This window comes from Robiginitalea marina (genome assembly GCF_024006985.1).
In the GTDB taxonomy this organism is placed as follows: Bacteria; Bacteroidota; Bacteroidia; order Flavobacteriales; family Flavobacteriaceae; genus Robiginitalea; species Robiginitalea marina.
This window is the reverse complement of record NZ_JAMXIB010000001.1, coordinates 173,014-229,468: the sequence shown is the minus strand read 5'-3', so window position 1 is coordinate 229,468 and position 56,455 is coordinate 173,014. Positions and strand designations below refer to the sequence as shown.

Sequence of the window (56,455 nt, the reverse complement as noted above, 5' to 3'; positions counted from 1 at the left end):
TTTCGTCCCCGTACTTCCCGTGCAGGTCAGTGGCAAAGGCACTCTTTGCTGCTGCCTTGTTATCAAAACCGGCCAGATATACGTAGTACAACCCGTTCTCCGAATTATAGAATTGCTTTGCATTGAGGCCTTTCTCCTCAAGGGATTTCAAAAAGGCATTCAAATACTTTTTGTTCTTGTAAACATTGGCAATAACATAGTATCCGGAGGAAACCCCGACCACATCCGACCGGTTTTTGGCCCTGATGGGCAAATCATTGAAATCTTCCCTGGAAACCGGCCGTGTCTCCTTCGGGAGGGCCGGGGCCGCAGCGGCCACAGCGGTCTCTACCCTGCTGTTGTTGATCCGGGGGCGGGTTACGGGATCCGCAGGATCATCCTGTTGGCGGATTTCGCTTCGGATCATCCGGACCAGGGTTTCGAACTTGCGCTCGAAAATCTCGTTCCGGGCCTTTTCGATAGAATCCTGCCGCCACAGCAGCTCATCAAGGATCAGCCGGTTTTCGTAGGCCATGGCTGCGCCGGCATCCGTATTTCCGGAGGTCAATTCCTGTTTCAGTTGCAGGATCTGTTCCTCGTAGTTGCGCACGATGGATGCGATTTTGCCATCGGTACTGGTCGCTGCGAACTGGTCTTCGGCCCCATTTTCTTCCTTAAAGGTATATGCCAGGGAAAGTTCGTGGTTCCACCCCAGGTTGGCCCCGGCTTCCGAGAGGTCCTTTTCCATAAGGTATCCGATGGAGAGCCTTTGGTTCAGGTTGAACCCGATTCCCATCGACATGCCATAGGTGTCGTCATAGGTCGTCTGGAACCATCCGTAGGAAGGCAGGTCAAGCAACAGGGAGCCGATATAGCTTATGCGGTCCTGTTCATTCCTGCCGGCCTGAAGCAGGGGCATTAGCCGCCCTCCCTCAAAGAGGCCGGAGCGCGCCTGCAGGTAATGCGTGTACTGCAGCGAAGCCCTCAGTTTGTCGGTGCTGAAGCCGGTGAGCAGGCTATTGGAGGTTTGGTTATACTGGATGAAATCGGTGGCGTACAGCCCCACGTCGAACCGCCCGACGGAAAGGGCTACCCCGGGCTGGATCGCGATCCGGGATTGTTTTCCGGCCTCCAGCAGGGTCGGGTCTGCCTCAGGGGCGACTACCCGGTTGCGGTCCAGGCCATGGCTGATGTAGGTGACGTTGGTACCGAATGCCAGGCGGGTTTTTTCCCCAAGCCTGACGGAGGTGGCGTAGTTGGCATTAAAGCCAAATTCCTGCATCACCCCTTCCCACTGTCCGTAAATCCCAATGCCAAGGGCCGTCCGTTCATTGAGCTTGTTGGAAAAACCGAGGTAGTAATTCTGGATGTTGTCTTCAAAAGAAGCATACTGGTTCCTGTGGAGGATGTTCAGGTACGATTTGTTCTCCCTGACCAGGGAAAAGGTGGGGTTGATCAGGAACCTGTTAAAGAAGAGCTGGTTGTGAAATGGGCTCTTGATGCCGAAATCGGGCTGGGCTTCCTGTCCCCTCGCCTGCTGCACGCCGAAGATCGCGCTCAGGCCGAGCACGCCTCCCAGGGTCATAACGGTTTGCCTAAAGTAGTTCATCGGGTTGCTCTTTTTCATCGAGGCGGGGACCGGCATGGCCGGCCCTGCATCGACTGGGGTTATTCTCTTGGGTTATCCTCCCTGTGAAAATTCACGGGTACTGCCTCATTGAGGGGAGTGCTCTATTCTTCAAAAACGGTGTGGGTAAACCCGGCATTGGCCTCCAGGGGACGGAGTTCCAGGAACCGGTAGTTACCAGCGTCTGCCAATCGGCTGCTTTCAGGGGTTTGGTACGCAAAGACGAGTTGCTGTACCATGTCCCTGGTGGTTGCCCGGTTCGACATTACATAGGCCCGGCCCTTATCTTTCATCAGGTGGAGTGCAAAATCGTCTTTTCGACTGTTAAAGGGGCTTCCCACGTTCACGGCAAGGCCCACCCGTTTGGTTCCTACCTGGGCGGCAAAGACGTCGAGGCCGCCAAACCCTTCATGCCCTTCCGAAGCAAAGAAGAGAAGGTCGTCCCCGAGCACCTGGGGATAAAGGTCATTCTTGCGGGTATTCACTTTTTCACCAAGGTTCTTTGCCACCCCAATGCTGCCATCCCAGTTGAGCTCGGCCACATAAATATCGTACTCCCCAAAGGATCCGGGCATGTCCGAAGCGAAAAACAGCCTGCGGCCATCCTTTGAAATGGCAGGGTGCATGGCCGAGGCATATTTCGGCGCCACGGGAACCTCCTGAATGTTTTTCCACTGCCCTTCAACATAATCGGCGCGATACAACCTATGGATTAGCTGTTTGCGGGAGAATAAGCCGGTTACCGGCCTTACCCATTCCGCCTTGCTAAAAAAGGCGGTACGGCCGTTGGCTGCCAGGGCAACCGGAGGGGTATAGGCGTGTTCAAGGCCTGGCTGGAAGCCCTCTTCAGCACTGATTTCAGGGGAGGCATAGCGCTGGAGGCGCTCAAGGGCCTCCCGGCTCGGGGTATCCGGGTCGGACCCGAAATCGGGTCGGTGGTAGTTTTCTGCAAGGGACTGGGTCAGTTGGTCCCCGGTAGGCCCCCGGTCAATTTGGTAGTCTTCCCTGACCCTGGTAAACCAGTCCTTATCCTGTTCCAGTTCGGGAAACTGCCTGATTCCCGCCTTGTGCAGGGCTACCTTATAGCGTTCCTGATAACTGAGGGATACGGCATCTTCGCCGATAAGGTCCATTAGCTTCTGATACCAGAAAGAGGCTGTCCTGAAATTCCCCGTAAGGAAATTGACATTCCCAAGGTCTTCAAAGATCTCCTGCTCTGAGTAGCCCATCTTTACGAGTTTGAGGTAATCGCTGATCTGCCGGTCGGCTTCCTCTCGCAGGGCGTCATAGGAAGCGATGTTCTTGTCTTGCTGGGCCCGTACACTAAAGCTGATCAACAGGGTCCCCAGAACAAGGGTCAGTTTAATAAGTTTCATAGCATTCATAACACAAGATTTGGGGTTTACTCCTCCAAATGTCTTAAGGGAAGTGAAGTAATCGTTATCAATTTTTCACAGGTTTTTGACCAGGAAGCCGACATTTTTGTTAAAATTCAGGCAGGGCCCTATGTATTTTTAACAGTTTCGGCCAGCCACAGGCTTTTTTAGATCAGTGGCCGGGTTTTGGTAGTTCGCCTTAAACAGGCCCTTTCCCCCTTGAGAGTTTATCGATGATCTTATACCGGTTGCCGATGGAGGGGTCAGGCCTGATTCAGGTCATTTCACACCCGAATGGGAACAAATACCTTTGTGGCAAATCGGGAGTCATGGAACTTAAAATGGAATTCAGGCGGCTTATGCGGATGTTATTTTTGTTGTTGCTGCTGGTTCTGTTATCTCTTCTGGCCAGCTGTGGGCCGGTGGTGTATACCACCAACCAGCCCGGCCCTCCCCCGCCCCCCTGGTTTTACCCCAACCGGGTTGAAGTAGTCCGGTATGTGTATTTCCCGGAATTGAGGATTTACTTTGACCTGTATTCCAGGAATTACCTGTACCTGGACGGGGGAACCTGGGTGCGTCGCAACGAATTGCCGCCCCGTTACCGTAACTATAATCTGCAACGGTATCGCTACCGCACCATCCCGGGCTACCGGAGCGAGGATATCGCCCCCTATGACCGCGATCAGCGTCGCAACAGCGGACGCAGCAACCGGGAGTACCTCCCTTAGGAGCCTGCATTTTTTTGAGGGTTTCGTCCAAAAACCCCCGTGGACCCCAAAAGCCCGAACCGGGCGGACTGAATCCGTCCAAGAATAGAAATGAAGATTAATTAAAACGTGAAAATGATGAACAAGGAAGAATTCAAAGCAAAAGCAAATCAAACCATTGATGAGGTTTCTGCAAAAATCAATGAATTAAAAGCAAAAAAAGAGTCGGTAAAAGACGAAGTGAAATCGCAGTACAGGGAAGCCCTTGACGATTTAAAGGAAAAAAAATCCGAAGTGGAAATGAAATACGCCGATTTGGAAGAAGCCACCGGGGAGCAATGGGAAAACGTTTCAGATGCGTTTTCGTCAGCGGCTGATTCTTTCAAAGAAGGCTTCGATAAAATAAAATCCCTGATAGCAGTTGTTGTCCTGGCTTTGATTGTGGCCTCATGCGGATCGCCTGACAAGAAAAAAGATGCTACCATGGGTGACGTTAAAGAAGAAATGAATGACGTCGTAGACGCCTCAAAAGAAGTGGTTGCTGATAAATGGGATGATCTGAACAGGGAATTCGAAGACCTAAAGGCAGATTTTGAATCGGAAACCAGGGAAGCAGAGGAAAAATATAACAACCTTAGCGATGAGCTTCAAATGGAATTGAAGGATCAAAAACAAAATCTGGATGCGCAAAAGGCCAAGCTGAACGAGAAAATCAGCGAATTCAAGGCGGCTGCCAATGAGGAAAAAGAGGAGTTAAAATCCGAAATTGACCAGCTAAAACGTGCCCTGGATTCCAGTATTGCTGCTTTTGAAAGAGAGATAGAGGAAAAATAATTGCGTTTTCAGTCAGTCTGGTCCGAAGACCGAAATCCCTTACCTTATTTAGGAAGTTGTGTATGGGCCTGTCAATTAAAACGCTGCTTTTTGGAGTTCTTGGAACCCTGACAGGACCAGGGTATTCCCAGGCCTGTGCGCAGGTCCCGGATGTGAACGATGGCATGCAAAAGGCTCCGATCGCCATTGAAATTTCGAAGCCCGTTCCCATTGGGGCCTACTTCCGGTTCATGGACTCGGTGGTGGCCCGCTATCGCCTGGCCGTGCCCTACCCGCTCACCGAACACCTGATCGTCCATGCGAACCCATGGATCATCGATACCCTCGTTGCAACGGATTATTACCAGAGGGTTGCCCGGGGCAACTTTGTGTACGATCAAAAGGAGCTGGTAGTGTTGCCCGGGGGCAAACAACTCCTATTGCCAGACAGCAGTGCCGGGGAACGACTGCATAAGCGAATGAAAGCCTTTGGCGTTGACGTGAACATCCCGGAGTTTCGCCTGAGGGTTTTTGAAGATTCCCTGGAGCTATTCGCTTTTCCCGTGCGGGTAGGCCAGAACCGGACGCGCTTCCTGGCCCAAAGCGGGCGGGAAACGGATTTGCGCACCCGTCCGGGGTCGGGGCGTATCATCAGGCACGAACGCAACCCTGCCTTTTATAACCCCGTCGATGGGAAACGCTTCTATTCTACCCTGCGCGATGATGGCAAGCGTACCCTCATGCCACTGATCCCCTGGATCGAAACGGAAATCAACGGGCGCAGGAACGGACAAATGATCCATCCCACCACCAACCCGGTGACCCTGGGCAAAGCTTCTTCCAATGGCTGTATCGGGACTTCAGAAGCCGCGGCCTGGGTCATTTATTACCATGCCCCCCTGGGGACCCCTGTGCGCATCCGGTACGACCTTGTGAACCCAAATCCTGAAAACGGCCCGGGCCGGTTCCGCGACATTTACGGGTGGGGCAGACAGGAATAGTCCGGATAATGGGGTTGGGATTTTGAAGGATTCCGGGGTTACAGGCGTCAATTCCTGCCTCCCTTAAGCAGCAGCCAAACCGCGAATGACATTTCACCCACAATACTGGGAATGGCAACAAGTGCTAAAAACAATGTTTTGTAGGAGTTGTAATCGGCCAGCAAGAAATGTGCCGTGGTATCCATCATGTACATAACTCCGGCAACCATGAGGAAAAACGCAATAATACGGGGTGTTTTTACGATCCTTCCCAAAAGGATCAGGTGTATCCCAAAAAAGAAGAGGCCGATCAGCCAAATGATATTGAAAGTGTCTGCTATGGCAAGGATTTCTGATTCCGTAGTCGAGGTCAATGCCATGGGAAGCGCAAAAATGGCAACCCCCATAATTGCGGCATGCATCATCCTGAAAGAGGTGCTTAAACCTGATAAGGGATGTTTTTTATAGAGCTCATAAAGTGCCCAGGCCACAATCACATCAAATACAACCGTTAGCAAAAAGGCAAGGATCCCCAGCCTGACCATTACCTGATCTTGCCGTACGGTTTCAACAGGGGTTTCCAGGAGTTTTTCAAGGACAAAGAAGTTGGCGAAAATCGCAGCAAAAAAAATTATCACGTAACTAATTCCTGCAATCCTGGAGAGATGTCTTGGATTCATTTGGTTATTTATTTTTCAGGTCGGGCCCGGAAACCTTCTGCGGAGGTTAATATTTTTACCCTTCTTTTTTGAATAGGAAAGGAAAACCCCTGGTTCATCAAATTAGAATGGGTCTGTCTAAGTGTTATCTCAATGCTCAATGGGGTTTACCCAATTTATTTTCCAAGTATTGGGCTATTTCTTTATGAAGGGATGTTGCACCTTGTTTAGTTCGCATTAATACCCTTTCAATGGAATACGCATACGTCAATTCCTGGTTTATTAAACTGTGGAATTCATCTGTTTTTAGTTTTTTCAGGATCCTTGGGATTTCAACCGTATTAATGCTATCGGGATATTGAGAATTGTAAACTCTAACAGAATTTACATAGGTCGCATATTCACTTCTTATGTTCCTCGAATATTCCTCCACAAAATCTTTATTCCTGTAATAGGCAACTATTAAATCACGAAGGGCGTCATTGGAGATTAAACTTAAATTTCCAGTGCTTACCAGTTCATTGTAGGTTCTTGAAGACCCTGTAAAGGAAGCCCTGCTATTCACCCCACCAAAGCCGACATTATTGATAAAAAGGACGGTGTCCTTCAGAAAATAATTTCCCATTACATAGTTTTTTGCCATCTCCAGGCATTCAATTTTCCTCTGCCTGTTCCGGAACCAGCTCCTTTCAAGGGAAAGGGAATCACTGATTATTTCTAAGTTTAGATTGGATAAATATTTCAGTTCCTTTTCTTCATTTTTAAGGTCCTCATTCCAATTATTGATCGAAAGCGCAATCAATATTCCAATTACCACGAGAACAATTTCCCCGAATGCATAGAGTAAATATTTCGCGAACCGATTTTCAGCGAGCAAACTTTGCCTGATTTTTCGAAGGAATTTTATCATGGTTGCAGGTTGATTTTATTACGGCCTGGTGGCTGCCCGCAGTATGGCATTGAACCGGCCAGGCCAATTTTTCGTGAAGACACGATTTAAAAGCGAAACAGGTTGGCGGGTTTTTCAATCGCCCTAGAGATTGAGTCATAATAAATTTAAGGAAATACTCCTTTCAGAGCTTAGCCAGTACACGCCATAGCATTTGTAATCAGGGATTCATTTCATAAACCCAATGTGGAATACCACGTCACTCCCGGTCTGGTAATCCCTTATAAAGCCAATATTTGCACCTTTTAGGGCACTGGCACTACATTGTGTAGAACCTTTGAATCCATCATTGCAATCTACTTCTAACCTTACATTCGAAATCTTACCATTTGCCTGGAATTTGGAATTTGAGTAATCCAAGTCAATATTTTTTTTCGTCTTTAATTCGGAAGCGATTCGTGCCATTTCCGCTTCGGTGGTATTTTGGGTAATCACGAGAACCACCTTGTTTTCGTCTATGGAAAACCGGGTTTGCGTTTCTTTGAAACATCCCGTGAGCAGTAGGCTGCACAACAAAAGATATATGATTTTTTTCATCCGTATTAAGGTTTAATCAATAGCTCGCAACCGGCTTTCAAATGGCTTGCATCGTACGGGCTATGGTTTTACCCGGGTATCGATTTACACTGATATAGGAGACCTTCACTGATGGGAGCCAGGACTCAAAATAAATATAGAGATTTCTTTTTTCGGACAGGTGATGCCCCAGCGGCCATTGGTAAAGTTCTCACCGATTAGTTCTTTAGTTCTGTTATCGACCAGGCAAAGATTCTATTCTGTTTCAGGGTGGCTGCATAGTCCTTGTCAGCACATACCTGTTGTACATGGATTAGGTTTCCCGTTTCATCAAAGTCGGATTTGAAACATTTTTTAAATAACACCGTGGCCTGCCAGAAATCGTTCAGGTCCATAGCATAGCCATTGTACGGATCGTTGTATCCATGATATTCCCTTTGAAGCCCTGATCGCTCGAATTGACCTGAAAACCCCGCTTTGGAAAGGGTACTGGCATGGACATATATTTTCTTGCCGTGGATGGGAAGTTCCCCTTCGTTGCCACCACCCAAAACCCGGTATCGGCCATTACTGAGCCCGAGAAAAAAAAGTGACCTGTCCCCTACCTCGTACTCCTTCCACCGCCTGCCGCAATCCCATTCCATGAATTTATCAATTGTAATTGATTTTGAATCGTGATGGACACTGTCATGCACATTCACTTCGATTACAGCGTCATCTACACAATGAATTTCACCGTAAAGGATTTTATCTGCGAAAAGAACTAGTTCGGGCAGCGAAGGCGGTGTATAATCCGCTTTGAGCGTGCTGGTCATGAACACCCAAACCATGACTGTTAATTTCTTCATTACAGTTTGTATTTATCGCATTGAGACCGTTTAGGCAACTTTAGATCATATCCGCTAACGGGTTTGATTTTCATTTATTCCCTTGAGGTCGCCTGCCCGAAAGGACCACGGCACATGTTCATTAAAGTCCTGTCTTATCATCATGTTCAATTGGGCGGTGTGATGCTGGGTGTGCCTCAGGTTATAAAGGAGGATCTCCAATACCGGGTAATCCATATCATTGGGGTCATTGCCTTCCTTAAACCTTTCGTTTAAGCTTTCTTCCGTAAGCGCATACACCACCTGCCTGCATTTTTCCCGGCTTTGTTTGAGATAGTCAACTATTTCCTCTTTGCTGTAGATTTTGTCCGGGATTATATCGTCAATGGCTTCCAGGGGCCGGTCATCCGGCCCTTTTTGGGTAAAGGAGAGTAGTGGTGAAAAATCCCCCGGGGGAATTGTTAAATAGTAGTCCAGAAAAATTGTGCTGTGGAAGGCGATGTAGTAAAACCGTCTGTTTGTTGAAAGGTAGTTTTCAGGGCAATTTGAGATTACATTGATAAGCATATCAATTCCAGCCCCGAACTGGTTCCACAATACGTCCTTTATTTTTTTGTCCATTTTACTATTCCTGGAAGCCTTTTGCCATAGGTGAATGCGTTTCGCGCCAATGAATGAAAGGTACTACCGTTGTATTTAGGGCTAATGCCCCTAAAGCTCCATAAAAGATGTAGGCGCTGCTGGCATTTTATTGATTAAAGGTCTCCGTCATGGGTTTATTGTATGTTTCGTTTTTCCAATTCCTTCTTCAGTGCTGCATATTGCTTTGGTTTTTTCAGTAAGATATAAATCAGAAACAAAGGAATTAGGAACATAAAGCCCCAGGCGTTTGCCGCAGCACCATATATGAGAATTCCAATTAGAAAACCAATTAAAAAAGCATCTGTAACGGGCGATGGTTTGTTGTTTTTCGCAACCTCCAGAAGTTCTTTGTCGGTCAATTGAGATAGTTCTTTTTGGTTCATGTGGTCTGGATAGTCTTTGTTATGCCTTTGTCAATTTACGCAAAATGTCTTTTTAAATAGCAGCTTACGGTCTCAAACAACCGTATTTGTGAGGTTTAGCACTAAAGTTTGAAAGTACGCCAAAATTAAAAATCGCCTGGCCCCGATAGCCGGGCACTGCGTGATCCCTGGAGAGGGAAACCAACCAAAAAACCGTAAGAAACTTCCAGGCACCACTGCTGACTGCCATTTCCAACTTGAACCCTGTGCTTCCCATCACTTCAATAATTTTCAGCAAGCGATGAATTAAATCACTTTATAATATTGATTATCAATTATTTTGCCTACCTTTCTAAGTGTTTAGCCAAACCATCCCCTTCGCCATTCCCCCCGAATCGTTTCGGCAACGCTATTCCAAAATCTGTTATCATTTCTAACCCTTAACCAACCTCTTATGAAGCTTAAAAACCTATGGATTTTAGCAATCCTTACTATTCCTGTTTTTTTCCTGGCCTGTGATAACTCGGATGACACCGAACCCGACCCACAACCTGACCCGGATACCTATACGGTAACTGAAATTGGCACAGGGGCTGCCTTAAATGGCGCCAATGGTTTGGATATTGGCCCTGACGGTAACTTATACATTGGAAGTGTTATTGGTGTTAACATAACCGTCATGGATAAGGAAAACGGTACTATCTCTGACCGATTGGGACAGGAAAAGCAAGTAAAGGGCCCTGATGATTTAGTCTTCGGTCCGGATGGCTCGCTTTACTGGACAGATATTTTGGTCGGTGAAGTGGGGCGTATGGCCCCTGACGGAACCATTACCAAACAATTTGTTGCGCCCGGGGTAAATCCAATCGGGTTCACTGATGATGGACGACTCTTTGTAGCTCTTTGCTTTTTGGGTGACGGCCTGTACGAACTGGATCCCAATCTTGTGGAACCCCCACGACCCATTATCGTTGCCACCGAAGCAAATCCTTTTCCTCTGGGTTTTTTAAACGCATTTGACTTTGACGCCAATGGCCGCCTATACGGACCACTATTTGCCGCCGGTCTTGTGATTAGTGTCGATGTGGATAGAATGGGTGATCCGGCCTCAGATCCTTTTGCGGATGGGTCGGCACAAGTCGTATCCGGTGGATATGTGAATCCCGCTTCGGCAAAATTTGATCCTGAGGGAATGCTTACCGTAATCGATCAAACGGGCGAGGTTTTTAAAATAGATGTAATGACCGGAGCCTCAACTTTATTCACTACCCTGGATACGGGATTGGACAATATGGTTTTTGACGATGATGGAAGATTGTTCATGACCAGTAATGATCAAGGATGGGTCGGCGAATTGCTTCCTACCGGAGCACTCCGTATCATAAGTCCTGGCGGCATGATTGGGCCACAGGGTATCGCTTTTCTGGAAGGTGCAGGTAACGAAGATAAATTGTTTGTGGCCGACCAATACGAAATGCGACAGCTCAACCGAAACTCCGGGGAGGTGGAAAATAGTTACAGGGCATTGATTTTACCCGGAGTACCTGATGTAGGTGTGGCAACCTTAAATACTGTGATGAGCCTCTCTGCAGATGGTGAAAACCTGATTAGTGCTTCCTGGTTCGCCGGTACGGTTCAGGTATGGAACCCTCAGGACGGGGTTACAGAGAGTTACAATATGTCTACCGCAGAGGCCCAGGGTGCTCCTATCGATGCGCTTCGGTTGAATGGGGAAATTATTGTTTCTGACGTTGGTGTTGGTGGTGTGGTGAGGGCAAGTGATAAATCGGTCATACTTCCGATAGATAATGCCACTGTTTTTGCCCCCAGCGGTTTGGCCACTGATGGGGAAACCCTTTGGGTAGCCGATTGGGGTACGGGAATCGTCTGGCAAATAGGTTTTGATGGCAACACCCCGACAACACCGGCACCTATTGCCCAGGATTTGTTATTCCCTGAAGGTCTGGCCTATGACAATGAAGGCGGGCTATTGGTAGTGGAAACCGGGGCAGCCCGGCTTTCCAGGATTGACATTGCCACCGGAGAAGTTACGGAGATCGCAGGAGGTCTTGAATTTTTTGGCAGGCCCGGTGTAGAGGGGGCTCCTCCCACATGGGGATTTGAAGGAGTTACCGTTGCTCCATCTGGCGATATATATGTTTCTGGCCAGGGAAATAATATTATATACCGAATCACCAAAGACTAGTATGTGTTTCGATTTTAAAATGGATTTTATAATTTAAGACACCCGTGCAGGGCTTGTAAAGTAAACTCCTTCTGACCTTTAATCCCTCTGGTACCCATCCCAGAGGGATTGTTGTTTAAAATCTTTGGTTCCCTTTAGCGAAAAGCCCTATTGAATCGGTTAACCATTCAATCCATTACTTCTGTAGCGGCTTCAATTTCCTTTGGCATGCCCTCATTGTAATTTAGTTTAAATGAAGTATAAAATCAGGTGGAATATATGCAATCCCTAATTCACAATTACTTTAGGGCTAATTCAATTTAGTTAGGTAAGACTTATACCATGATTACCACGGATTCATAGTCACTTCTACCGACTGCAACTGCAAACTGCCCATCAGGGACCCTGCAAGGGAAACGCCTTTTGTTCACGCAAAAGGTCAATTTATTTTCTACAAGCGTTGGAAACTATGCTTAAAAATGTCCTCATTTCCCAGGTGAATTGGTACGGTCAACTACAGATTTGGGATTACGCCCCGAAGTGTGCTTCGCTCTGCTTCAGGGCGTGATCCCAGGGAGGGATCCTACAACCCAAAAACCCCAAACACGCTGACGCGTGTTCGCTTTTCTTTATCCCCACTGCGATACAGAATTTCACTTCATTTTCATCGCTGAAGACTAGGGATTACGCCCCGAAGCGTGCTTCGCTCTGCTTCGGGGCGTGATCCCAGGGGAGGGATCCTGCAACCCAAAAACCCCAAACACGCTGACGCGTGTTCGCTTTTTTTTATCCCCACTGCGAAGCTGAAATAAATTTCGCTTCTTCGTGGGAATAAAAAACCCTGACATTGCTGTCAGGGTTTTTGGGTTGCGGAGGAAGAGGGATTCGAACCCCCGGAGGTGTTACCCTCAACAGTTTTCAAGACTGCCGCAATCGACCACTCTGCCATTCCTCCAGGCCTTTTGAAAATGTGTTGCCGCATGGGCACCGGGTTCTTCGTCAGGCGGGGCAAATATAGTAAAGCTTTTGCTAAAGTCGGCGCCGATCCGTCAAGTTTTTGGGGGGCCTTCTTCGGCTGCGGCCCGCCCCGCCAAAGAGAAGGGAGGGCTGCGGGAATTGTTCCAATTTTTATATCTTCCCACGGGATAACGCAATACTCATGAAACATTTCCATGTCGCAGTCCTGGGGCCCATCCCCAGGGACCACATCACCACCCATAAAGGGGAAGTTATCGAAAAATACGGCTGCGCCACCCATACGGCGATCGGGCTGGCCCGCCTGATGGGCGACCGGGGCACCGTATACCCGGTTTCCCATGTACGCAAACAGGACCGGGCCGAAGTGGAAGCCGTCTTTGCCCCCTACCCCAACATCGACACCAGCCATATTTCCGACAAAGCCGACCAGGGCGATGTCATCCAGCTGAAGTTCGTGGACCAGAACAACCGCCTGGAAAAACAAACGGGCTTTATGAACCCCATTACCCCCGACGACGTGGCCGACCTGCTGCACGCCGATGTCTTTGTTTGTGTCCCTATCACGGATTACGAGGTTCCCCTCGAAACCCTGAAGTACATCAAGAAGCACAGCCGCGCCCAGGTGATCTTCGATGCCCACGGGCCCACCAACACCGTAAGTGTTTTGGGGGAGCGCCACATCCGCTTCTGGATCGACCGTGACCTTTGGTTGCCCTACATCGATGTGCTCAAAATGAACCTGGAAGAGTCCAGGTGCTCCTGGTTTAAAAAGGAATATACCCTGCCGGAATTGCAGCCCCTGCATGAAGTGGACACAGCCCATCTCGATGACCTTGCCACCCATGTGCTGCAGCATGGGGTAAAGGCACTTATTGTAACCCTCGATGCGGGGGGCAGCGCCGTTTTCTTCCTGGAAGACGGGCACCTCCGGAAGGAAATCGTCCCGTCCATTCCGGTTGCGGAAGTCGTGGACACCACCGGCTGTGGCGATTCCTTTGCCGGCGGCCTGGGCTTTGGCTTGCTCGAGGATCCATTTAACTACATCCGGGCGGCTAAATATGCCAATGCCCTCGGGGCCCAGCGGACGCAGGGGCGTACCTTCGATGTATTCAAATCGGTGGAAGAGACCAATGCGATCATCATGGCAACCTATGGCTCCCTTTAGTGTCCCTGGTCGTATCCGTTTTACCGGATATCCGGTGGTTTTCTTTTTCCGAAAGCCCCCTATCTCCTGCTTTTGACTATTTTTGGAAACCTTAATTAAAATCGCTGTGATGAAGAACCTCTTGTTTCTTTTTGCAGGCCTGCTCATGGCCTGTAACGGCTCCCAAAAGGCCGTTAACGAAAATAGTGCCGGGGCTCCCAAAAAGCCGGACCCCGTCGCCTTTGCAGCCTCCATAACGGAGGAAGAACTTAAAGAACACCTGTACACCTATGCGTCCGATGAGTTTGAAGGCCGGGAAACGGGCAAAGAAGGCCAGAAAAAGGCAGTCGCCTACCTGAAGGCGGCCTATGAATCCATGGAAATCCCCGGCGGGCTCCAGGGGGGTGATTATTTCCAGGACGTCCCGCTTGAGTTGACCAAACTTCCCACCGGAAACCTGTTTGTAGACGGACAATCCCACGCCAACGGGGAAGGGTTCCTGACCTTTGGCGGTTCGAGCCGGAGCTATGACGAGATCGTTTACGTGGGGTATGGTATTGAAACGGAGGAGTATTCCGATTATCAGGGCCTGGACGTAAAAGGCAAGTTGCTGATGATGAAAGCAGGGGAACCTCGCAACGGTGATGGCACCTTCCTGCTTACCGGCACACAGGAGCCCTCTAAATGGAGCAATATATCCGAGGCGATTGAAAAAAGGATGGAAGTAGCCCTGGAAAAAGGCGCTGGGGGTATCCTGTTTGTGGACCCGGATAATTTTTCGCGCTATATGCGGTATTTCGATTATATGAAAACGAACGATAGCGGCCAGATGAGCCTGAAAGACGGGGATGAGGAAACCCCCGACATGCTGCTCGTTTCCGAGGAACTGGCCGGGAAAATTTATGACGGGTATGGGAGCTCTGAAAAACCCGCCACCATTTCGCTCCCCGTTCGCATGGAGGTGGAAAGCCGGAACGAGGACGTGGCATCGGAGAACGTGGTCGCCTTTATCCGTGGGTCGGAATGGCCCGGGGAATACGTGGTGATCTCCTCGCACCTCGACCATATTGGGGTAAATGCCAATGGGGAAATCAACAACGGGGCCGATGATGACGGGTCGGGTACCGTGGCCCTGCTGGAGATCGCAGAGGCCTTCAAACAGGCTGCCGATGCGGGGATGGGTCCCCGGAGGTCCGTGGTATTCCTGCACGTTACCGGGGAGGAAAAAGGATTGCTCGGCTCCAGGTACTACACGGATGTGGAACCGGTTTTTCCCCTTGAAAACACGGTGGCTAACCTGAATATCGATATGATCGGGCGAATTGACCCGAAGCGGGAAGGGAACCGGAACTATGTATACCTTATCGGTTCCGATAAACTGAGTTCAGAGCTCCACGAATTGTCTGAAACCGTGAATGCCCGGTATACCGGTATTGAACTGGACTATACCTACAACGATGAGAACGACCCCAACCGGTTCTATTACCGGAGCGACCACTACAATTTCGCCAAGAACAACATCCCGATTATCTTCTATTTCAATGGGACCCATGCCGACTATCACCGGCCGGGAGACACGCCCGACAAGATCAATTATGACCTGTTGAAAAACAGGACCCAACTGGTCTTTCATACAGCCTGGGAAATCGCAAACCGCGATGGGCGGCTCGTGGTCGACCAGGTAGCTCGTTAGGCGGATAGCCCGTATGCAAAACAGGAAATCCCGATTCTGCACAGAATCGGGATTTTTATTTTTCACGAGGTACCTGGTGTAACCGGCCCCGGGACCCGACCGGGATTGACACCCCTGGCAGAATTTCCTCTGCGCCTACCCTCCCCAACTGGAGCCTGCAAGTTGCCTGGAATGCCTTTCCATAAAAAAACCTCCGGGATCGTCCCGGAGGTTTACATGGGTGGAAGACCGGGCTCGAACCGGCGACCTCTGGAACCACAATCCAGCGCTCTAACCAACTGAGCTACAACCACCATTTCCTTTTGAGGGGTCCTCCAGTGCCAAGGGCACCGGTAACCTCTACTTTCAGGCGGTTGCAAAGGTACTTTTTTTGTGAAATGGATCAAAATAATTTAAGCTCAATTTTGGGCCCAAAAAGAAGAAGCCACCAGGCTTCTTCTGCGTGCAGGCCGGGGAGCAAAACCCTTGATTTCATCGACGAACGGCACATAACGCACGACAAAACACACAAAATTTGCGGTTTCACAACATTCTTTAGGCCCCGTCGGGCATCAGAAATAGTTTTATGGGGAATACTGACCCAACCTATGAGGTTTATAAACCCCGCCTTCCCCTGCCCAGGTGCAGCCCGGACCGTTTTTTACCGGGGGCTGATCCTATGCCTCTTACTGGGGGTCCTGGCCCCGGCGGTAGCGCAGGGTGACAAAAGGAAGGAATTACAGCTGGAATTGCAGCTTTTGGAGCGATCCGCCGGGTTCTCTGAGAAAGACACTACCTACGTGGATCTGCTCAACCGCCTGGCCGCAGAAATGCGGTACTTCCAGGCCGACAGCCTCCAGCTCCTCGCCCGTATGGCCCTGGAGCACAGCAGGAAAACCGGGTATACCCGGGGGGAAAGCATTTCCTACATGCGGCTTGCCGACTACCATTCCGACCGGGGGGCTTCGGACAAGGCTGTTGAATACTATATCAAGGGGCTCCGGCTGGCTGATGAACTTGGCGATCAGAAGCTCCGCCTGATCCTGTATAACAGCCTCTCCGGGGAATATGCCTACCAGGGCGATTATTCCAGGGCCCTCAACGGATACCTCACCTCGCTTGAACTGGCCGACAGGCAAAAGGACCTGCTGATGCAGTCTATCGTCAATGAGAATATTGCCAACCTGTATGCCTCCCAGAAGTACTTCGGGGAATCCCTGGAATACTATAAAAAGGTGAAGCTGCTGAATGATTCCCTGGGCAACGAGATCGCGCAGGCGGAAACCATGAGCAACCTGGCTTCGGTATATGCCGATATGGAAGAACTGGAATACGCCATGTTCAATATCAACCGGAGCATCGATATCTTCGAAAAGCACCGGATCCTCGACTGGCTCGCTTTTGCCTACGAAACCAAAGGGAAGGTATATCTGAAAAAATTCGACCACAACTGGGCGCTGTACTGGTACCACCAGAGCGAATTGCTCCATAAAGAGCTAGACGATGACCGGGCCCGGATAGACCTGTACAACGGCATGGCAGAAGCCTATTTTGGCCAGGAAAACGATACCCTGGCTACCCGCTACGCCACAGAGGCGTTCCGGATCAGCCAGGACATTAATTTTGTGGAGGGGCGCCAAAAATGCGCCCGGACCCTCTACCGGATATTCCGCAAAAAGCAGGATTATGCCACTGCCCTGGCCTACCATGAGCTTTACCAGGAACTCTCAGATTCCCTGAGCCGCAATGAAAACAAACAGAGCCTTAGCCTGCTGAAGACCAAAACCGAATACGAAAAACAAAAAGAAGCCCTCATCAGGGATAACGAAAAGGCTCTGGCCCAGCAAAATCGATATATCAAAGCCGGCGCAGTGCTCTTGCTAATCGCCCTGTTGATTATCTACCTGGTGGCCCGGGGTAAAAAACTACAACACCGCCTCACTGAAGAACTACGGGCCAAACAGGAAATCCTGGAAAAACGCAGGGCTGAACTGCAGGCGAATAATGAAACCAAAACCAAATTATTTTCCATCATTGGCCATGACTTGCGCGGTCCCATCGGGGCCCTGAAGGATTTGCTGCTTATGCTCAAGAACGGGGAGGTTTCCAGTGAAGAATTCCAGGGCTTCCTACCCAAATTGCGCTCCGATGTGGACCATATTTATTTTACGCTGAACAACCTGCTTTCCTGGGGCCAAACCCAAATGAACGGCTCGGTAACCAAACCTGCGGCAGTACCCCTGGAACATATCATTGCAGAAAACATCAACCTGCTTTCGGAAATCGCCGACAACAAATCCATCAGGGTGGTGAGCAAAGTTCCGTCCAATACCCTGGTTTGGTCCGACCCCAATCAGGTGGATATCGTGGTGAGAAACCTGATCAGCAATGCTTTGAAGTTTACCCCCGAAAACGGCATGGTCACCCTGGAAGCAGAGGAGGAAAAGGACCACTGGCTCATTTCCATCCGCGACACAGGGGTGGGCATGGACCGGGTTACCCTGCAAAAGTTGTTCGGGGACCACACCAACCATACAACCTATGGTACCGCCAACGAAAAAGGGACGGGCCTCGGACTTTCTTTATGTAAAGAAATGATTGAGAAGAATAACGGTAAAATATGGGTAGACAGCATGCTGAGAAAAGGAAGCACCTTCTTTTTCACCCTGCCCAAGGCCAAAAAGAAATACAGCCAGGCCGTTTAAATCAGGGCGTCCAGTGAGCGCACCGCCACGGTCCTTTCCACCGTAAAGCCTTCTGCATACGCTACCCCGATGAGCCTTCCCAGGTCCCTCGCCCGATAGGTAACGCTGTCGAGGAAATTCCGGCTGCTGATCGGCGTCTCAGGCTCCTTGCTCCCGGGGTCGTAAAACTGCGAATCGTAGGCGCGGATGGCTTCCAGTTTCTTTTCCATATACCCACTGACATCGATGGCAAAGTCGGGGACCAGGTTTTTCCACTGTATATAGTGGTAGACCTGTTTTGGCCTCCAGGGCTCCTGCCACTGGTCATCCCCATCCAGGCAGGTATCGATCTTTACCAGGCCCGAAAGGAAACAGGAATCACTGACCAGGGAACTGCCCCTGGCATGGTCGATGTGCCGGTCTTCCACGGCATTGCAAAGCACCACCTCGGGCCGGAACCGCCGGATTTGGCGGATGAGGGCCAGTTGGTGTTCGGTGTCATTGCGAAAAAACCCATCCTGGAATTCCATATTCTCGCGTACTGCCAGGCCGAGGATTGTCGCGGCTTTCCGGGCTTCCCGGTCGCGGATCTCAGCAGTTCCCCGGGTTCCCAGTTCGCCCCGGGTCAGGTCAATGACGCCGACCCGTTTTCCCAGGGCGATTTCTTTGGCTATAGTGGCCCCTGCGCCAAGTTCGGCGTCGTCAGGGTGTGCGCCAAATACAAGAATGTCTAATTTCATTCAAAAAAGATTTTTCAAACTTGTTGGGGGGTCGGGGCTACCCCGGACTTTGCCTGACGGAGCGCCTGGTTCAGGTCGGCCCGGAGGTCTTCCAGGTCTTCAATGCCGACAGAAAAGCGTATCAGGCCATCCCTGATTCCCGCCTGTTCCCTTTGGAGGGGCGTCAACAAGGCATGGGAGGTCTGAGCGGGAGCCAGTAAAGTGCTTTCCACCCCGGCCAGGCTCATCGAGGCCTTGATCCAGCGCAGGGATTCCATAAACCGACCCAGATCCAGTTCCGGGGCCAGCTCAAAAGAGAGCATTCCCCCAAAGCCGCGCATCTGGCGACTGGCCAGGTCATGGCCAGGGTGGTCTTCCAAACCGGGATAATAAACCTGGTGGATGTCGGGGTGGCTCCTTAAAAACCGCGCGAGTTCCTGGGCATTGGCATTCTGCGCCATTACGCGCAACCCCATGGTCTTCAGGCTGCGCTCCAACAGCCAAACGGTAAAATCGCTCAGGCTCCCCCCAAGGTTCTTGGCCAGGTGGAAAATCCGGTCGATGTGTTCGCGGGACGCCGCCACGGCCCCGGCGCAAATATCGGAGTGCCCCCCCATGTATTTAGTGGCACTATGGATGATGATGTCTATCCCGAAATCGGCAGGGTTCTGGTTCACCGGGCTCGCAAAGGTATTGTCGATCATGGTGGTAATCCCCCGGGAGTGCGCCAACCGGCCCACCGCTTCCAGGTCAGTCAGGGTAAGCAGGGGGTTGGAAGGGGTCTCCAGGTACATCACCCGCGTATTGGGTCGGATGGCCTCCTCAAAGGATCCCGCCCGGGTATCTGTTATGAAGGTATATTCGATGCCGTATTTGTGGAACTCCTCCACCACAAAATTATAGGTCCCCCCGTAGATCTGCTGCGGGAGCACCACATGGTCCCCCTTTTGCAGGAAGGCCAGCAGGGAAGTGCTCACAGCCGCCATGCCGCTGCCAAAGATCAGGGCCGCCTCGCAATGCTCCAGGGCTGCGATCTTGCGGCAGAGGGCCTCCTGGTTGGGGGTGTTGAAGTACCTGGGGTAGCGCTTTACATCCACCCCTTCATAGGCGTAGGAAGTGCTCATATACAGGGGGGAAACGGCCCCTTTGAATTGCAGGTCTTCCAACTCCCCAATATGGGTGCAAATGGTATTGATGCCTTTCGTTTTTTCCATAAGAAACAAGCCTAAGGTTTAAAGGTACTGATTTCCGCGACGGTCACGGACCCCAATGGGTACCCGGAGCACTAAGATGCGGCCCCCTACTCCTTTGGTTCAGGGTCCGACCCGTAGAGCACCTGATATCGCCACCTGCTGATGAGCCCGAGTACCATAACGCCTGCCAGGGTATACCAGACAAAGGCGGGGGTAATCACCTGGTCTCCGCTGGCGTAACTATGCAGGCCCACCAGGTAAAAGTTCACCCCGAAATACGTCATCATAATGCTGGAGAAGGCCAGGATGCTCAGGAAGTTAAATGTCCAAAGCCCCCTTAGGCCGGGAACCAGCCGGGTGTGGATCACGAAGGCATACACCAGAATGGAGATCAGGGCCCAGGTTTCCTTGGGGTCCCACCCCCAGTAACGCCCCCAGCTTTCATTGGCCCACTGCCCCCCCAGGAAATTCCCAATGGTGAGCATGACCAGGCCTATGGTCAGGGCGAGTTCATTGATAATGGTGAGCTCCCTGAGGTTGAGTTTCATTTTTTCCAGGTTGGCCCGCGTGGTCAGCAAAATCAGGATCAGAGAGACTACCCCAAGGATCATCCCGACTGTGAGCGGACCATAACTGGCCACGATTACCGCCACGTGTATCATAAGCCAGTAACTGTCGAGTACCGGCTGGAGGTTGGCAATAGCAGGGTCAACCCAGCTCTGGTGGGCAATCCAAAGCAACATGGACGTCACAAAAGCCGAAGCGGCAATGGTCATATCGCTTTTTCGCCCCAGCCACAGGCCCATCCCCATACATGCCCAGGAAACATACAGGATACTTTCGTAGGCATCGCTCCAGGGGGCATGCCCGGAAATATACCACCGGACCCCAAGGCCTGCCGTATGCCAGATGAAAAACAGGATGATCACCCCTTTGAGGAAATAGGTCCCTGCATCCCATAGTTTCCGCTCCCTGAAAATTCGGAATACCAAAACGAAAAACAGGGAAATCCCCGCCAGCATATAATACTTGTACAGCCGGTTATAGATATCGAGGCGGTTGTAGAGGACCTCCGCTTTCACCTTATCTTCGGAAGGCAGCACCTCGCTGCCGTGGTTTTCCTGGTTCTTCCTGAAGGCCCCCAGCATTTTTGTGGCTTCGGAATAGTCCCCGCTTTTGGCCGCTTCTTCCAGGGCCATCAGGTAAAAGGGAACCGAATTTTCGATGAAGTTCCCGTAGAGCGTGTCCGGGATGGCAAACCGGCCACTTCGATATTCCAGGGAGGAAATCCATTTGTTGTTGTCGTCGTTCAGCAATGGGAAAATCCTCAGGATTTCCCCGCTCAGCGCCCGGTTGAGGAGGCTCAGCCGGATATAGGCATCCTTGAAGTCCTGTTGGAACTTATTTGGGGTATTGGTGGCGAAAGCCTCCTGCAAAACAGGGTCCAGCTTGTTTTTTCCCTGGTCGTCAAAGAAATCGATCAGCCTCACATACCGCTGGTCTTCTGGAACCCCGATAAGGTGCCTGATGCTGTCATTCTGGGCTTTTTTATCGATAGCGATGAATTCGGCCACCGTCCAGAGGTTCGGCCGCATCATCATGGAAAGCAGCACCTGGTCGGGGGTCAGCCCCAGGTAACTATCCTTCAGGCTCAGTTTCCGCAGCAACTCCGAGGCAAAGGTATTGATGGGTTTCATCCTCCCGCCCTCATCCTGGATTACCAGGTGCCCGAACCGGGTGGCCTCGTCTGCCCTTACCGCCGTGGCCAGGATCAGGGAATCCACCACCTCGGGTGCGGGAAGGGGCGCATGGTTGTGATCGTCCCGGGGGCCTTCCTGTTGCGCCCCGGCCAGGGAGGCCGAGAGCAAAAAGACCGCAGCAAGACCCCGCTTTTTCCGGGTGACTTTATCCAGCATCCGGGCCAGGTCTTTGAACCGGGTCTTCCCGAAGAACATAATCCCAAGAAGGCCCATATAGAGCAGGAAGTAGCCGATATAGGTAATCCAGGTCCCCCAGAAATCGTGGTTAACGGAAAGGACGGTGCCTTTTTCGTCGGGGTGGAAACTGGCCTGGAAAAACCGGTACCCCTTGTGGTCCAAAACGTGGTTCATATAAATGTCGTAATCAAAGGTCCTCTCGTCATTCACGGTAATTTTGCTCATAAAAGAGGAGTAGGCCTTCTCTGTGCCCGGGTATTTTTCGGCGATAAAGTCATTGAGGGTGATGCTGAAAGGGAGTTCCCGAATCTTGGAGCCGTATTTCATACGGAAAGTGAGGTCCCCCAGGGTAAACGGGTCGCTGAACTGGGAACGCCCCTTGCTCCCGAGCAGCGCCTTCTTAACGCTTTTGCCCTGGGAGGAAACGGTCACGATCAGGGCATCCGGGTCATCCTCGGACTGTTCCCCCTCCGGGATTTTAACGGCCTGGAAGGAGCCCCTTACCGGGGGTTGCGGAAGTACGAACTGCATACTTCCCAGGGTATAGAGCGACCGCAAAAACAGCGGTTGCAGGCTGTCTTTGACCACCGCGCCGCTCAACTGGTCCGCCATCCGAAGGAAGCTGCCCTCAAAGGGGGTACTGATGGTGAGTTCTTCCCCGTTTTGCGAAATATTGACGGCCCCGGCCACGGGGTTGTTGAAGGTAAATAAGACATTGTGGATGTTTGCCACCTTGCCTTCTTCCAGGAAGTGGTCGTGCCTCGAACCCGCACCGGCTTCCACGATTTTAAGGAAATGCGGCCCTGTTTCATCCGGGACCACCTCGAGTCGGGCCCCTTCTATAAAGCCTTCGTAGGCAATCCCGAAGGGCAGGCCGTTAAAGTCCTCCTTCCAGGGCAGGTTTGACTGCAGCGCCTGTTCCGTAACGATCAGGTCGTCTTCCAGGACCTTCCGCCTCGGTTCCCCGTCAATTTCACCGTCCACGAAAACGGTCAGGTAGGTACGGTCTGAATAAAACACCTTCTCGGTTTCCCCTTCCCGGATGGGCATCATCCCCTCATAACTGATATAGCGGGTCACAAAAGCCCCAACAATGATGAGGATCCAGGAGACGTGCAACAGCAGTACGGCCCATTTTTCCCTCCGCAGCAGGTTGTACCTGCGGATGTTGCCGATAAAATTGATTACAAAAAGGGCCATGATGGCCTCGAACCACCATGCATTATAGACCCAGATCCGGGCTGTTTCGGTACTGTACCAGCTTTCTATAAAGGTGCCCATCGCCATCGCCACCCCCATGATCAGGAACAGGGCGGCCATAAGCCGGGTCGAGAAAAGGGTTTTATTCAGGGTATTCCACATGTGCATATCGGGTATTTAAGGAACAAAATTACGGCAATTAAGGGAAAAAACAGGTGCCGGCCATCGGTTCCCGGAGGGTTCTCCGGAAAAAGGAGGTTGAACCCCCCGGATCAGGGGCCTTTTAGTCCTAATAGAAGCCCGTTGCCAACGGGTCCCTTGCAGAAGGCACATGGGGAGTACCCGGGTTTTTTCCCCGGCTTCCTCCGGGCATTGGATTATATGGCTATTTTTGCGCTATGCTCCGCGTGGTCCTTATAGGCAATGGGAATGTGGCGTTTCACCTCCACAAGGCCCTTTTGAATTCCCCTCTCGTGTCTCTGGAATACCTCGCGGCACGGAGGCCATCGGGTTTTGAGGGCTTTGATCCACACATCCCGCGGGGAGACCTCGCCCATCCCCTGCCGGAGGCCGACTTCTACCTGCTGGCTGTTTCAGACCAGGCGGTAGCCGGGGTTTCGCGTATGCTGGCCCCTTACAAAGGGATGGTCTGCCATACCTCAGGGGCCCTCGGAGTGGAAGCCCTTTCAGGCGTTGGCAGAAAAGGGGTCCTCTATCCGTTGCAGACCTTTTCCCGGGAACGGGACATCGATTTCTCGCGGATACCCCTCTGCATCGAAACCGAAAATCCCTCCGACGCCCGGTTTCTCAAGCGCCTCGCCGGGGCGCTCAGCCATCATGTGGCGGAAGTCGATTCTAACCGCCGAAGACGGCTCCACCTGGCTGCGGTCTTCCTGAACAACTTTTCCAACCACATGGTCTTCCTGGCTGAAGCCCTGTGCCAAAAGGAGGGCCTCCCCAACGCCCTTTTAAAGCCACTCCTTAAAGAAACCTTTGAAAAACTGGAGGCGATGCCCGCCTATGATGCCCAAACCGGCCCTGCCCGGCGCGGGGACCTGAAAAGCATGGAAGCCCACCTCAGTCTTCTCGCTGACCCACTTACCCGGGAAGTTTACAGCCTAATCTCAAAATCAATCCAGCGCACCTATGACCAAAAATTATAAGGAACTCCTCCAGGACATCACCACCTTCGTCTTTGATGTAGACGGGGTTTTTACCGACAGTTCCATACTGATTACCACAAGCGGGGAGTTGCTCCGCAAAATGAGCGTTCGCGACGGCTACGCGGTCAAAGTGGCCCTGCAACGGGGGTACCGCATCTGCGTGATCAGCGGGGGCACCAATGAAGGGGTACGGGAGCGCCTTCGCGCCCTGGGGGTTACCGACATTTACCTGGGGGCCGGCTATAAGGAGGAAACCCTGAGGGATTACCTGATGGACTACCAGATTGAGGCGCGGGAAGTACTGTATATGGGCGATGACATCCCTGACATCCCCGCCATGCAGTTGTCGGGCATGGTCGCCTGCCCGCAGAATGCCGTACCCGAGGTAAAACGGATTTCCCACTACATCTCGCACCTCGAAGGCGGCGAGGGGTGCGTAAGGGACATCATCGAACAGGTCCTTAAGGTAAGGGGCGACTGGCACACCCAGTTCAACGCTGCCAACGACTAATGGCGTTGGGGGCATCCATACAGCCGCCCAGGCTCATCCTGGGTTCCGCGTCCCCGCGCAGGAAATCCCTGCTGGAAGCCCTTGGCCTGCATTTCGAAGTACGCGCCGCCCACATCGACGAAACCTATCCCCCCGGGCTTTCAGGGGTGGAAATCCCGGAGTATCTGGCCACCCGGAAAGCCATGGCGCTAAGCGAATTCCATGAGGGGGGGACCCTGGTCCTGACCGCAGACACCATTGTCTGGCACCAGGGAAAGGTCCTGGAAAAACCCGCCGGGGTAAACGAGGCCCGCGACACGCTGAGGGAACTTTCCGGAATGTGGCACGAGGTGATCACGTCCGTTTGTTTTAGCGGCAAGGGCTTTCTGGAGGTAAAGCACGCGCGTACGGAAGTGAAATTTATGGACCTGGACCAGACCGACATCGAAACCTACCTTCGCAAAGGCCATCCCCTCGACAAGGCGGGGGCCTATGGCATACAGGAATGGATTGGCCTCGTGGGGGTGGAAGAAATCCGGGGATCCTACACCAACGTGGTGGGCCTGCCCACCCAGGTCGTTTACAAAACGTTAAGGGATATGGCAGGCCGGTACTTTTAGGGTACTTTTGAAAAAAATTGCCTTATGCCTGTCAAAAAAAATCGCTTCCCGCTAGTCTTTTCACTTGCAACCCTTGTGATGGTCGGATGCGGCGGGAATGGGAATCCCCAAGCGGAACCCGCCCCGCCCGCAGCAACGGTAAAAGAGGAAGGTGCCCCTCCGAGGCCACTGAGCCCGGAATTCCGGGAATACTGGTATGCCGGCGTGGCCGAGGTGAGCAGCTATGCCCTGAAACAGGCGCGTTACGGGGAATTGCGGGACGGGGAAGCGGTGCTGATCTACGTTACCGAGCCTTTTAACCTGGAAAAACAGGTTAAGGCAGAGCAGTCGGGCCAGGGGACAGCTTCGGTTTTAAAACTCAACCGGGCAGGTAAATTCCTGACCGGGGTGTACCCCTACTCTATCATGAGCAGTATATTTTACCCGGTGGCAGACACCGGTCACGCCCTTAAAATATCCACTTCCGTCCAGGAATGGTGCGGCCATGTCTACATGCAACTGAACAACCGGGAGGCTTTTGAAGTGCAATCGCACAGTTATTTTGAAGGGGAAGCCGACCAGAGCCTGTCTTTGCCAAAATCCCTCCTGGAAGACGAGCTTTGGGCCCGCCTCCGTTTTGGCCCTGATTCCCTGCCCACGGGGACGCACGAGGTGGTCCCTTCCATGGAATACCTGCGCCTGAAACACCAGCCCGTCAAAGCGTATTCAGCAACCCTTACCCTCTCGGAATCCGGGCCGCAAAGGACCTATACCCTGACTTATCCGGAATTGAACCGCACTCTCCAGATCCATTTTGGGGGGGAGTTCCCCTACCCGATTGAGGGGTGGACGGAAACCACCCCTTCCGGATTCAGGCCCGACAGCCCGATGATCACCACCACGGCCCGGCGAAAAGAAACCCTGAGGACCCCTTACTGGCAGAAAAACTCCAATGCCGACGTATCTTTACGCGATACCTTAGGACTGCACCTGCCATGAAAGACCTCCTGCTAACCTATCAAAGCGAACTCTTCAGGACCCTCCTGACCTTCCTGATCCTGGGCATTACCCGCTTTATTTCCATCAAAGCCATCCGTAAAGTAGGGCGGATCAGCGACATTAATGAAATCCGCACGCGTCTGATCGTCAAATACGTAGTGGTCGGACATTCCATGTTATTCCTGGCTGCCCTCCTGCTGATCTGGGGCGTGAGCATCAAAGATCTCGGCCTGATCCTCTCTTCCGTACTTGCCGTGATCGGGGTGGCCCTTTTTGCGTCCTGGTCTATTTTGAGCAATGTGACGGCCGGGGTGATCCTGTTTTTTTCCTTTCCCTTTAAAATTGGCGACCGCATAAGGGTTTGGGATAAGGAACTGGAATACCACGATGAATTCATTATTGAAGATATCAGAGCCTTTCACGTCCACCTTCGCAAACCAGACGGGGAACTGGTCACATACCCGAATAACCTGCTCCTTCAGAAGGCCATTTCCCTGCTGGGGCCCCTTGACGAAGACACGGAGGGAAGCGAGGCCGTCTAGGTGTTAAAGAAGTTCTAAAGTACCGGGCTGGCTGGCATATCTTGCTATCTTTGGGAACCGACTAAACCCATCCCGATATGCGTGTTTTCCTGCGGTGGATCCTACTGGGGATTTCCCTTTTCCCCCTGGCGGGATTGGGGCAGGCCCCTCAACCCCCGTCATCCGTAAAGCTCTACAACGACCTGCAGAAACTAAATTTTCTGGGTTCTGCCCTTTACATCGCCGCCCACCCCGACGATGAAAATACAAGGCTGATTTCCTACCTCTCCAACCACGTCCATGCCCGCACAGCCTACCTTTCCCTGACGCGGGGGGACGGGGGGCAAAACCTGATCGGGACGGAGCTGAGGGAACTGTTGGGCGTCCTTCGCACCCAGGAGCTCCTGGCTGCACGGGATATCGATGGGGGAGAACAATTTTTTACCAGGGCCAACGACTTCGGGTACTCCAAGCACCCCGATGAAACCCTCCAGATCTGGGACCGGGATGAGGTCCTCTCCGACGTGGTACGGGTGATCCGCACCTTCAGGCCCGACGTGATCATCAACCGGTTCGACCACCGGACCCCGGGAAGTACGCACGGCCACCACACCTCTTCAGCGATTTTGAGCACGGAAGCCTTTTCCCTGGCTTCGGACCAAAAGGCCTTCCCGGAGCAGTTGGACAGTCTCGATCCCTGGCAGCCCGGCCGGTTGTTTTTCAATACCTCCTGGTGGTTCTACGGAAGCCCGGAAAAATTTGAGAAGGCCGATAAATCGAGGCTAATCGGCCTGGATATAGGGGTTTATTACCCGGAGCGCGGGCTTTCCAACAACGAGATTGCCGCAATGGCGAGCAGCCAGCACCGCTGCCAGGGATTCGGGAGGCCCAATGTCAGGGGCTCGGAACTGGAATACGTGGAATTGCTGCAGGGCAGCATGCCTGCCACCCGGGACCTTTTTGAAGGGATCGACACTTCCTGGGGGCGCCTTGAAGGAGGGGCCCCCATTGGAAGCATTCTGGAAGGGGTTGCGGCCACCTTCAACTTCAGCGACCCCTCTGTGCACCTGCCCGAACTGCTGAGGGCCTACCAACTCCTTCAGGGACTGGAAAATTCCCACTGGAAAAGGCTTAAAACAAAAGAACTCACCTCCCTGATCGCAGGGGTGGCGGGCCTTTACGTGGAAGCCGCATCGGCCACCCCCTATGCAAACCCCGGGGAGCTGGCCCCGGTACAGCTTGAAGTCGTAAACCGGTCGCGGTGGGACATGGAATTGCTCCGGTTCCACCTCGACCATGGGAGCTCCAACGACAGCGCCGTCCGATTGCCCTCCAATGAGCGCGTACTCCTGGACGCTTTCGTAACCGTGCCTGCAGACCACCCGGGGACGTCCCCATACTGGTTGCGGGAACCGGGAACACTGGGCATGTATAAGGCCCCGGATCCGTCCCTGATCGGGAAACCGGAAACCCCGGCAGCGTTTACGCTGACCGCTTCCCTCTCGATCGAAGGGGTGCCCGTCACCTTCGAAACCCCGGTGATACACCGGTACTCCCAGCCAGACAAAGGGGAACTTTACCGGGCCTTTGACATCATCCCAAAGGTCACTACCGCTTTTGACGAGCAGGTGGCCCTCTTTCCCTCAGCCCATCCCCGGCAGGTGCAATTGACGATCAAATCGCAGGCCGAAAGGGTCCGGGGTACCGCTTCCCTGCAAATCCCGGAAGGGTGGAACATGGAACCAAAAAAACAGGAGTTTTCCATTGACGGAAAAGGAAACCAGCAAACCATTCGCTTTACCCTGCTCCCGCCTTCCGGGGAAAGCCAGGGCTTTGTGTCCCCCCGGGTAACCTTAAGCGGCGGCATTCCCGGAGATACCCGGGTTTATGACAAAGAACTGGTCACCATCGCCTATGAGCACATCCCCACCCAGACCGTCCTGCTCCCGGCAAGCCTGAAAGTCGTGCGCCTCGATGTGGAAAAAGCGGGACAACATGTCGGCTACGTCATGGGGGCCGGGGATGCCATCCCCGAAAACCTGGAAGCCATCGGCTACACCGTACACCCGCTCGCCCCGGCAGATATCACCCGTGAATCCCTGAAGAAAATGGATGCCGTGGTGGTGGGGATCCGTGCCTACAACGTTTTGGATGAACTTCCCTTTAAACAGGAGCTCCTTTTGGATTATATCCGGGAAGGAGGCACACTTGTGGTGCAGTACAACACCAGTGGTCGTGGCTCTATGGACTTCAGCGATATGGCCCCTTACCCCCTGAGGCTTTCCAGGGACCGGGTCTCGGATGAATCCGCAACCGTGCGTATCCTGAACAGGGAACACCCTGTGCTGAATTTTCCGAACACAATAGATGCGGGCGATTTTGACGGATGGGTGCAGGAACGGGGCCTTTACTTCCCGGACGAGTGGGATGGCGCCTATACTCCGATCCTCTCGATGAACGACCCGGGGGAAACGCCCAAAGAAGGCGGATTACTGGTGGCCCGTTATGGAAAAGGTCACTACATTTACACCGGGCTGAGTTTTTTCAGAGAACTCCCGGCAGGGGTTCCCGGGGCCTTCAAACTTTTTTCAAACATGCTTTCCATCGGGAAGGCACCTTTAAAGGATCGCAGTGGAGCTAAAGGATGATATGAAAGAAAAGATGGTTTGGAAACGGGAGTATACCCTGGTCCTTATCCTCAATACCCTTTATATCCTGATCTTTTACTTCATTATGACCGCGAACGCTTGATATGGCTGCAATCGATTGGATCATCCTGTCCACCACCCTCCTGTTCATTGTGGCCTATGGGGTATGGAAGACCCGGGGCAGCCAGGACGTGGATGATTATGTCCGCGGCGGCAACCAGGCCAAGTGGTGGACGGTAGGCCTTTCGGTGATGGCCACCCAGGCGAGTGCCATCACTTTTCTTTCCACCCCCGGGCAGGCCTTCCACGACGGGATGGGTTTTGTGCAGTTTTATTTCGGGCTTCCCCTGGCCATGATCATTATCTGCCTGGTTTTCGTACCCATATACCACCGTTTAAAGGTCTACACGGCTTACGAATTCCTGGAAAAGCGCTTCGACCTGAAAACCCGGACCCTAACAGCCATCCTCTTCCTGTTGCAACGGGGCCTGGCGGCAGGGATTACCATCTTTGCCCCTTCCATTATCCTTTCCGCTGTTTTGGGATGGGACCTGGGGACCCTGAATATCATCATTGGTATCCTGGTGATCATCTACACGGTGTCGGGTGGCACCCGGGCCGTGAACGTTACCCAGAAACAGCAAATGTTCATCATCATGCTGGGGATGTTCATGGCTTTCTTCTTTATCCTGGGCTACCTGCCTGCCGACATCACTTTTGGGAAGGCCCTTAAGGTGGCGGGCGCCAGTGAAAAACTGAATATCCTCAATTTCGATTTCGATACCGATAGCAGGTATACCTTCTGGAGCGGCATTACCGGGGGGATGTTCCTCATGCTGGCCTATTTCGGGACCGACCAGAGCCAGGTGCAGCGGTACCTTTCTGGCAAATCGGTCAGGGAGAGCCAGCTCGGGCTAGTTTTCAACGGCCTGTTAAAAATCCCCATGCAGTTCTTTATCCTGCTGGTAGGGGTAATGGTTTTTGTCTTCTACCAGTACAACGCCTCGCCCCTGAATTTCAACCCGGCGGCTACCCAGGCAGTACAACAGTCTGAATTTGCGGAAAATTACAGCCGACTGGAGGAAGCCCACAGGGAACTCGAAAAGGAGAAGAAAATGGCCCAGGATGCTTTTTCCAAAGCCCTGGACCTAAAGGAATACAACACCACGGTCCACGCCAGGGAGCAAATCATGGCCATCAATAAAATGGAACGGGTAAACCGGGAAGTGGCCCGGGAACTCATCCTAAAAGCCGATCCTTCGGTGGAAACCAACGACAAGGACTACGTGTTTATCCACTTTATCCTGAATAACCTCCCCAGGGGCCTTATCGGCCTGCTGCTGGCCGTGATCCTTTCGGCAGCCATGTCGTCTACGGCTTCAGAACTGAATGCTTTGGGAACCATTTCGGCCCTGGACCTCTACAAGCGAAATAGAAAAGGGGAACGGGAACCCAAACACTATGTTAGGGCCTCCAAGCTCTTTACCCTACTCTGGGGGGTGATCGCCATCCTGATTGCCTGTGTGGCCAGCCTGTTCGACAACCTGATTCAACTGGTCAATATTATAGGGTCCATCTTTTACGGGAACGTCCTCGGGATTTTCCTACTGGCCTTTTTCTTCCGTTACGTCCGGGGCAATGCGGTATTTATTGCCGCCATCGTTACCCAGATCATGGTCATCATCGGCTTCGAACTCGACTGGATGTCTTACCTCTGGCTCAACGCCTTCGGGTGTACTTTGGTGATCGTCCTGGCCCTTGCCCTGGAAGCTTTTGACCGCACCTTGAACCCCCCTCCCTTAAGGGAATAAAAAAACCCGGGCGACTGGCCCGGGTTTCTGTTATATCAAGTGGTCAAGCTTTACATAGCCCCCCACTCTTTCAGGGAATCCTGGTTCATTTTCACATAATCGGCGTTGCCGGCTTTCTGGGCAGCAGCCAGGGATTTTTTGGCAGCCTCTATGGCCCCTTTCCGATCGCCCATCTTTGCGTAAATCAGCGATTGTTGCCTGGCCATCCAAAAAGCGTCGGGGTTCATCGCCACGGCCTTGTCGACCCATTCCTTTGCCTTTGAGAGGTCGAGGCCTTCCTGGTAGTAATAAGAGGCAGCGGAGAAATAATCATTGCCTGATGGACCTCCCATAGCCGTTTCGATGCTTTTCATGGCCTTGGCCTTTGTGGGGACTTCGAAGGGCACCTGCACCGTGGTGTTTTCCCAATGGATACTCAGGGTTGCCCCGTTGTTGGTAAGGTCATCCACGGTCATGGTAAAGGTTTCCACCGGCCAGGGGGTTTTCTTCACGGGAACGCTGGCCATTGCGGCAACCTTGGATTCGTCCCATTCGGCCGGGGTGCCCCAGTTATTGGTATCGGAATAAAAATAGACTTCCCATGCATCAGCGCCGGGTTTGGTAAAAATAGCATAGGTATCGGCTTTCACTTCATTTCCCGCAATGGTCACAGGGTCGCTGAAAGACACGGTTGAATTGGCATTGGCCCCGGTGCGCCAAAGGGTGCCATAGGGAACCAGGTCGCCGAAAACCGTACGCCCGCGCATCGATGGCCGGGAATAGGTTACGGTTACTTCAGTGAGCCCTACCATTTGATTCAGGGTGGATGCAGGGCTGGGTGCCGGGGTTTGAATTTGGGCCTGCCCCCAGGGTGCCAGGGCTAAGGCAAATAAAAAGAGGATGATTTTTCTCATTGTTGAAGGTCTTTTAGGATTCCTTCAAAACTACAGAGAAAGGCAGGGGTGAATTGTTAAAAAAAACTTAAATAAGAGGCTGTTGCCCAAAGGCTTCAGTAGCGTACAAAGGGTTTTGACAGCCTCTGGTCAGGCAGGAAAACCGTAAGGTAATACACCGCCCTGCCCAGGGCGGATACATCTACCTGGCCCGGGACCACCCCCCTGCCCTGCTCCAGGAGGACCAGCCTGCCCGCCGTGTCAAAAACCGCTTGGGCCATGACCGGGGAACCCGCTCCGAGTTCATAGCGGAGCAGGCCCGAGCCGGCCGGGCCGTAAATGACCAGTTCCCCTCCCGGAGTTGTCTCTCCCGGGTTGCTCCCGGGTCCACCGTCCTCCTTTGGCGGATCCGGCGGGGAATCCACAGGGGGGCTGCCTTTGCCCAGGTCTATGAGGAACAGGCCGGCCGGAAGCGTACCCAGGGGGCTCGAAAAACGTTCGGTGCTTACGAATATCTTGCCCAATGCCCCCTCAGCGATACCTTCTGCCTGGGCGAAACCCCAATCCGGTTGAAGGCGTTCGGTGGCCCCCGGGAACCCGCCCGCAGGGGAAGCGGCCGGCACGTGGATCAAAAACGGTTGCAGCCGGGTGCTGTAGCCCAATAATAGAAACCCATTTCCCCCCTGAATCGGGGTGGCCCCGGTAACGAGGCCCCCCGCGGCATAATCCGCCACGCGGGTTGCCAAGTGGCTGCCGGGCGTCTTGGGCAACCGAAAAGCCGCCGTGCCCTGTCCCTGCCATTGTTTGGTGAAAATCCAGAGGAAATCCCCCGCAACCAGCAGGGCCTCTGCGTCCCAATCGCTGTTTGCGGTACCGGAAAAATCGGTTTGCCCTTCATAGGCGAAGGAGATTATTTCGGCTTCTAAAGCATCGGCTGACAGAAAATCGGATTTGGAAACGCGGAGGATGCGCAGGTCCCGGCGGGCCCCCAGGTTATTGCCTATATCGGCGATATAGATATAGTCCCCATCCTGGGCAAGGTCCTCCCAGTCGGTATTCCCGGCATTAGTCACGGTAACCCTGCGGACCAAACGGAGCGAAGTGGTGTCGAGGACAAAAAGGTCCGGGGTGTTCCCGGAATCATTGATGGTCACCCAATGCTCCCCCACGAGCAAAAGCCCGGAACTTTCCTGGATGCCTTCGGGAAACTCCCCCTTCCACTGCACGGTAAGCTGGGCGAAAAGGGCCCCGTGGAACAATCCTCCCAGTAAAAAAGCGACAAAATATCCCCTGGCCTTCATTGGGCCCTAAAGTACGAAACAAGGCGCGATATCCGGAAGGGAAACGAGAAACAGCCCAATCCAGGCGGTAAGGTGCACCAAAACCGCGGTTTTATAACTTGTTTAACACATAAGATTTATTCTTAAACAAAATGGATGTATCTTTGCAAAAACAGCCATGAAACTCTATCGACTCTCCGCCCGACAGTACCTTCCCATCCGCCCGGAGGTGGCCTGGGAATTCCTTTCAAACCCCGCCAATCTGCAAAAGATCACTCCTTCCCATATGGGGTTCAAGATCCTTTCCGGGGCCGACCAGCCCATGTACCCGGGACAAATCATACAATATTCGGTGGCTCCCGTCAAAGGGATCCGAATGCGGTGGGTAACGGAAATCACCCATGTAAAGGAAGGGGCTTACTTCGTGGATGAGCAGCGTTTCGGGCCTTACAGGCTATGGCACCATAAGCATTTTATCGCGGAGGTCGACAATGGGGTGGTCATGGAGGACCTTATCGACTATAAGCTCCCTTTGGGACCCCTTGGCCAACTGGCGCAGTCCTTTTTTGTAAAAAAACAACTCACCGGAATATTCCGCTTCAGGGAACGTGTTTTGGCGGAACGTTTCGGAACCCTGGCAGGGAAACCCTCATCCCTGTCTATAGAAACCATTTAACACTATGAAAAAGAACCTCCTGATTATAGGTGGGTCTTCAGGCATTGGCCTGGAGCTCGTCAACCTTTTAAAAGACCAGTACCAGATCACCGTGGCCTCGCGGACCCCGGGAGCCCTGGAAGACATGGGCATTTCCCACCTCCCGCTCGACGTCACCGCCGATGTCATGGACCTGAGCGGCCTTCCTGCATCCCTGGATGGCTTCGTCTATTGCCCGGGCAGTATCAACCTGAAACCGTTCCGGATGTTGAGTCCTGAGGCATACCGGGAGGACCTGGAGATTAATTTCCATGGGTTGGTACGAGTGCTCAGAGAAATCATGCCCCGCCTGTCCCCTGGGGCCAGCCTGGTATTCTTCAGTACGGTGGCCGTGGGGAGCGGAATGCCCTTCCATACCAGCGTAGCCGCAGCAAAAGGGGCCGTGGAAGGGTTTGCCAGGGCACTGGCCGCGGAGTATGCCCCCCAGTTTCGGGTGAATGTAATTGCCCCATCCCTGGTGGATACACCCCTTGCCGCACGCCTGCTGAACAATGAAAAAAAGCGCGAAAACATGGCGGAGCGCCACCCGTTGAAACGGGTGGGCACCCCGGCCGATATCGCCCATATGGCCGCTTTCCTCCTCTCCGATGACAGCAGCTGGATGACCGGACAGGTCCTGGGCGTAGACGGGGGAATATCCAGTTTGAACATCAGTTAAGTGCAGCAACCCGTTTCCATTTTCTGGTTTCGCCGCGACCTCAGGCTTGAAGACAACCACGGCTTGCTGCGCGCCCTTTCAGCTGGGTTCCCGGTAATCCCCCTTTTTATTTTCGACCCGGAGATCCTCGGGGAACTGCCCCGGACAGATGCCCGGGTGGGTTTCATCCACCAGCAATTACAGGAAATGGATCGGGTGCTGAAACAAAGCGGCTGCGCCATGCAGGTGCGGCAGGGCACCCCTTTGGAGGTGTTCAGGGACATGCTGGCGGAGTATGAGGTAAAAGCCGTCTTCACCAATCGCGACTATGAACCCTATGCCCGCGAGCGCGACGGAGAAATCGAGTCCCTGCTCAGGCATTCGGGCATCCCGTTCCACACGTTTAAGGACCAGGTGATTTTTGAAATGGGGGAGATTTCCAAGGAAAAAGGGGACCCCTATGTGGTCTATACCCCCTATATGAAAAAATGGAAGGCGGTCTTCAGGACTGCCGGGCCGATACAAGCCTTCCCGTCAGAAGATCGCCTGTCGGGCTTTTTTAAGGGCGGGGAACAGGGCTTTCCCTCCCTGCAGGAAATCGGCTTTACCCCTTCGCCCCTAAAGGTGCCGGCTTACAACCTTTCCGGGACCCTGGTGGAAAACTACGAAAGGACCCGGAATATCCCCGCTGTGGAGGGGACCTCCCGCCTGGGCCCCCACCTGCGCTTCGGGACCATTTCCATCCGAAAGGCCCTGAAAAAAGCCCTGGAGGCAAAAAATGAAACCTTCTGGAATGAACTCATCTGGCGGGAATTTTTTATGCAAATCCTCTGGCACTTTCCCCATACTGCCCGGGAAGCCTTTAAAAAGCCTTACGACCGCATCGCCTGGAGGAACCGGGAAGAAGATTTCGAGCTTTGGAAAAACGGCCAGACCGGCTACGCCCTGGTCGATGCCGGGATGCGCCAGCTGAACCAGACGGGGTACATGCACAACCGGGTGCGGATGCTCACAGCGAGTTTCCTGTGCAAGCACCTGCTGATTGACTGGCGTTGGGGGGAAGCGTACTTCGCAGAAAAGCTCCTCGATTACGAAATGTCCAGCAACGTGGGCAACTGGCAGTGGGCCGCCGGAAGCGGAGTGGATGCCGCCCCGTACTTCCGCATCTTCAACCCCATCACCCAGGCCGAAAAATTCGACCCGCGCCACCAGTACATCCGCCAATGGGTGCCGGAATACGGCAGCCCCGACTACCCGCCGAAGATGGTAGAACACACCAGCGCGCGAAACCGTTGCCTGGAGACCTACAAGGCAGCCCTTGGTTAATCCCGGGGGGGCAATAATTGCCCGGGAATCTGGATTTCATAGGATTTTTTTTGGTACTTTTAGGGGCCATCGCAGCGCAGATGGCCTCCTGCTGAAACCAACCCTTCCTATGAAAAAAACCCTGTTGACCCTGTTTGTGTTGTTCCCTGCCTTCGGCCTGTTGGGACAGAAGATTACCCCCGCCAAGAAAACCATCCTTGCCTCGGTGGAAAAGCACCGCGACGCCCTGATTGCCATTAGCGATTCCATCTGGGCCATGGCCGAAACCGCATTTCTCGAAACCGGATCTTCCGACCTGCTGGCAGACTATGCCGAACAAAACGGATTTACGGTGACCAGGGGCGTAGCGGGGATCCCTACGGCCTTTACGGCCACTTATGGCAGTGGGCAACCGGTGATCAGCGTACTGGGGGAATACGATGCGCTTCCGGGCATCTCCCAGAAAGCGCAGCCAACCAAAGCCCCCCTGGAGGAGGGGGCGGCCGGCCACGGATGCGGTCATAACCTCTTCGGGACCGCCAGCCTGGCCTCCGCCATCGCAGTAAAGGAATGGATGGAGGAAAAAAAGATCCCCGGAACCGTTAAATTTTTAGGGACCCCGGCCGAGGAAAAGTTCTTTGGGAAAATCTGGATGGTCCGCGAGGGCCTATGGGATGATGTGGATGTCAACCTGAGCTGGCATCCAGGGGCCAGCACGGAAGCAGATGTGCAAAGCACGCTCTCCCTGGTGGATTTCATCGTGGAATTCAAAGGGCAGGCAGCCCACGCCTCCGCCGATCCCTGGAACGGCAGGAGTGCTTCCGACGCCCTGGAGCTCTATACCACCGGGATCAACTATTACCGGGAACATATCAAGCCCACGGTGCGCATCCACTACCACATTCAGGATGGCGGACAGGTCGTGAATGTGGTCCCCGACTATTCGAGGATCTGGGTGCGGGTACGGGATACGAAGCGAAGCGGGTTGATGCCCGTCTATGAGCAGGTCAAAAAAATGGCCCAGGGGGCTGCCATCATGGCCAACGTAGAGTATAATATTTCCCTGGTTTCAGGTATATACGAGGTCCTGGTCAACCGGGCGGGCGGGGAGATCATGCAGAAGAACCTGGAACTGCTGGGCCCCATTCCCTACACGGAGGAGGAAGAAGCCTTTGCGAGGAAAATACAGGAAGCTACCGGGAAGCCCATGGTGGGTATGGACAGCGCCATACGCCCCCTTGAAGAAACCAGGGAACATCCTGGGGGAGGCTCCACGGACGTGGGGGATGTAAGCTGGAATGTGCCCAACATAAACCTCGGGGTTACCGTGGCCCCCAAAGACACCCCCTGGCACTCCTGGGCTGTGGTGGCCTGCGGTGGAATGAGTATCGGCCATAAGGGGATGTTGCAGGCTGCAAAAGCCCTGGGGATGACTATGGTGGACCTTTTTGAGAACCCGGCCCTGGTGGAAAAAGTGAAAGCTGAGTACCGGGAGCGTAAGGGCGACGAGGTCTACGTGCCCAACATCCCTGATGGCCCTCCTCCCCTCGAGGCGGCCAGAAATCAATAATCTTAAATAATTTTTCAAATAACCTTAATAACATCCCAAACCATGGACCACTCTTCTGAGCAAACCGAAGTACAAATCATGCCCGGCGGGCCCATCCTCGTAAAAGGTATCCTCCGCGTGACACAGGCAGATGGAAGTATTGAAACCCGGGAAGGCAATACCGCCTTTTGCCGCTGCGGGGCCTCTTCCAAAAAACCCTTTTGCGATGGCACCCACCGAGCAGTTGCTTTTGAATAGGCGGCCTGGTCCGGGGCACAGCAAATTTATGGCATGGGCCAAAATCGCCCTGATCTGCCTGGCCTTTTCCTGTAAGGCCACCGGGCAGGAATTCCAGTTCAGGGTAGACCATTTTGCCCTGGTGGTGGAAGACCTTCAGCAGGTAGGCGACTTCTATGCAGGGGTGCTGGGGCTGGAAGAAATCCCGCACCCATCGGAACCTACCGGCTTTCGGTGGTTTCGCATCCAGGGCGATTCCCAGCTCCATCTGATTGGCAGGAAAGCCGTGTCCAAAGAAGACAATAAAAGCGAGCACCTCTGCCTGTCCGTTAATGACCTGGACGGGTTCATAGCCTTCCTCAATGAAAAAGGGGTACCCTTCTGGGACTGGCCAGGGCAGGAAGGGGCCATAACCCTGAGGGCCGACGGGGTCCGGCAGATTTACCTGCGCGACCCTGAGAATAACTGGATTGAAATCAATACCGCCTCTTATGAAGGGCCGGGCAGGTCCTGAGGGCGTAACCGATATTGTTTATGGCATTGAAAACCTTTCCCCTTGGCTTTCCGTGGGACACCTCGGACCCCTTTTTGTTCTGTGTACACCACCTGGACCACTATCCCAGGGGCAATGCCGACCTTGGCCCGGATGCATCCCTTGAAGGACGGCCCCTGGGCAATGATTTTACCCTGAAAGAAGGCTGGAGGATGTACCATGGGCATACGGTGCCCGGGTTCCCCTCCCACCCCCACCGTGGTTTTGAGACCATTACCATCGTCACCCGCGGGTATTGCGACCATTCCGATTCGCTCGGCGCTGCCGCCCGATTCGGGCAGGGCGATGTACAGTGGATGACGGCAGGCAGGGGCGTACAGCATTCGGAAATGTTCCCCCTGCTGGATTCCCACGGGCCCAATACCCTCGAGTTATTCCAAATCTGGCTCAACCTTCCCCGGGCGAACAAACTGGTGGAACCCCATTTTAAAATGCTCTGGGAAGAGTCCATCCCGCGGGTCGCCGGACCCGGCTGGGAGCTCCGACTGGTCGCCGGTACTGTACAGGGGGTTACCGCCCCCGCCCCGCCCCCGGATTCCTGGGCCGCAATCCCGGAAAACGATGTAGTAGTCGCCCTGGTATCCCTGGAACCCGGGGCTGTTTTCGATATCCCGGAAGGGGCCCTCGGAAGCCACCGGCGGATTTTTCTTTTCGAAGGTGGCGGGATTTCCGTGGAAGGACATCCCGTGCAACCCGGACAGGGTGCGGAATTGCCGGAAAAGAAGGTGCGGGTTACCTGCGGGCCGCAGGCCTGCCGCTTTCTTTGGTTGCAGGGAAAGCCGATCGGGGAACCTGTTGCCAAATACGGGCCTTTTGTAATGAATGAACCGGAAGAACTAAACCGGGCTGTGGAAGAATACCGGCTTACCCAGTTCGGGGGTTGGCCCTGGCCGTATCCCGATCATGTCCACCCCGGGGAAAAAGGGCGCTTTGCCCAATACCCCGATGGCTCCCTAACCGAAAAGTAAAGCGGTCGGGGACGCCTTTCCACGCGATATTCCAAAGCTGAGCCCTTAAACGCGGGTAATCTTTGCCCCGATGGCGCGGAGCCGCGTGTCTATGGCCTCGTAGCCCCGGTCAATCTGCTCGATGTTGTGGATGGTGGAAGTTCCTCTGGCCGACAGGGCGGCAATCAGCAGGGACACGCCCGCACGGATATCCGGCGAAACCATGGTGGTCGCCTTCAGGGTGGATTTAAAATCATGCCCGATCACCGTAGCCCTGTGGGGGTCGCAAAGGATGACCTTTGCCCCCATGTCGAGGAGTTTGTCGACGAAGAACAACCGGCTTTCAAACATTTTCTGGTGAATAAGGACTTCTCCCCTGGCCTGGGTGGCCACAACCAGGATGATGCTCAGCAGGTCTGGCGTAAGGCCCGGCCAGGGGGCATCGGCGATAGTGAGGATGGACCCATCTATAAAGTTCTGGATCTCATATCCTTTTTTGTGGGCGGGGATGACGATATCGTCGCCGCTTTTTTTCAGGGTTATCCCCAATTTCGCGAAAACCGAGGGGATAAGCCCGAGATTTTCCCAGCTCACGTCCTTAATGGTCAGTTCGCTCCGCGTCATGGCCGCCAGGCCAATCCAGCTCCCGATCTCGATCATGTCGGGCAACATCCGGTGTTCGGTGCCGCCCAGGGAGGTTACCCCTTCAATGGTCAGGAGGTTTGACCCAATCCCGGAGATCTTTGCCCCCATACGGTTGAGCATCCTGCACAATTGCTGCAGGTAGGGCTCACAGGCCGCATTGTAGATGGTCGTGGTCCCTTCCGCCAGTACGGCGGCCATTACAATATTGGCCGTACCTGTAACGGAGGCTTCGTCCAGCAACATATAGGTCCCCTTCAGCTTTTTGGCTTCCACCCCATAGAAATGCTCCTCCCGGTTGTAGCGGAACCGGGCGCCCAGTTTCACGAACCCTTCAAAATGCGTGTCGAGCCGGCGCCTTCCGATTTTGTCGCCCCCGGGCTTGGGGATATACCCCATGCCAAAGCGGGCGAGCAGTGGGCCTACCAGCATGATGGAACCACGCAACCCGCGGCCATCGGTCTTGAATTGCTCCGACTGCAGGTACCCGAGGTTGACTTCATCGGCGCGGAAGGTGTAGGAACCTTTCCCCTTTTTCTGGATTTTTACGCCCAGGTCTTCCAGGATGCCTATAAGCTTGTTGACATCGAGGATGTCGGGGATGTTGTGTATGGTCACGGCCTGGGGGGTCAACAGGACGGCACAAAGGATTTGAAGGGCTTCGTTCTTGGCTCCCTGGGGCGTAATTTCCCCGTGAAGCTGGTGCCCTCCCTCAATTCTGAATGTTCCCATGGATACTAATACCGCTTTTTGCCCCTGGCGGGACGCTGCACTTTTTTACCTGACAGGGCCCTGCCTGATTTGGCCGGCCGTTGTTGTTGCTGTTGCTGCTTGAGGAACTGGCCGCTTTCGGTTAGGTTTTCCCCATCCGCTGCCAGGTCGATCTCCCCATTGCTCAGTTCGTGGAGGTGTGCGAAAATTACCTTGTCATCTACCATGTCCTTGTTCCAGTTCAGGTAGCATTTTTTCATGTGGTTGGCAATAGCCAATTCGAGGCCGGCGCGTTTGTCGCCTTTCTCCCACTTCACGGCCTCATCGATCATCCTCTTGATGTTGTTGCCGTAAAACCGGTATTTCGGGAAGTTCTGCGGATAAGGGAGCGGATCGGGCCTGGCCTGGAGCAATTCCTTGCTGGGGATCGGATAGGGTGAATCCACATCCAGTTTGAAATCGGACATGATAAAAAGCTGGTCCCAAAGCTTGTGCTGGAAATCGGGAACATCGCGGAGGTGGGGCTGCATATTCCCCATATGGCTAATGATGGCCCGCGCAAGGCGGTTCCTTTCTTCCCTGTCCTCGGTTTCCACGGCAAAGTCTACCATTTTCTGGAAATGGCGGCCGTATTCAGGGATGTGGAGGTGCGGGCGTTCGGTATTGTACTGAAGGTTTTCTACTGCGTTCAACGGATAAAGGATGTATGTTTTAGGGCAATTTCCGGGGCTTCTCCCCGGCCTGCAAAGTACCAAATTAAAATGATATGGCCATGGTCAGAGGGAGATAACTCCTTCCACCTTTCCTACGGCCACATATTTCTCAATCACCTGGTCCGGATGGTCATAATAGACGGTAATGGACAGGCTGGTGTATTTGCCGGTCTTCGATTGTTTGGACTCCACCACGGCCCCGGTATTATCAAAAATGGCCTGGATTTGCGCAATTTTTTCCGTATCGGTCGGGATGATGAACTTAAAAAGGTATTTTGACGGCCACTCGGTATCGTTGAGGAGTTCTTCCCTCAGGCGGCTGTAGAAGGCTTCCGGATCCTGCTGCTCCATTTTATCTTTTTTGCAAATATACGCCAAAGCTACGGGTTGAACGAGCCGGGCGGATTGCGTACTTTTGCCTTCAAGCACCCAAAAGGCAATGGCAAGGCGGATTGTAATCACAGGGGGGCCCGGGACAGGGAAAACCGCCCTGGTCAGGGAACTGGAAGGCAGGGGATACGTCTGTTTCCACGAAATCATCAGGGAAATGACCCTGGAGGCCAAAAAAGGACGGGACGGGACGGAACCCCTGATAAATCCCCTGGCCTTTGTATCGGATCCATATGCCTTTAACCGCAAAATCCTCCACGGGAGGATGCAGCAGTACCAGCATGCCTCCCAATTGCAGGAGCCATTTGTATTTTACGACCGCGGCATCCCCGATGTTATTGCCTACATGGATTATTTCGGGCAGGGCTATTGCGAAGAATTCACCGGACCCTGCCAGGATTTGCGCTATGATGCAGCCATCCTGCTCCCGCCGTGGGAGGAAATTTATACCCGCGACGAAGCCCGCCTGGAAAGTTTCCAGCAGGCCTGCGAAATCCACGATTACCTTGCCCGGAGCTACGCCCGGTGCGGGTACCGGGTACAAACCCTGCCCTCGGGATCTGTGAAGGACCGGGCAGAAAACCTATTGGGAATGATTCAGCAGTGGTATGGATAAGGCCCCTAATGAAATACTCAGGCAGTACTGGGGCTACCCGGGGTTCCGGGGTTCCCAGGCGGAAATCATCGCCTCCGTCATGGAGGGAAGGGATGTTATTGCCCTGCTCCCGACCGGTGGAGGCAAATCCCTTTGCTACCAGGTCCCCGGCCTGGCCATGCCCGGCCTGTGCCTGGTGGTCTCTCCCCTGCTGGCCCTGATGGAAGACCAGGTTGCGGATCTCAAGGCCCGGGGCATTCGGGCCATGAGCCTTTCCGGAAAGCTTCGGCAGGAGGACCTGATTCGAAAACTCGACAATGCCGAATTCGGGAATTTTGATTTCCTGTACCTTTCCCCGGAGCGCCTGGGGCAGGACCTCGTACTGGAGCGCCTGAAAACCCTCGAGATAAACCTCATCGCCATCGACGAGGCCCACTGTATTTCGCAATGGGGGTTTGACTTTAGACCGGCGTACAGGAAATGCGCCATACTGCGCGACCTGCATCCGGGAGTCCCCATGATGGCCCTTACGGCCACGGCTACCCCCGAAGTCCTCACAGATGTCGAGAAATCCCTGGCCATGCAGGCGCCGCGCACTTTCAGGGATTCGGTCCACCGACCCAATATTGTGTATTCCCTCCAGCCAACCGAGGACAAAAACTACCGCCTCAGGAAATTGCTGGGGGAGCATCCGGGTAGCGCCATCGTATACGTGCAAACGCGTCGGGCCACCGTGGCTCTGGCCTCCTACCTCAACGGGCAGGGCATAAAGGCCGATGCTTTCCACGGGGGGCTCGATGGCGATCGCAAAAGCAAGTTGCTGCGCGACTGGCAGGGCGGTTCCCTTAGGGTCATGGTCGCCACCAATGCCTTTGGGATGGGGATTGACAAGGCCGATGTGCGCCTGGTGGTGCATTATGAAGTCCCTGAAACCCTGGAACACTATTTTCAGGAAGCCGGCAGGGCAGGGCGCGATGGGAACCCGGCCCGGGCCGAACTGCTCCTGGCCCCCGGGGATATTGCCCGCAGCCGGGAGCATTACCTTGGTAGCCTGCCCGAGGTCAGGGACGTGCTAAGCACCTACCGGAAAATAAACGCCTTTTTCAAACTCCCCTACGGGGAGCTTGCCGAGGGCCCTTTTTCCTTTCGCTTTTCGGATTTTTGCGAAACCTATCACCTGCCTGTGCCCGAAACCTTCAATGCCCTGGAGCTGCTCGACCGTCAGGGGGTCCTTTCCCTTTCGCAGCAATTCTGGCAGGCCACGCGCGTGCAGTTTATCTGTGGTAAAGACACCCTTTGGAACTACATGGATACCTACCCCGGCCTGCAACCTGCCATTCAGGTGCTGCTCCGCACTTATGGGGGGGTATTTGATTTCCCAACCCCTCTGGACCTCCGTTCCCTGGCTGCCCGGTTATCGGTCACGGAAACAACCTTGCTGGAGTACTTGAAGCAACTTGAAAAAGACGGCCTTCTGGAGCTGGAAACCGCGCAGGGCGACCTTGAAATCCGATTTTTGGTCCCCAGGGAAGACGAGCGGACCATTTATGCGCTGTCTGGCGCCATCGAACAACGTCTGAAGGTGAAGCGCGAAAAGGTCGGGCAGATGGCCTCCTACCTCACCAACGACCGCGTATGCAGGCAGGTACAGCTGCTGCGGTACTTTGGGGAAATATCGGCCCAGCCCTGCGGGTCATGCGATGTCTGCCAGGCCAAGAAGCCCCTCGATGCAAAGGCCCTCCGGGAGGTGGAAGAAGCCCTCCTCAGCGCCCTACGGCAGGGCCCGAAAACCTCGCGGGAACTCCTGCAAACCACAGGGCAGCCTGAAAGCGCAGCCCTGAACTGCCTCCAACGCCTCCTCCACAAGGGCACCCTAGTCCTCGGAGCCGAAAACCAATACTCCCTGTCATGAAAAACGACCTTAGAATTGCCTTTATGGGAACCCCCGAATTTGCCGTAGCCTCCCTCAGGGCCCTGTTGGAGTCGGGGTATTCCATTCCCGTGGTGGTTACCGCCCCGGACCGGCCCGCCGGCAGGGGCAGGAAATTACAGCCTTCAGCGGTGAAGGTCTTTGCCCTGCAGCATGGGATTGAGGTCCTGCAGCCGGAGCGGCTTAGGGACCCCGATTTCCTGGAACAGCTGAAGGAACACCGGATTAACCTGCAGGTCGTAGTGGCCTTCAGGATGTTGCCCCGCGAGGTATGGTCGCTTCCGCAGTACGGGACCTTTAACTTGCATGCCTCCCTTTTGCCCGATTACCGCGGGGCTGCACCCATCAACTGGGCCGTTATCAACGGGGAAACCCGAACCGGGGTAACAACTTTCTTCATCGATGAAAAGATCGATACCGGGAATATCATCCTCCAAAGGGAAACCGCAATCGGCCCCGGGGAGAGCGCCGGGGAACTCCACGACCGCCTGATGCACCTGGGGGCGGCCCTTGTGGTGGAGACCGTAGGGCGGATCGCCGCAGGCAACCTCGACACCAGGGCCCAGAAACATCTTCAGTCGTCCAAACAAGCCCCAAAACTGGACCGTGAAAACTGCCGGGTGGCCTGGACAGAACCCACCGGGCAGCTGTATAATAAAATCAGGGGGTTATCGCCCTACCCCGGGGCGTGGACATTTTTAGAGCATGGAGGCGACCTAAACCCGGTTAAGCTTTTCAAGGCGGCAGAGGCAGAAATCCCTGAACAGGGAGATCCCGGGCAAATCAGGATTAAGGGGCACCGGTGGTTTGCTGCCACCGGGAACGGGTGGCTTGAAATCCTGGAATTACAGCTTCCCGGAAAAAAAAAGATGGCCGCCAGGGAGGTCCTTAACGGACTGGAACTGCAGGTAACCTCACGGTTTCTGTGAGCCCCCGTCCTACAAGGCTTTCCAAGGGACACCCGGAATCCGGGCCTGTTATCAACAATGCTTCGAAGTTATTAACAAAATCGGGGATTTCCCCCGGATTTACTTGCGTCACCCGCAAATCCGTATAATTTTGTTTGCGCTTTGCAATATATAACAACTCTTAATTCTTTTAAATTATGAACAAGACTGAATTGATCGATGCTATGGCTGCCGATGCCGGTATTACCAAAGCTGCTGCAAAAAAGGCCCTTGAATCTTTCCTGGGCAACGTTGAGGGCTCTCTGAAAAAAGGAAACCGCGTTTCCCTGGTAGGATTCGGCTCCTGGTCCGTTTCCAAAAGGAATGCGCGCGAAGGAAGGAACCCTTCTACCGGAAAAACCATCCAAATCCCTTCCAAAAAGGTAGTGAAGTTTAAGGCCGGATCAGAACTGAGCGACGCTGTGAACTAATTAAAACTGGTTTTAACCAGTTCAAAAGCACCCTGCGGGGTGCTTTTTTTATTTTGTCAATTGAAGGGATTATCCTATTTTTAAGTAGATAAGCCGATTCCGACATGGTAGGTTTAAAGCCGAAAAAGGGGAAATTGTTGATCGCAGAGCCTTCGCTCACCGGGGACGTATCCTTCAATCGATCCGTTGTACTGCTGGCCGAACACAACAAGGAAGGCTCCGTGGGGTTTATCCTGAACAAGCCCCTGAATTACAGCATGGACGACCTGGTGGAGGAAATCCGGATCCCTTTTCCGGTGTTCAACGGGGGCCCTGTGGAACAGGATAACCTCTATTTTATCCATAATGTTCCGGAGCTGATCCCGAATTCCATTGAAATATCGGATGGGATCTACTGGGGGGGCGATTTCGAGATCACCGTTACCCTTATCAATACGGGGAAAATCAGCCAGAACGAAATCCGTTTCTTTCTGGGCTATTCGGGCTGGGCCTCTTTCCAGCTCGATCAGGAACTCGACTCCAGGTCCTGGATTGTGGTATCCAACAAATACGAAAGCGCTATTATCCGCAAATCAACCCAGGCTTTCTGGAGGGAAAAAATGATGGAACTGGGCGGCCAGTACCTCCTTTGGTCCAACGCCCCGGAAAACCCCAGCCTGAATTAAGCCTCTGTAAGCACCAGTTCATTTAGCCCTCGGGTAAAATATTCCGAGGCTTCCGTTCCATATACGGCCTTCCTGTAGTGGGTAATGGGCTGTATCCCCGTCAGGGAGTCCAGCAGGAAGAGTTCATCGGCCTGCTGCAGTTCAAACGGGGAAACCACCGCCTCGGTTATTTCATAAGGATTTTCAGCCCATTTCTGTTTCAACAGGACCTTCCACAATACCCCCTCGGCACAGCCGCTCCCCTGAGGCGGGGTCTTGATCTGGTTGCCCTTCCTCAGGAAAAGGTTACCGTGAATGCCCCCGGCGACTTCTTTTCGGTGGTTGACCAACAAACAGGTATCCAACCCGTTATCGCGGGCATAAATGCTTGCCAGTACCTGGGGCAGTTTACCCGCATGGTCGAGCCGCGACAGCCCGTCGGCCTGCAGGTAATAATCCCGGAACAGGTCGGCCGTAAAGGGGGTGGCCCCCAGGGCAAAGGTTGCCTGGGCAAGGGGGGTAGCTTCGATCAGGTATGAAACCTCAAGGGATTCAGGCAAATACCCCACCCCATCCTGTCTGAAGACGGTCAGGCGGACCCCTGCAGGCTTCCCGGAAAGGCCGGCAGCCGTTAGGGTTTTGTCGATTTCTTCCTGGAGGAACTCCAGGGTGAATTCCATGGGGATCTCCATCCTCAGTTGTCGCATGGAAGCCATCAGCCTGAAATAGTGCGACTCGAGGAAAAGGAGCGATTTCCCGGTGGATTTGATGCGTTCAAAGAGGGCGTCACCATAACGCAGGCCCCGGTTGTGGTGGTTTGTAAAATGACTGGAAGCGGGAAGCAGGTCCCCGTTGAAATTGACCATAAAAAAAGCCTTGTACTTGCAAGGCCAAAGATACGGACTTCTTTCCGGAAGGGTCAGGCCGACCCCAGCACTTGTTTTAGGTCAGATACCTGGTTGGACCACAGCATTTTGGCTTCATCCACTTCATCTTCTTCTGCAAAGTCAGTAATAAACAGGGATACATCCTTGGTAATCTCGTCCACCAAGATCCGCATTTCAAAATAGCACCCATCCTCACTGGTTTCCCAGCAGAAACGCACAAACTCATCCGTCTTGCGCTTCAGCAACCGCGCGTCTTCCTCAGACCCGTCCCAGATGAAGGTAAACCGCTCTCCCCTGGAATTTACATTGTCGGCGAACCATTCTGAGAGCCCGGAAGGCGTGGAGAGATATTGGAACAGGAGCTGTGGGGAAGACTGGATGACAAACTCAAGTTCAAATTTTGTTTTCTCGCCCATTCGAAAAGCAGTGTTAAGTCTCCGGGCAATATATTGATTTATGGATGATAAAAAAATAAATCCAAAAAAACTTTTTGGGCAGTCATTTTTGACCGGGCAAAAATAATCGAGTATATTTGCCCCCGCTTTGCAGGCTTTAGGGCCTTGTCTGCAGGGAGGTACGCCTCCCTGTTCAAAGCAATCCGGCGAGGTAGCTCAGGTGGTTAGAGCGCAGGATTCATAACCCTGAGGTCGGGGGTTCAATTCCCCCCCTCGCTACTACATTTGAAGCCATTTGATTGAAGGATCAGATGGCTTTTTTGTTGGGGATATTTCCTAACTTGTATGATCTGCCAAGCCACTTTAACAAAGTATCCAATCAGCCCTCAACAATGGGTGGGCTCATTAATTAAACCGGCTTCAAGGTTTACTTACTTTTTCAGGTGCGTATTGCTGTAATTCGGGAAGAAGGGATTTATATACATTTCTATCCCCATTGATAATATAAACCTCTTTGCCCGAGCTAATTGCCATTCCGGTAAGCACTCCAATGGTAGCCCCAAGGATGGCATACCCTGCCCCTATCGCCTCTGCGTCGATAAAGCCAACGTCGCCCCCTGCCAAACCTGCAGTTCCCCCAATCACGGCCCCGCTTAGGGCCCCTATCCAGGCGCCTTTGCCAACCTTTCCGCGTCTCCTGACTTTTATTTCCTGAAGGCTCTCGGGAGAAAATCCCAACTTTGCCAAATCTTCCCCAAGGATCACAAATAGATCCTGATTGGCAGCATAAAGGGTTCCCCGGATATTCGTTTTATCCAACAAGGTGACCCAGACTTTATAGGTTCTTACCCTTTGGGCATCTACCGCAGTGAGGGTGAAAATGAAGAGTAGCAGGCACAAGGGACGGAGCGTTTTCATAACGGCGGTAATTTCAACATAACAATTTCGGGCAAGGTGCCAGATAAATGAACTGTTTCTCACAGACAATGATAGGCGAAAACGTCGGTTTTGATCGAACCTTCGCTTAATAAAAGTCAAACCCCATTTGAAGCCAAAGCGAAAAAGGCCGCTTTAGGATTGCATATTATTTGAGAACAGGGAAATAACACCTAAGAATATAGAGGGCTATTGCACTTATACTGTTCATACTTTTTGAGGAGCGTATTGCTGTAATCTGGGAAGAAGCGACAGATACGCATCCTTGCTTCCATTAATCAGGAATTTTTTCCGCCCAGATTTAATTACTGCACCGAAGAGAGTCCCTACAGAGCCCCCAATCAGTCCCCCAAAAAGTGCCCCGCTACCCTGCGTAATATAGGCATCTTCAGTACTTGAAAATCCAATGACAGCGCCAATAACCGCCCCACTGACGGCCCCCACCCAGGCGCCCTTGCCCACATTCCCTTGTCTCCTGACTTTTATTCCCTGAATATTCTGAGGAACAAATTTCAACTCCGTGAAATTCTCGCCCAGGATCACAAGTTCATCCTGATTAGCCGCGTGCAGGGTCCCCTTAAACTGATCCTGGTTTACTGTCGTGACCCAAATCTTATACATTTTCACTTTTTGGGCATTTGTCGTGGTAATGGCGAAAACAAGGGTCAGCAGCGATAAGAAACTAAGCGTTTTCATAACCTGGGATTTTAATTTAAAATTATTTCCGTGGAGGTCGGAAATCAATGATGTGAATCATTTCCATAAAGGCCATTCGAAATGTAGGTTTTGGATTGTATCCCAGGGCTGATTACGGGTTGCGGGGTAACGGAATATTTTGGAACTGGGTGGGAGGGCGGGGGGTCCCCGTTCCCTTCTATACCGCGCCTCCACGTAATCATTCCCAAAGTGCCACGGAAAACGTAATTTTACAGGAAAGGCCGGAGCCCATGAGCAATCGAATATCCGAACGCGTAGCCGATTTTCTGAGGCGCTACCCCCCTTTCAATGAGCTGACGCCCAAAGACCTTTCCGTACTGTCGGAGGGTGTGGAAATCCTCTACCGGGAAAAAGGGAGTTATATTTTTCGGGAAGGGGAAGCAGCCCACACGTTTTTTTACGTGGTGCAACGCGGGGCAGTAGACCTCAGGCACGCCGCCACGGGCGATATGGCCGATATCTGCGATGAAGGCGACATCTTCGGGCTCAGACCGCTGATGGCAGGCGAAAACTACCTTCTTGAGGCGCGCGCACGCGAAGACAGTATCCTCTATGCCATCCCCATAGAGGCCTTCAGGCCCTACATACAAACGTATGAAGAGGTTGGGAATTTCCTCATTGAATCCTTCGCCTCCAATACCCGGAACCCCTATGCCAGGGAATACGGGGGGCGCCTGCCGGGCATCCCTGGATCTCCCGCCGGCCCGGGTTCCGTGACGCCATTTAGCGAAGTCCTTCCCATCCAATCCTCCAAAAACCTGGTCAGTTGCACCCCCGATTTTCCCGTGAAGGAGGTAGCAGCCCTCATGACGGAAAACAATGTCGGATCGGTGTTGGTGGAAGCAGCAGGCTTACCGGTGGGGATTATCACCGACAAGGACCTCCGCAACAAAGTGGTCAGCGGGCAGGTCCCCATTACCGCCCCGGCTTCGGAAATCATGACCCAGCCCGTGATCACCTACCCCAGGAAGATGACCATTACCCAGGCGCAGTTGGCCATGATGAAAAACGAGATCGGCCACCTTTGCCTCACCGAGGACGGTACCCCGGACAGTCCCGCCGTAGGCATCATTTCGAAATACGACCTGATGCTGGCCCTGGGCAACAGCCCGGAAGTGCTTATGCGTGCGATCAAACGGACCCGGAAGATCAAACGGCTCAAACCCGTACGGGATCGGGTAACCTACCTTTTGAGGGGATACCTTGAAAATAATATCCCCATGTCGATTACCATGAAGCTGATCGCTGAACTGAACGATGCCTGCATTAAACGGGTTATTGAACTTTGCCTGAAAAAACAGGGGCCTACCCCGGTGGCCTTTGCATGGTTGGCTATGGGAAGCCAGGGGCGGAGCGAACAGCTGCTGCACACCGACCAGGACAACGCCCTGGTTTTTGAAGAAGTCCCCGCAGACCAATTGGAGGATATCCGGACCTATTTCCTGGAACTGGCCAAACTCGTGAACAAGGGGCTGAAGACCATAGGGTACGACTATTGCCCTGCCGATATGATGGCTTCCAACCCCGACTGGTGTAAAAGCCTGGGGGAATGGAAAAATACCATCTCCAAATGGGTACATAACCCTGGAAAGGAGGAGGTTTTGCTCTCCTCCATCTTTTTCGATTATAACTTTACTTATGGCCGCAAGGAGCTGGTACGGGAACTTTCGGATTATATATTTTCCAATGTCAGCAAGTACCCGATGTTCTATTACCACCTGGCCAGTGGGGCCCTGCAAAACCCCTCCCCTACAGGGTTTTTCAGGCAATTCCTGGTGGAACAGGACGGCATGCACAAAGATTTTTTTGACCTCAAGCACCGGGCCCTGATGCCGCTAACCGATGCCGCCCGCGTCCTCATCCTGTCGCACCAGGTGCGGTATATCAACAATACCGCGGAACGCTTTGAAAAACTGGCGGAGTTGGAACCCAACAACCGGGAGTTGTTCCTCTCCTGCTCCTACGCCACCAAGGCTTTGCTGAAGTTCCGGACCAAACAGGGCCTGCTCCATGGCGATTCCGGCCGGTTCATTGCCCTGGACACCCTTACCAAGGAAGAAAAAATGAAACTCAAACGAACCTTTAAAACCATCAAGGAGCTGCAGGAACTCATCGCCATCCGGTTCAAGGTCTCCTCCCTGATGGTATAACTGCGCCATGAAGCTTTTCAGGAAAAACCCGGGTTCCCCGGCCGGAGACGTAGCCGGAAAGGACGTTTCCGAAGCCCTGTTTGTGGTCCTCGACACCGAAACCACCGGCCTGGACCCCCTGCACGACCGTATCCTCAGTATCGGGGTGCTGAAGTTGCAAGGCGGGCGCATCAGGGTTAGGGAATCCATGGAACTGTTCATCGCCCAGGAGCACTTCGACCACCGTTCCGTACCCATCCACGGCATCCTGAAGCAGGGGCCAAACCGACGGCTCCCAGAGCGGGAAGCCCTGGAGCAATTCCTGGGGTTTTGCGATGGGGCTATCCTGGTGGGCCACCATATCGGGTTCGACCTGGAGATGTTGCGACGGGGGCTGGCGCGCCATGGGATGCCCGAGCCGGGCAATCCCTGCCTCGATACGGACCTGTTATACAAGGCTACTCTGCTAAAGAGCCCCCTGCTGAACAAGAAAGCCCACTACAGCCTCGATGAACTTGCCGGGCGATTTGACCTTTCCTGCAAGGACAGGCATACGGCCCTGGGCGACGCTTACCTGACGGCCGTGGCTTTTTTACACATCCTGGGGTTGCTGGCGGCCAAAAGGCCCCTTACCCTGAAGTACTTATTGCGAATCGGGAGTTAAGGGAACTACAGGCCTTCCAGATACCGAAGGACGTTGCGCTCTATACGCTGGCGGATCTCTGAAGTGTCGGCCATTACAAAGGGTTCCCCTAAAATCTGTTCGAACAGCTCGATATACCGCTCGGAAATCGAAGCGATATAGGAGTCATCCATCTCGGGAAGCACCTGCCCCTGAAGGCCCTGGAAGCCTTTGGAAATAAGCCATTGCCTCACAAATTCCTTGGATAGCTGCCGCTGGGGCTCACCCCTTTCCTGCCGCTGCTGGTAGCCGTCGGCGTAGAAATACCTGGAGGAATCCGGCGTATGGATTTCATCGATAAGCCGTATGGTGCCGTCGGGGCCTTTGCCAAACTCATATTTGGTATCGACCAGCAAAAGCCCCTTGCTGGCAGCCAGTTCGGTGCCCCTTTGGAACAGGGCCCGGGTATACCTTTCAAGGATCTGGTAATCGTGCTCACTCACAAGGCCGCGCTCAAGGATGCCTTCCCGGGAAATATCCTCGTCGTGGTCCCCTTTCTCCGCCTTGGTGGCCGGGGTGATGATGGGCTCCGGAAAAGGATCATTTTCCCGCATCCCTTCCGGCAGGGAGACGCCACAAAGCATCCGTTTGCCGGCCTTGTATTCCCGGGCAGCGTGGCCGGCCAGGTATCCCCGGATCACCATTTCCACCTTAAAGGGTTCACATTTTACCCCCACGGTTACATTCGGGTCCGGTACTGCCGTGACCCAGTTGGGCACCAGGTCCGCAGTGGCCTGCATCATCCGGTGCGCAATCTGGTTGAGGATTTGCCCCTTGTAGGGAATGCCTTTGGGCATCACCACGTCGAAGGCGGAAAGCCGGTCGGTGGCGATGACTACCAACAGGTCGTTATCCAGGTGGTAAACCTCCCGTACTTTTCCTTTATATACCTTTTGCTGGCCGGGAAAATGGAAATCCGTGCCGGTGAGGGTCTGGCTCATGTTCAGTTCTGGTGTTCTATGTCTTTGTAAGCGTCAATGACCTTTTTGACCAGCCTGTGGCGGATGACGTCCTTGTCGTCCAGGTAGACCATTTCAATGCCTTTGATGTTCTTGAGGATCAGCAGGGCTTCCTTCAGGCCTGAAATTACCCGCCTTGGCAGGTCGATCTGCCCCGGGTCGCCGGTAAGCAGGAACTTGGCATTCTTGCCCATCCGGGTAAGGAACATCTTCATCTGGGCATGGGTGGTATTCTGGGCCTCGTCGAGGATTACGAAGGCATTGTCGAGGGTCCTTCCCCGCATAAAGGCCATGGGGGCGATTTGTATGGTGCCGTCCTCCAGGAGCTTTACCAGCTTTTCGGAAGGGATCATGTCGCGCAGGGCATCGTACAGCGGTTGCATGTAGGGGTCCAGCTTTTCTTTCAGGTCACCCGGCAAAAAACCCAGGTTTTCCCCGGCCTCCACCGCAGGGCGCGTGAGGATGATCCGCTTGACCTGTTTGTTTTTAAGGGCACGCACCGCAAGGGCCACCCCGGTATACGTCTTCCCGGTACCCGCCGGGCCTATGGCAAAGACCATATCGTTTTTCGACATGGCGTCGACCAGCCTGCGCTGGTTTGCCGTCATGGCCCGCACCAGCCGGCCACTTACCCCGTGCACGAGCACTTCCCCACTGCCCTCCGCAGATTCATACTGTTCATCCGCAGGGCTCTCGAGGATGCGCTCTATGGCATTTTCATCGATCTTGTTATACCGGGAAAAATGATCGGTAAGCTTCTGGAATTGCTGTTCAAATTCCCCCAGCATCGGGGGCTCCCCATAGACCTTAATGCGGTTTCCCCTGGCCACGATTTTTAGCCTGGGAAACGATTTTTTCAGCAGGTCGATGTTGGCATTGCGGTCCCCAAAAAAATCCCTGGGGTTAATATCGGTGAGGTCGAGAGTGAGTTCGTTCAAAAACCAAAAAGTGTTTATAAGTGCCGAAGTAAGCCAGGCTTTGCGCCGCCGTTTTTTGTGTAATTTTGCTGAACAAACTTACGTAAAATTCAGATTGACCCCTTAAAAAAATATCAACAGCGCCCCATGCCAATTATCACCCTGACCACTGATTTTGGGTTAAAAGACCATTTCGTGGGAGCCATAAAGGGGCACATCCACAAGGAACTGCCCGGGGCCACTATTGTTGATATTTCCCACCTGGTCAGTCCGTTCCATATACAGGAATGTGCCTACCTGCTCAAAAATGCCTACCGCGCCTTTCCTGAAGGGACGATCCATATAGTAGGGGTCGATTCGGAGCGGACGGCAGAAACCACCCACCTGGCCCTTGCCGTGGACGGGCATTTTTTCATCACGGCCGACAATGGGGTCATCAGCCTGATTATCGAAGAAGTTACCCCCGACAAGGTCGTGGAGATAAACCTGCCCAACAGCCCGGAAACGGTTTTTCCCGTGCTGGACATCTTTGTGCCGGTGGCCTGCCACCTGGCACGGGGCGGGACCCTCGAAGTAGTGGGAAAGCCATTTTCAGAGGTACGGTCCATCCGGGAACTCACCCCCCGGATCACCGAAAATGGCGACGCCATCATCGGCAGTGTACTGTATATAGATAATTACGGCAATGTGGTCTCGAACATCCACAGGAGCCTCTTCGAAGCTTATCGCAAAGGCCGGAAATTCACCCTGGAGGCGCGCAACAAAAAGGTCACCGAAATTTACCAGAAATACAGCGACTTCGTAAATTTCAAGCTCGACAAGTCGCAGCGGCGGGGGCCGGGCGACCTGCTGGCGCTCTTCAATTCTTCAGGCTATATCGAACTGGCCATCTATAAAAGCAACCTTGGCACTGTGGGAGGGGCCTCCACCCTGCTCGGCCTGGATTATAGGGATACGGTCCGCATCAATTTTTCATAGCATGGTGACGCGCATTGTACAGATGACTTTCGAACCGGAAAATATCCCTAGTTTTGAGCGCATTTTTGAAGCGAATAAGGAATCTATCCGGGCCTTTCCCGGGTGCATGTACCTGGAACTCCTGCGGGACGGGTCCAACCCCGGTGTCTTTTTCACCTATAGCCGCTGGGAATCGGAAAGCGCCCTGGAAGCCTACCGGAATTCCGACTTTTTCAGGGAAGTCTGGGGCCGGACCCGCTTGCTTTTTGCAGAAAAGCCCCGGGCCTGGACCCTGGACCGGATAGACTAAACCGAGTTAAAAAAACTGCCATGTGGTCTGTTTTTAGAAAAGAAATAGCATCCTTTTTCACCTCCCCGGTGGGGTACCTGGTCATGGGGTTGTTCCTTGTGCTCACCGGCCTTTTCCTGTGGGTGTTCCGGGGGCCCTTTAATATTTTTGACCATGGGTTTGCCAACCTCGGGTTGTTTTTCCTGCTGGCCCCATGGATCTTCCTGCTGCTGATCCCGGCGCTGACCATGCGGTCTTTTGCGGAGGAACGCAAACTGGGGACCCTGGAGCTGTTGCTGAGCAAACCCCTGCCGGTCGCTTTGCTGGTGCTGGGCAAGTACCTGGGGGCTTTGGCCCTGGTACTGCTGGCCGTCGTTCCTACGGTACTTTATGTGGCGACGCTGTACGAACTGGGCACCGAACCGGGGAACTTCGATGCGGGGTTGGTCACCGGGTCATATGCCGGCCTGGTTTTCCTGATGGGGGTCTATACGGCCATCGGGCAATTTACCTCCACCCTAACGGAAAACCAGATAGCCTCCTTTATGGGGGGCGTTTTGCTCTGCTTCCTCCTCTATTACGGGTTCGAAGCCCTTTCGACCCTTTTTGACGAAGGACAAACGGCCCTGTGGGTACAAAAATTGGGGATGAAGGCGCATTATGAAAGGATCAGCCAGGGCATCCTCGATAGCAGGGACCTGGTTTACTTCCTCTCCCTGACCCTCTTTTTCCTGTACCTGAGCGTGAAACAACTAAACGGGTTGAAACGATGAACAGGAAATCCCCGGCCCTTAAAGGGCTCCTTGCCCTGGTCGCCCTGGTCGCCGTCAACGCGGTTTCGGAACTGGCCTATACCCGGTGGGACCTTACCGAAGACCACCGCTTTACCCTTGCCCCCCAGAGCATCCGTGCTGCCGAAGCCCTGGAAGGCCCGGTTGGCGTGCAAATCCTGCTCGATGGAGAACTCCCCCCGGAATTCGCCCGCCTGCAGCAGGAAACCCGGCTGTTGCTCGAACAGTTTGCCCAGTACCACCGCGCCCTGGAGGTTTCCTTTACCGACCCCATGGCCTCCGGGGCAGATGACGAGGAAACCCTCCGCGCCCTGC

At 53.4% G+C, this 56,455-nt stretch carries 54 protein-coding genes and 3 tRNA genes (2 of these 57 running past the window's edge); 33 read left to right on the top strand and 24 right to left on the bottom strand.

All coding sequences use genetic code 11. The features are described 5' to 3' along the window. Together NG653_RS00975 and NG653_RS00970 are read right to left on the bottom strand one after the other, a co-directional pair. Positions 1-1,588 carry the 5' portion of a PorP/SprF family type IX secretion system membrane protein gene (locus tag NG653_RS00975; RefSeq protein ID WP_252739784.1) on the bottom strand. 59 nt of this gene lie to the left of the window's left edge, so only the first 1,588 of its 1,647 coding nucleotides appear in the window; it begins with the start codon at positions 1,586-1,588; the stop codon falls past the left edge of the window. 122 nt (positions 1,589-1,710) lie between these two features. Beyond that, positions 1,711-2,982, bottom strand: a complete 1,272-nt coding sequence (locus NG653_RS00970; RefSeq protein ID WP_252739783.1) for a cell envelope biogenesis protein OmpA — start codon at positions 2,980-2,982, stop codon at positions 1,711-1,713. 329 nt (positions 2,983-3,311) lie between these two features. Here NG653_RS00970 and NG653_RS00965 point away from each other — a divergent pair, with 329 nt between their 5' ends. From NG653_RS00965 to NG653_RS00955, 3 genes are all read left to right on the top strand, one after another. Next, positions 3,312-3,713: a hypothetical protein gene (locus NG653_RS00965; protein WP_252739782.1), complete on the top strand. Its 402-nt coding sequence runs from the start codon at positions 3,312-3,314 to the stop codon at positions 3,711-3,713. Between the two features lie 117 nt (positions 3,714-3,830). After that, positions 3,831-4,526, top strand: a complete 696-nt coding sequence (locus tag NG653_RS00960) for a sll1863 family stress response protein (RefSeq protein WP_252739781.1) — start codon at positions 3,831-3,833, stop codon at positions 4,524-4,526. Between the two features lie 62 nt (positions 4,527-4,588). Next, positions 4,589-5,506 (top strand): L,D-transpeptidase, encoded by a 918-nt coding sequence (locus NG653_RS00955; RefSeq protein WP_252739780.1) that lies wholly within the window; start codon positions 4,589-4,591, stop codon positions 5,504-5,506. A gap of 47 nt (positions 5,507-5,553) precedes the next feature. On the opposite strand, the gene NG653_RS00950 is transcribed toward NG653_RS00955, so the two are convergent. The 6 genes from NG653_RS00950 to NG653_RS00925 all read right to left on the bottom strand — a co-directional run bounded on the left by NG653_RS00950 (position 5,554) and on the right by NG653_RS00925 (position 9,461). Further along, on the bottom strand, positions 5,554-6,165 hold the full coding sequence (locus tag NG653_RS00950; protein WP_252739779.1) for a DUF4386 domain-containing protein: 612 nt from the start codon (positions 6,163-6,165) through the stop codon (positions 5,554-5,556). Between the two features lie 136 nt (positions 6,166-6,301). Further along, positions 6,302-7,054 (bottom strand): DUF6090 family protein, encoded by a 753-nt coding sequence (locus NG653_RS00945; protein WP_252739778.1) that lies wholly within the window; start codon positions 7,052-7,054, stop codon positions 6,302-6,304. A 207-nt stretch (positions 7,055-7,261) separates the two neighbouring features. Then, complete coding sequence (locus NG653_RS00940) at positions 7,262-7,630, bottom strand: hypothetical protein (protein WP_252739777.1); 369 nt, start codon at positions 7,628-7,630, stop codon at positions 7,262-7,264. Positions 7,631-7,827: 197 nt separating this feature from the next. Next, a complete protein-coding gene (locus NG653_RS00935) occupies positions 7,828-8,457 on the bottom strand; it encodes a hypothetical protein (protein ID WP_252739776.1) in 630 nt (209 codons plus the stop codon). 54 nt (positions 8,458-8,511) lie between these two features. After that, the gene (locus NG653_RS00930; protein ID WP_252739775.1) at positions 8,512-9,057 is read right to left on the bottom strand and encodes a DinB family protein; all 546 of its coding nucleotides are present in this window, start codon (positions 9,055-9,057) and stop codon (positions 8,512-8,514) included. A gap of 155 nt (positions 9,058-9,212) precedes the next feature. Continuing rightward, positions 9,213-9,461 (bottom strand): hypothetical protein, encoded by a 249-nt coding sequence (locus NG653_RS00925; protein ID WP_252739774.1) that lies wholly within the window; start codon positions 9,459-9,461, stop codon positions 9,213-9,215. A 433-nt stretch (positions 9,462-9,894) separates the two neighbouring features. On the opposite strand from NG653_RS00925, the gene NG653_RS00920 reads away from it, so the two are divergent. After that, positions 9,895-11,646, top strand: coding sequence for a hypothetical protein (locus NG653_RS00920; RefSeq protein WP_252739773.1), 1,752 nt, complete (start codon positions 9,895-9,897; stop codon positions 11,644-11,646). Between the two features lie 849 nt (positions 11,647-12,495). Here NG653_RS00920 and NG653_RS00915 read toward each other — a convergent pair. Further along, a tRNA-Ser gene (locus tag NG653_RS00915) sits at positions 12,496-12,580 on the bottom strand. A gap of 204 nt (positions 12,581-12,784) precedes the next feature. Here NG653_RS00915 and NG653_RS00910 point away from each other — a divergent pair. Both NG653_RS00910 and NG653_RS00905 read left to right on the top strand, forming a co-directional pair. Further along, positions 12,785-13,768 (top strand): carbohydrate kinase family protein, encoded by a 984-nt coding sequence (locus NG653_RS00910; RefSeq protein WP_252739772.1) that lies wholly within the window; start codon positions 12,785-12,787, stop codon positions 13,766-13,768. Positions 13,769-13,877: 109 nt separating this feature from the next. Beyond that, positions 13,878-15,440 carry a M28 family peptidase gene (locus NG653_RS00905; protein WP_252739771.1) on the top strand — a complete coding sequence of 521 codons (1,563 nt, stop codon included), beginning with the start codon at positions 13,878-13,880 and terminating at the stop codon, positions 15,438-15,440. Between the two features lie 218 nt (positions 15,441-15,658). Here the strand turns inward: NG653_RS00905 and NG653_RS00900 are convergent. Beyond that, positions 15,659-15,734 (bottom strand) — tRNA-His (locus NG653_RS00900). Positions 15,735-16,027: 293 nt separating this feature from the next. Here NG653_RS00900 and NG653_RS00895 point away from each other — a divergent pair. Then, positions 16,028-18,124, top strand: coding sequence for a tetratricopeptide repeat-containing sensor histidine kinase (locus NG653_RS00895; RefSeq protein ID WP_252739770.1), 2,097 nt, complete (start codon positions 16,028-16,030; stop codon positions 18,122-18,124). On the opposite strand, the gene bshB1 is transcribed toward NG653_RS00895, so the two are convergent. The 3 genes from bshB1 to NG653_RS00880 all read right to left on the bottom strand — a co-directional run bounded on the left by bshB1 (position 18,121) and on the right by NG653_RS00880 (position 23,314). After that, complete coding sequence (bshB1, locus tag NG653_RS00890; RefSeq protein ID WP_252739769.1) at positions 18,121-18,843, bottom strand: bacillithiol biosynthesis deacetylase BshB1; 723 nt, start codon at positions 18,841-18,843, stop codon at positions 18,121-18,123. The two genes, NG653_RS00895 and bshB1, sit on opposite strands and share 4 nt — an antisense overlap. Before the next feature lie 14 nt (positions 18,844-18,857). Continuing rightward, positions 18,858-20,036: a trans-sulfuration enzyme family protein gene (locus tag NG653_RS00885; protein WP_252739768.1), complete on the bottom strand. Its 1,179-nt coding sequence runs from the start codon at positions 20,034-20,036 to the stop codon at positions 18,858-18,860. A gap of 86 nt (positions 20,037-20,122) precedes the next feature. Next, positions 20,123-23,314 (bottom strand): cytochrome c biogenesis protein CcsA, encoded by a 3,192-nt coding sequence (locus NG653_RS00880; RefSeq protein WP_252739767.1) that lies wholly within the window; start codon positions 23,312-23,314, stop codon positions 20,123-20,125. Between the two features lie 236 nt (positions 23,315-23,550). Here NG653_RS00880 and NG653_RS00875 point away from each other — a divergent pair, with 236 nt between their 5' ends. From NG653_RS00875 to NG653_RS00845, 7 genes are all read left to right on the top strand, one after another. After that, the gene (locus NG653_RS00875; RefSeq protein WP_252739766.1) at positions 23,551-24,315 is read left to right on the top strand and encodes a Rossmann-like and DUF2520 domain-containing protein; all 765 of its coding nucleotides are present in this window, start codon (positions 23,551-23,553) and stop codon (positions 24,313-24,315) included. Then, a complete protein-coding gene (locus tag NG653_RS00870; protein WP_252739765.1) occupies positions 24,299-24,826 on the top strand; it encodes a KdsC family phosphatase in 528 nt (175 codons plus the stop codon). Before NG653_RS00875 ends, NG653_RS00870 begins: the two co-directional genes overlap by 17 nt. Then, positions 24,826-25,425: a Maf family nucleotide pyrophosphatase gene (locus NG653_RS00865; RefSeq protein WP_252739764.1), complete on the top strand. Its 600-nt coding sequence runs from the start codon at positions 24,826-24,828 to the stop codon at positions 25,423-25,425. The genes NG653_RS00870 and NG653_RS00865 overlap by 1 nt, the downstream gene beginning before the upstream one ends. Positions 25,426-25,449: 24 nt before the next feature. Then, positions 25,450-26,403, top strand: a complete 954-nt coding sequence (locus NG653_RS00860; RefSeq protein ID WP_252739763.1) for a septum formation inhibitor Maf — start codon at positions 25,450-25,452, stop codon at positions 26,401-26,403. Beyond that, on the top strand, positions 26,400-26,945 hold the full coding sequence (locus tag NG653_RS00855) for a mechanosensitive ion channel domain-containing protein (RefSeq protein WP_252739762.1): 546 nt from the start codon (positions 26,400-26,402) through the stop codon (positions 26,943-26,945). Before NG653_RS00860 ends, NG653_RS00855 begins: the two co-directional genes overlap by 4 nt. A 77-nt stretch (positions 26,946-27,022) precedes the next feature. Beyond that, positions 27,023-29,572, top strand: a complete 2,550-nt coding sequence (locus NG653_RS00850) for a PIG-L family deacetylase (protein WP_252739761.1) — start codon at positions 27,023-27,025, stop codon at positions 29,570-29,572. A 104-nt stretch (positions 29,573-29,676) separates the two neighbouring features. Further along, complete coding sequence (locus NG653_RS00845; RefSeq protein WP_252739760.1) at positions 29,677-31,383, top strand: sodium:solute symporter family protein; 1,707 nt, start codon at positions 29,677-29,679, stop codon at positions 31,381-31,383. A 50-nt stretch (positions 31,384-31,433) separates the two neighbouring features. Here the strand turns inward: NG653_RS00845 and NG653_RS00840 are convergent, their stop codons facing one another. Continuing rightward, positions 31,434-32,276, bottom strand: coding sequence for a DUF2911 domain-containing protein (locus NG653_RS00840; protein ID WP_252739759.1), 843 nt, complete (start codon positions 32,274-32,276; stop codon positions 31,434-31,436). Between the two features lie 95 nt (positions 32,277-32,371). After that, positions 32,372-33,556, bottom strand: a complete 1,185-nt coding sequence (locus tag NG653_RS00835; RefSeq protein ID WP_252739758.1) for a hypothetical protein — start codon at positions 33,554-33,556, stop codon at positions 32,372-32,374. Between the two features lie 157 nt (positions 33,557-33,713). On the opposite strand from NG653_RS00835, the gene NG653_RS00830 reads away from it, so the two are divergent. The 7 genes from NG653_RS00830 (at position 33,714) to NG653_RS00800 (ending at position 39,499) form a co-directional block, all read left to right on the top strand. Next, on the top strand, positions 33,714-34,211 hold the full coding sequence (locus tag NG653_RS00830) for an SRPBCC family protein (protein WP_252739757.1): 498 nt from the start codon (positions 33,714-33,716) through the stop codon (positions 34,209-34,211). 4 nt (positions 34,212-34,215) lie between these two features. Continuing rightward, positions 34,216-34,908, top strand: coding sequence for an SDR family NAD(P)-dependent oxidoreductase (locus tag NG653_RS00825; RefSeq protein ID WP_252739756.1), 693 nt, complete (start codon positions 34,216-34,218; stop codon positions 34,906-34,908). Next, positions 34,909-36,213, top strand: a complete 1,305-nt coding sequence (locus NG653_RS00820) for a cryptochrome/photolyase family protein (protein ID WP_252739755.1) — start codon at positions 34,909-34,911, stop codon at positions 36,211-36,213. It abuts the gene before it with no gap. 109 nt (positions 36,214-36,322) lie between these two features. Continuing rightward, positions 36,323-37,762: an amidohydrolase gene (locus NG653_RS00815; RefSeq protein WP_252739754.1), complete on the top strand. Its 1,440-nt coding sequence runs from the start codon at positions 36,323-36,325 to the stop codon at positions 37,760-37,762. 42 nt (positions 37,763-37,804) lie between these two features. Next, a complete protein-coding gene (locus tag NG653_RS00810; RefSeq protein ID WP_252739753.1) occupies positions 37,805-37,999 on the top strand; it encodes a CDGSH iron-sulfur domain-containing protein in 195 nt (64 codons plus the stop codon). 28 nt (positions 38,000-38,027) lie between these two features. Next, entirely contained in the window at positions 38,028-38,492 is a 465-nt protein-coding gene (locus NG653_RS00805) for a VOC family protein (protein ID WP_252739752.1), read from the top strand. A gap of 20 nt (positions 38,493-38,512) precedes the next feature. Beyond that, entirely contained in the window at positions 38,513-39,499 is a 987-nt protein-coding gene (locus tag NG653_RS00800; protein WP_252739751.1) for a pirin family protein, read from the top strand. Positions 39,500-39,544: 45 nt separating this feature from the next. On the opposite strand, the gene murA is transcribed toward NG653_RS00800, so the two are convergent. From murA to NG653_RS00785, 3 genes are all read right to left on the bottom strand, one after another. Continuing rightward, positions 39,545-40,852, bottom strand: coding sequence for a UDP-N-acetylglucosamine 1-carboxyvinyltransferase (murA, locus tag NG653_RS00795; protein ID WP_252739750.1), 1,308 nt, complete (start codon positions 40,850-40,852; stop codon positions 39,545-39,547). A 5-nt stretch (positions 40,853-40,857) separates the two neighbouring features. Next, positions 40,858-41,523: a DUF4290 domain-containing protein gene (locus tag NG653_RS00790; RefSeq protein ID WP_252739749.1), complete on the bottom strand. Its 666-nt coding sequence runs from the start codon at positions 41,521-41,523 to the stop codon at positions 40,858-40,860. Positions 41,524-41,607: 84 nt separating this feature from the next. After that, positions 41,608-41,895: a DUF493 family protein gene (locus NG653_RS00785; protein ID WP_252739748.1), complete on the bottom strand. Its 288-nt coding sequence runs from the start codon at positions 41,893-41,895 to the stop codon at positions 41,608-41,610. An 88-nt stretch (positions 41,896-41,983) separates the two neighbouring features. Here NG653_RS00785 and NG653_RS00780 point away from each other — a divergent pair, with 88 nt between their 5' ends. The 5 genes from NG653_RS00780 (at position 41,984) to NG653_RS00760 (ending at position 46,502) form a co-directional block, all read left to right on the top strand. Continuing rightward, on the top strand, positions 41,984-42,550 hold the full coding sequence (locus NG653_RS00780; RefSeq protein WP_252739747.1) for an AAA family ATPase: 567 nt from the start codon (positions 41,984-41,986) through the stop codon (positions 42,548-42,550). Further along, the gene (locus NG653_RS00775; protein WP_252739746.1) at positions 42,543-44,441 is read left to right on the top strand and encodes a RecQ family ATP-dependent DNA helicase; all 1,899 of its coding nucleotides are present in this window, start codon (positions 42,543-42,545) and stop codon (positions 44,439-44,441) included. The genes NG653_RS00780 and NG653_RS00775 overlap by 8 nt, the downstream gene beginning before the upstream one ends. After that, positions 44,438-45,388 (top strand): methionyl-tRNA formyltransferase, encoded by a 951-nt coding sequence (fmt, locus tag NG653_RS00770; RefSeq protein ID WP_252739745.1) that lies wholly within the window; start codon positions 44,438-44,440, stop codon positions 45,386-45,388. The genes NG653_RS00775 and fmt overlap by 4 nt, the downstream gene beginning before the upstream one ends. A 176-nt stretch (positions 45,389-45,564) precedes the next feature. After that, positions 45,565-45,837 carry an HU family DNA-binding protein gene (locus NG653_RS00765; RefSeq protein ID WP_252739744.1) on the top strand — a complete coding sequence of 91 codons (273 nt, stop codon included), beginning with the start codon at positions 45,565-45,567 and terminating at the stop codon, positions 45,835-45,837. A gap of 104 nt (positions 45,838-45,941) precedes the next feature. After that, a complete protein-coding gene (locus NG653_RS00760) occupies positions 45,942-46,502 on the top strand; it encodes a YqgE/AlgH family protein (protein WP_252739743.1) in 561 nt (186 codons plus the stop codon). On the opposite strand, the gene NG653_RS00755 is transcribed toward NG653_RS00760, so the two are convergent. Both NG653_RS00755 and NG653_RS00750 read right to left on the bottom strand, forming a co-directional pair. Continuing rightward, the gene (locus tag NG653_RS00755) at positions 46,499-47,347 is read right to left on the bottom strand and encodes an aminotransferase class IV (RefSeq protein ID WP_252739742.1); all 849 of its coding nucleotides are present in this window, start codon (positions 47,345-47,347) and stop codon (positions 46,499-46,501) included. The two genes, NG653_RS00760 and NG653_RS00755, sit on opposite strands and share 4 nt — an antisense overlap. A 53-nt stretch (positions 47,348-47,400) precedes the next feature. Then, on the bottom strand, positions 47,401-47,784 hold the full coding sequence (locus NG653_RS00750) for an START-like domain-containing protein (protein ID WP_252739741.1): 384 nt from the start codon (positions 47,782-47,784) through the stop codon (positions 47,401-47,403). 184 nt (positions 47,785-47,968) lie between these two features. On the opposite strand from NG653_RS00750, the gene NG653_RS00745 reads away from it, so the two are divergent. Next, positions 47,969-48,042: transfer RNA gene (locus NG653_RS00745), tRNA-Met, on the top strand. A gap of 141 nt (positions 48,043-48,183) precedes the next feature. On the opposite strand, the gene NG653_RS00740 is transcribed toward NG653_RS00745, so the two are convergent. Both NG653_RS00740 and NG653_RS00735 read right to left on the bottom strand, forming a co-directional pair. Continuing rightward, entirely contained in the window at positions 48,184-48,681 is a 498-nt protein-coding gene (locus NG653_RS00740) for a hypothetical protein (protein ID WP_252739740.1), read from the bottom strand. 225 nt (positions 48,682-48,906) lie between these two features. Continuing rightward, the gene (locus NG653_RS00735) at positions 48,907-49,395 is read right to left on the bottom strand and encodes a complement resistance protein TraT (protein ID WP_252739739.1); all 489 of its coding nucleotides are present in this window, start codon (positions 49,393-49,395) and stop codon (positions 48,907-48,909) included. A 251-nt stretch (positions 49,396-49,646) separates the two neighbouring features. On the opposite strand from NG653_RS00735, the gene NG653_RS00730 reads away from it, so the two are divergent. Together NG653_RS00730 and NG653_RS00725 are read left to right on the top strand one after the other, a co-directional pair. Then, a complete protein-coding gene (locus tag NG653_RS00730; RefSeq protein WP_252739738.1) occupies positions 49,647-51,566 on the top strand; it encodes a DUF294 nucleotidyltransferase-like domain-containing protein in 1,920 nt (639 codons plus the stop codon). A 7-nt stretch (positions 51,567-51,573) separates the two neighbouring features. Beyond that, the gene (locus tag NG653_RS00725; protein ID WP_252739737.1) at positions 51,574-52,209 is read left to right on the top strand and encodes a 3'-5' exonuclease; all 636 of its coding nucleotides are present in this window, start codon (positions 51,574-51,576) and stop codon (positions 52,207-52,209) included. A gap of 5 nt (positions 52,210-52,214) precedes the next feature. Here the strand turns inward: NG653_RS00725 and NG653_RS00720 are convergent, their stop codons facing one another. Both NG653_RS00720 and NG653_RS00715 read right to left on the bottom strand, forming a co-directional pair. Then, positions 52,215-53,168, bottom strand: a complete 954-nt coding sequence (locus tag NG653_RS00720; RefSeq protein WP_252739736.1) for a phosphoribosylaminoimidazolesuccinocarboxamide synthase — start codon at positions 53,166-53,168, stop codon at positions 52,215-52,217. A gap of 2 nt (positions 53,169-53,170) precedes the next feature. Continuing rightward, positions 53,171-54,124, bottom strand: coding sequence for a PhoH family protein (locus NG653_RS00715; RefSeq protein ID WP_252739735.1), 954 nt, complete (start codon positions 54,122-54,124; stop codon positions 53,171-53,173). Between the two features lie 126 nt (positions 54,125-54,250). Between NG653_RS00715 and NG653_RS00710 the strand changes: the two genes are divergently transcribed. The 4 genes in view from NG653_RS00710 to gldG are tightly spaced (at most 20 nt apart) and all read left to right on the top strand, a layout consistent with a single transcriptional unit that may run on beyond the window. Beyond that, complete coding sequence (locus NG653_RS00710) at positions 54,251-55,081, top strand: SAM hydrolase/SAM-dependent halogenase family protein (protein ID WP_252739734.1); 831 nt, start codon at positions 54,251-54,253, stop codon at positions 55,079-55,081. A 1-nt stretch (position 55,082) separates the two neighbouring features. Next, a complete protein-coding gene (locus NG653_RS00705) occupies positions 55,083-55,370 on the top strand; it encodes a putative quinol monooxygenase (RefSeq protein WP_252739733.1) in 288 nt (95 codons plus the stop codon). Between the two features lie 20 nt (positions 55,371-55,390). Continuing rightward, positions 55,391-56,122 carry a gliding motility-associated ABC transporter permease subunit GldF gene (gene gldF / locus NG653_RS00700; protein ID WP_252739732.1) on the top strand — a complete coding sequence of 244 codons (732 nt, stop codon included), beginning with the start codon at positions 55,391-55,393 and terminating at the stop codon, positions 56,120-56,122. Next, on the top strand, positions 56,119-56,455 hold the 5' portion of the coding sequence (gene gldG, locus NG653_RS00695; RefSeq protein WP_252739731.1) for a gliding motility-associated ABC transporter substrate-binding protein GldG. 1,334 nt of this gene lie beyond the right edge of the window; only the first 337 of its 1,671 coding nucleotides appear in the window; its start codon is at positions 56,119-56,121; its stop codon lies beyond the right edge, outside the window. The genes gldF and gldG overlap by 4 nt, the downstream gene beginning before the upstream one ends.

Excerpts from the sequence above, each read along its gene's own strand:
- NG653_RS00730 (WP_252739738.1), top strand. The coding sequence starts at position 49,647 with ATGAGCAATCGAATATCCGAACGCGTAGCCGATTTTCTGAGGCGCTAC.
- NG653_RS00940 (WP_252739777.1), bottom strand. The coding sequence starts at position 7,630 with ATGAAAAAAATCATATATCTTTTGTTGTGCAGCCTACTGCTCACGGGA.
- NG653_RS00905 (WP_252739771.1), top strand. The coding sequence starts at position 13,878 with ATGAAGAACCTCTTGTTTCTTTTTGCAGGCCTGCTCATGGCCTGTAAC.
- NG653_RS00925 (WP_252739774.1), bottom strand. The coding sequence starts at position 9,461 with ATGAACCAAAAAGAACTATCTCAATTGACCGACAAAGAACTTCTGGAG.
- NG653_RS00855 (WP_252739762.1), top strand. The coding sequence starts at position 26,400 with ATGAAAGACCTCCTGCTAACCTATCAAAGCGAACTCTTCAGGACCCTC.
- NG653_RS00845 (WP_252739760.1), top strand. The coding sequence starts at position 29,677 with ATGGCTGCAATCGATTGGATCATCCTGTCCACCACCCTCCTGTTCATT.
- NG653_RS00860 (WP_252739763.1), top strand. The coding sequence starts at position 25,450 with ATGCCTGTCAAAAAAAATCGCTTCCCGCTAGTCTTTTCACTTGCAACC.
- gldF (WP_252739732.1), top strand. The coding sequence starts at position 55,391 with ATGTGGTCTGTTTTTAGAAAAGAAATAGCATCCTTTTTCACCTCCCCG.
- bshB1 (WP_252739769.1), bottom strand. The coding sequence starts at position 18,843 with ATGAAATTAGACATTCTTGTATTTGGCGCACACCCTGACGACGCCGAA.
- NG653_RS00720 (WP_252739736.1), bottom strand. The coding sequence starts at position 53,168 with ATGAGCCAGACCCTCACCGGCACGGATTTCCATTTTCCCGGCCAGCAA.
- NG653_RS00825 (WP_252739756.1), top strand. The coding sequence starts at position 34,216 with ATGAAAAAGAACCTCCTGATTATAGGTGGGTCTTCAGGCATTGGCCTG.
- NG653_RS00895 (WP_252739770.1), top strand. The coding sequence starts at position 16,028 with ATGAGGTTTATAAACCCCGCCTTCCCCTGCCCAGGTGCAGCCCGGACC.
- NG653_RS00965 (WP_252739782.1), top strand. The coding sequence starts at position 3,312 with ATGGAACTTAAAATGGAATTCAGGCGGCTTATGCGGATGTTATTTTTG.
- NG653_RS00705 (WP_252739733.1), top strand. The coding sequence starts at position 55,083 with ATGGTGACGCGCATTGTACAGATGACTTTCGAACCGGAAAATATCCCT.
- NG653_RS00775 (WP_252739746.1), top strand. The coding sequence starts at position 42,543 with ATGGATAAGGCCCCTAATGAAATACTCAGGCAGTACTGGGGCTACCCG.
- NG653_RS00785 (WP_252739748.1), bottom strand. The coding sequence starts at position 41,895 with ATGGAGCAGCAGGATCCGGAAGCCTTCTACAGCCGCCTGAGGGAAGAA.
- NG653_RS00815 (WP_252739754.1), top strand. The coding sequence starts at position 36,323 with ATGAAAAAAACCCTGTTGACCCTGTTTGTGTTGTTCCCTGCCTTCGGC.
- murA (WP_252739750.1), bottom strand. The coding sequence starts at position 40,852 with ATGGGAACATTCAGAATTGAGGGAGGGCACCAGCTTCACGGGGAAATT.
- NG653_RS00750 (WP_252739741.1), bottom strand. The coding sequence starts at position 47,784 with ATGGGCGAGAAAACAAAATTTGAACTTGAGTTTGTCATCCAGTCTTCC.
- NG653_RS00880 (WP_252739767.1), bottom strand. The coding sequence starts at position 23,314 with ATGTGGAATACCCTGAATAAAACCCTTTTCTCGACCCGGCTTATGGCC.
- NG653_RS00780 (WP_252739747.1), top strand. The coding sequence starts at position 41,984 with ATGGCAAGGCGGATTGTAATCACAGGGGGGCCCGGGACAGGGAAAACC.
- NG653_RS00920 (WP_252739773.1), top strand. The coding sequence starts at position 9,895 with ATGAAGCTTAAAAACCTATGGATTTTAGCAATCCTTACTATTCCTGTT.
- NG653_RS00840 (WP_252739759.1), bottom strand. The coding sequence starts at position 32,276 with ATGAGAAAAATCATCCTCTTTTTATTTGCCTTAGCCCTGGCACCCTGG.
- NG653_RS00960 (WP_252739781.1), top strand. The coding sequence starts at position 3,831 with ATGAACAAGGAAGAATTCAAAGCAAAAGCAAATCAAACCATTGATGAG.
- NG653_RS00805 (WP_252739752.1), top strand. The coding sequence starts at position 38,028 with ATGGCATGGGCCAAAATCGCCCTGATCTGCCTGGCCTTTTCCTGTAAG.
- NG653_RS00970 (WP_252739783.1), bottom strand. The coding sequence starts at position 2,982 with ATGAAACTTATTAAACTGACCCTTGTTCTGGGGACCCTGTTGATCAGC.
- NG653_RS00935 (WP_252739776.1), bottom strand. The coding sequence starts at position 8,457 with ATGAAGAAATTAACAGTCATGGTTTGGGTGTTCATGACCAGCACGCTC.
- NG653_RS00870 (WP_252739765.1), top strand. The coding sequence starts at position 24,299 with ATGACCAAAAATTATAAGGAACTCCTCCAGGACATCACCACCTTCGTC.
- NG653_RS00800 (WP_252739751.1), top strand. The coding sequence starts at position 38,513 with ATGGCATTGAAAACCTTTCCCCTTGGCTTTCCGTGGGACACCTCGGAC.
- NG653_RS00945 (WP_252739778.1), bottom strand. The coding sequence starts at position 7,054 with ATGATAAAATTCCTTCGAAAAATCAGGCAAAGTTTGCTCGCTGAAAAT.
- NG653_RS00955 (WP_252739780.1), top strand. The coding sequence starts at position 4,589 with ATGGGCCTGTCAATTAAAACGCTGCTTTTTGGAGTTCTTGGAACCCTG.
- NG653_RS00735 (WP_252739739.1), bottom strand. The coding sequence starts at position 49,395 with ATGAAAACGCTTAGTTTCTTATCGCTGCTGACCCTTGTTTTCGCCATT.
- NG653_RS00930 (WP_252739775.1), bottom strand. The coding sequence starts at position 9,057 with ATGGACAAAAAAATAAAGGACGTATTGTGGAACCAGTTCGGGGCTGGA.
- NG653_RS00875 (WP_252739766.1), top strand. The coding sequence starts at position 23,551 with ATGCTCCGCGTGGTCCTTATAGGCAATGGGAATGTGGCGTTTCACCTC.
- NG653_RS00830 (WP_252739757.1), top strand. The coding sequence starts at position 33,714 with ATGAAACTCTATCGACTCTCCGCCCGACAGTACCTTCCCATCCGCCCG.
- NG653_RS00835 (WP_252739758.1), bottom strand. The coding sequence starts at position 33,556 with ATGAAGGCCAGGGGATATTTTGTCGCTTTTTTACTGGGAGGATTGTTC.
- NG653_RS00885 (WP_252739768.1), bottom strand. The coding sequence starts at position 20,036 with ATGGAAAAAACGAAAGGCATCAATACCATTTGCACCCATATTGGGGAG.
- NG653_RS00950 (WP_252739779.1), bottom strand. The coding sequence starts at position 6,165 with ATGAATCCAAGACATCTCTCCAGGATTGCAGGAATTAGTTACGTGATA.
- NG653_RS00850 (WP_252739761.1), top strand. The coding sequence starts at position 27,023 with ATGCGTGTTTTCCTGCGGTGGATCCTACTGGGGATTTCCCTTTTCCCC.
- fmt (WP_252739745.1), top strand. The coding sequence starts at position 44,438 with ATGAAAAACGACCTTAGAATTGCCTTTATGGGAACCCCCGAATTTGCC.
- NG653_RS00910 (WP_252739772.1), top strand. The coding sequence starts at position 12,785 with ATGAAACATTTCCATGTCGCAGTCCTGGGGCCCATCCCCAGGGACCAC.
- NG653_RS00725 (WP_252739737.1), top strand. The coding sequence starts at position 51,574 with ATGAAGCTTTTCAGGAAAAACCCGGGTTCCCCGGCCGGAGACGTAGCC.
- NG653_RS00755 (WP_252739742.1), bottom strand. The coding sequence starts at position 47,347 with ATGGTCAATTTCAACGGGGACCTGCTTCCCGCTTCCAGTCATTTTACA.
- NG653_RS00740 (WP_252739740.1), bottom strand. The coding sequence starts at position 48,681 with ATGAAAACGCTCCGTCCCTTGTGCCTGCTACTCTTCATTTTCACCCTC.
- NG653_RS00760 (WP_252739743.1), top strand. The coding sequence starts at position 45,942 with ATGGTAGGTTTAAAGCCGAAAAAGGGGAAATTGTTGATCGCAGAGCCT.
- NG653_RS00710 (WP_252739734.1), top strand. The coding sequence starts at position 54,251 with ATGCCAATTATCACCCTGACCACTGATTTTGGGTTAAAAGACCATTTC.
- NG653_RS00865 (WP_252739764.1), top strand. The coding sequence starts at position 24,826 with ATGGCGTTGGGGGCATCCATACAGCCGCCCAGGCTCATCCTGGGTTCC.
- NG653_RS00810 (WP_252739753.1), top strand. The coding sequence starts at position 37,805 with ATGGACCACTCTTCTGAGCAAACCGAAGTACAAATCATGCCCGGCGGG.
- NG653_RS00765 (WP_252739744.1), top strand. The coding sequence starts at position 45,565 with ATGAACAAGACTGAATTGATCGATGCTATGGCTGCCGATGCCGGTATT.